The sequence below is a fragment of the Mesorhizobium sp. YL-MeA3-2017 genome (assembly GCF_030814575.1).
Lineage (GTDB): Bacteria > Pseudomonadota > Alphaproteobacteria > Rhizobiales > Rhizobiaceae > Mesorhizobium > Mesorhizobium terrae.
On sequence record NZ_JAUSVH010000001.1, the window covers coordinates 5256540 to 5311447 of the forward strand.

Sequence of the window (54908 nt, forward strand, 5' to 3'; positions counted from 1 at the left end):
CCCGCGCCGCGCCAGAACAAGGAATAGACGCATGAACGGACAGAATATCCGCATCCGACTTAAAGCGTTCGATCACCGCGTGCTCGACGCCTCGACGCGGGAAATCGTTTCCACGGCCAAGCGCACCGGCGCCAATGTCCGCGGCCCGATCCCGCTGCCGACCAGGATCGAGAAGTTCACGGTCAACCGCTCGCCGCACGTCGACAAGAAGAGCCGCGAGCAGTTCGAAATGCGCACTCACAAGCGCCTTCTCGACATCGTGGACCCGACCCCGCAGACGGTCGATGCGCTGATGAAGCTCGATCTGGCCGCCGGCGTGGACGTCGAAATCAAGCTCTAAGAGCTGAAACATGAGCCGGTGGGGAAACCCGGCCAGCTCCTCTGAAGGAAGATGAACCTATGCGTTCAGGTGTAATTGCACAGAAGGTGGGAATGACCCGCATCTACAACGATGCCGGCGAGCATGTCCCCGTTACCGTTCTCCGCATGGAGAGCTGCCAGGTCGTGGCTCAGCGCACGCAGGAGAAGAACGGCTACACCGCCGTCCAGCTCGGCGTTGGCCTTGCCAAGGTGAAGAACACGTCGAAGGCCCTGCGCGGCCACTTCGCTGCCGCCTCCGTGGAGCCGAAGTCGAAGGTCGCGGAATTCCGCGTCTCCGCCGACAACATGCTCGACGTCGGCGCCGAGATCACGGTCGAGCATTTCGTCGCCGGCCAGAAGGTCGACGTGACGGGCACTTCGACCGGTAAGGGCTTCCAGGGCGTTATCAAGCGTCACCATTTCGGCGGCGGCCGTGCCACCCACGGTAACTCGCTGTCGCACCGCGTGCACGGTTCGACCGGTCAGCGCCAGGACCCCGGCAAGGTGTTCAAGGGCAAGAAGATGGCCGGCCACCTGGGCGACACGCGCGTCACCACCCAGAACGTCGAGGTCGTTTCGACCGACGCCGATCGCGGTCTGATCCTGATCCGCGGCGCGGTTCCCGGCACCAAGGGTGCCTGGATCCTGGTTCGCGACGCCGTCAAGTCGGCGCTGCCTGCCAACGCGCCGAAGCCGGCAGCGATCCGGGCGGCCACCAAACAGGCTCCGGCCACTGAGGGAGCGGAATAATGGACCTCAAGATCACCACCCTCGGCGGCAAGGACGCCGGCAAGGTGAAGCTCTCGGAAGAGATCTTCGGCCTGGAGCCGCGCGAAGACATCCTGCAGCGCGTCGTGCGCTGGCAGCTCGCCAAGAAGCAGCAGGGCACGCATCAGGCGAAGGGCCGCGCGGACATCGCCCGCACCGGCGCCAAGATGTACAAGCAGAAGGGTACGGGCCGCGCCCGTCACCATTCGGCTCGCGCTCCGCAGTTCCGCGGCGGCGGCAAGGCCCACGGCCCGGTTGCCCGCAGCCATGAGCATGACCTTCCCAAGAAGGTCCGTGCGCTCGGCCTCAAGCATGCGCTGTCGGCCAAGGCCAAGGCTTCCTCGATCATCGTGGTCGACGAGCTGAAGCTGGCTGAAGCCAAGACCAAGGCGCTGGTCGCGAATTTCGCGACGCTCGGCCTGACCAATGCCCTGTTCATCGGCGGTGCCGAGCTCGACCAGGGCTTCAAGCGGGCCGCTGCCAACATTCCGAACATCGACGTACTGCCGATCCAGGGCATCAACGTCTACGACATTCTGCGCCGCGGCACGCTGGTCCTTTCCAAGGCCGCCGTCGAGGCTCTCGAGGAGCGCTTCAAATGACCGACCTTCGTCATTACGATGTGATCGTCTCGCCGGCGATCACCGAAAAGTCGACCATGGCGTCCGAGCAGAACCAGGTGGTCTTCAACGTCGCCAAGAAGGCGTCGAAGCCGGAGATCAAGGCAGCCGTCGAAGCGCTGTTCGGCGTGAAGGTGATGGCTGTGAACACGCTCGTCCGCAAGGGCAAGGTGAAGCGCTTCCGCGGCACGATCGGCCGCCAGGGCGACGTCAAGCGAGCAGTTGTGACGCTGGCCGATGGCCAGTCGATCGACGTCGCGACGGGTCTCTGAGCTAGGCCGCGAGGACAACGACAATGGCACTGAAGAAATTTAACCCGGTAACGCCGAGCACCCGCCAGCTGGTCATCGTCGACCGCTCGGGCCTCTACAAGGGCAAGCCCGTCAAGGGCCTGACCGAAGGTCTGACCAAGTCGGGCGGCCGCAACAACTACGGTCGCATCACGGCCCGCTTCATCGGCGGCGGTCACAAGCGTTCGTACCGCATCATCGACTTCAAGCGTCGCAAGTTCGACGTGGTCGGCACGGTCGAGCGTCTGGAATACGACCCGAACCGCACCGCCTTCATCGCTCTCATCAAGTATGAGGACGGCGAGCTGAACTACATCATCGCCCCGCAGCGTCTGCAGGCCGGAGACAAGATCGTGGCCGGCGAAGCGGTCGATGTGAAGCCCGGCAATGCGATGCCGCTTTCGTCGATGCCGGTGGGCACCATCGTCCACAACATCGAGCTGAAGCCCGGCAAGGGCGGCCAGGTCGCCCGTTCGGCTGGCGCCTATGCCCAGCTCGTCGGTCGTGACCAGGGCATGGCGATCCTGCGCCTCAACTCGGGCGAGCAGCGCATCGTGCATGGCTCGTGCCTTGCCACCGTCGGCGCCGTGTCGAACCCCGACCACGGCAACATCAACGACGGCAAGGCCGGCCGCACCGTGTGGCGTGGCAAGCGCCCGCACAACCGCGGCGTTGCCATGAACCCGGTCGACCATCCGCACGGCGGTGGTGAAGGCCGCACCTCGGGTGGCCGTCATCCGGTTACCCCGTGGGGCAAGCCCACCAAGGGCAAGAAGACGCGGTCCAACAAGGCGACCGATAAATTCATCGTGCGCTCGCGCCATCAGCGCAAGAGCTAAGAAGAGGTAACGCCAAGTGACTCGTTCGGTTTGGAAAGGCCCCTTCATCGACGGCTACCTTCTCAAGAAGGTGGACAAGGTTCGTGAAGGTGGTCGCAGTGAGGTGATCAAGATGTGGAGCCGCCGCTCCACCATCCTGCCGCAGTTTGTCGGCCTCACCTTCGGTGTCTACAACGGCCAGAAGCACGTCCCGGTCTCGGTGAACGAGGACATGGTCGGCCACAAGTTCGGTGAATTCGCTCCGACCCGGACCTATTACGGTCACGGCGCGGATAAGAAGGCGAAGAGGAAATAACGATGGGCAAGGCCAAAGCTCCGCGCAGGCTTGCTGACAACGAGGCACGTGCCGTTCTGCGCACGATCCGCGTCAGCCCGCAGAAGCTGAACCTGGTTGCTGCGATGATCCGCGGCAAGAAGGTTGCTACAGCGCTCAACGACCTGGAATTCTCGCGCAAGCGCATTTCGGGAACCGTCAAGAAGACGCTGGAATCGGCGATCGCCAATGCGGAAAACAACCACGACCTCGACGTCGACGCCCTGATCGTGGCCGAGGCCTATGTCGGCAAGTCGATCGTCATGAAGCGTTTCCACGCTCGTGGCCGTGGTCGCGCCAGCCGCATCGAGAAGCCGTTTTCGCATCTCACGATCGTCGTTCGTGAGGTTGAAGAGAAAGGGGAGGCCGCATAATGGGCCAGAAAATCAATCCGATCGGTCTCCGTCTCGGCATCAACCGCACCTGGGACTCGCGTTGGTACGCGAACACCGGCGAATACGGCAAGCTGCTGCACGAGGACCTCAAGATCCGCGAGTATCTTGAGAAGGAACTCAAGCAGGCCGCGATCTCGAAGATCGTCATCGAGCGTCCGCACAAGAAGTGCCGCGTCACCATCCACGCCGCGCGCCCTGGCCTGATCATCGGCAAGAAGGGCGCCGACATCGAGAAGCTCCGCAAGAAGCTGACCGAGATGACGCAGTCCGAAACGCACCTCAACATCGTTGAAGTGCGCAAGCCGGAAATCGACGCGACGCTGGTCGCGCAGTCGATCGCCCAGCAGCTCGAGCGCCGCATCGCCTTCCGTCGCGCCATGAAGCGCGCCGTGCAGTCGGCCATGCGTCTCGGTGCCGAAGGCATCCGCATCAACTGCTCGGGCCGTCTCGGCGGCGCCGAAATCGCTCGCATGGAATGGTACCGTGAAGGCCGCGTGCCGCTGCATACGCTGCGCGCCGATGTCGACTACGGCACCGCCGAAGCCCAGACCGCCTATGGCATCTGCGGCGTCAAGGTGTGGGTGTTCAAGGGCGAGATTCTCGAGCACGACCCGATGGCCTCGGAACGTCGTGCCACCGAAGGCGATCATTCGCAGGGCGGTGAGCGCTCCGAGCGCAGCCGTCGTCGCGAAAACGCCTGATTGGCATAGGAATTTGGAGTTAGAACGATGCTGCAGCCAAAGCGCACAAAGTTCCGTAAGCAGTTCAAGGGCCGCATCCACGGCACCGCGAAGGGCGGCACCAACCTGGATTTCGGCGGCTTCGGTCTGAAGGCGCTGGAGCCGAACCGCGTCACCGCGCGTGAGATCGAGGCGGCCCGCCGCGCGATCACCCGCGAGATGAAGCGCGCCGGCCGGGTGTGGATCCGCGTGTTCCCGGACGTTCCGGTCACCTCGAAGCCGACCGAAGTCCGCATGGGTAAGGGTAAGGGCGCGGTCGACTACTGGGCTTGCCGCGTCAAGCCGGGTCGCGTCATGTTTGAGATCGACGGCGTGTCGGAAGAAATCGCTCGCGAGGCCCTGCGCCTCGGTGCAGCCAAGCTCTCGGTCAAGACGCGCTTCGTACAGCGCATCGCTGAATAAGAAAGGGCTGTTGCGATGAAAGCCGCCGATATCAGAATGAAGACCGTCGATGAACTCGACACCGATCTTGCCGCGCTGAAGAAGGAGCAGTTCAACCTGCGCTTCCAGAAGGCGACGGGCCAGCTCGAAAAGACCGCGCGTGTGAAGGAAGTCCGCAAGGACATCGCCCGCATCAAGACCATCGCCGCCGAGAAATCGGCCGGCAAGAAGGCTTAAGGACGAAAATCATGCCGAAGCGCATTTTGCAGGGCACCGTCGTCAGCGACAAGAACGAGAAGACGGTCGTCGTCAAGGTCGAGCGTCGCTTCACCCATCCGGTGATGAAGAAGACCGTGCGCATGTCGAAGAAGTACAAGGCGCATGACGAAAACAACGCCCACAAGGTGGGCGACCAGGTGTCCATCCAGGAATCGAAGCCGATTTCCAAGGATAAGCGCTGGGTCGTCATTACCCCTGAGCAGGCGTAATCGAACGAATTTTGGACAGACCGGGGAGGGGCTTTTCAGCCTGTCCCGTTAGAGAAGAAGAAGGCGGCCAGTCATGATTCAGATGCAAACAAACCTCGACGTCGCGGATAATTCCGGCGCCCGTCGTGTCATGTGCATCAAGGTGCTGGGCGGCTCGAAGCGGAAATACGCTTCCGTCGGCGACATCATCGTGGTGTCGATCAAGGAAGCCATTCCGCGCGGCCGCGTGAAGAAGGGTGATGTGATGAAGGCGGTCGTCGTACGCACCGCCAAGGACATCCGTCGCCCCGACGGCAGCGTGATCCGTTTCGACAAGAACGCGGCCGTTCTCGTCGACAACAAGAAAGAGCCTGTGGGCACGCGTATCTTCGGGCCGGTTCCGCGCGAGCTTCGCGCCAAGAACCACATGAAGATCATCTCGCTCGCGCCTGAAGTGCTGTAAGGAGCCGGAACAATGCAGAAGATCCGCAAAGGCGACAAGGTCGTCGTGCTTTCCGGCAAGGACAAGGGCCGCTCCGGCGAAGTCCTGTCCGTGCAGCCGAAGGAAGACACGGCCATTGTGCGCGGCATCAACATCGTGGTTCGCCACCAGCGCCAGACCCAGGCGCAGGAAGGCGGCCTGATCAGGAAAGAGGCACCGATCCACCTCTCGAACCTCGCGATCGCCGACCCCAAGGACGGCAAGCCGACCCGCGTCGGCTTCAAGCTCGAGAAGGACGGCAAGAAGGTACGAGTCGCCAAGCGCTCGGGAGAAGTCATCAATGGCTAAGGCAGCACAAACCGCGCAGAACACGCCGCGCTTGAAGCAGGTCTACAACGAGACCATCAAGAAGGCGCTGCTGGAGCAGTTCAAGTACGACAACGAGATGCAGATCCCGCGTCTCGACAAGATCGTGCTGAACATGGGTGTCGGCGAAGCCACGGGCGATTCCAAGAAGCCTTCGGTCGCCGCCGAGGACTTGGCGCTGATCGCTGGTCAGAAGCCGGTCATCACCCGCGCCCGCAAGTCGATCGCCGGCTTCAAGGTTCGCGAGAACATGCCGATCGGCACCAAGGTGACGCTTCGCAAGGAGCGCATGTATGAGTTCCTGGACCGCCTGGTCAACATCGCGCTGCCGCGCGTTCGCGACTTCCGCGGCCTGAACCCGAAGAGCTTCGATGGCCGCGGCAACTACGCCATGGGCATCAAGGAGCACATCGTGTTCCCGGAGATCAACTACGACAAGGTCGATCAGATCTGGGGCATGGACATCATCGTTTGTACGACTGCGAAGACGGACGACGAGGCCAGGGCATTGCTCAAGGCCTTCAACTTCCCCTTCCGCCAGTAACGGCAGCGAGCAAAGGAAAAATCTGAAATGGCAAAGACCAGCTCAGTCGAAAAGAACAACCGGCGCCGCAAGCTTGTGGACCAGTACGCTGCCAAGCGTAAGGCCCTCAAGGACATCGTCATGGACCAGTCCAAGCCGATGGACGAGCGCTTCCGCGCCCAGCTGAAGCTCGCGGCCCTGCCGCGCAATTCGGCCAAGATCCGCATCCGTAACCGCTGCGAAGTCACGGGCCGTCCGCGCGCCTTCTATCGCAAGCTCAAGGTCTCGCGCATCGCGCTTCGCGATCTCGGCAATACCGGCCAGATCCCGGGCCTGGTCAAGTCGAGCTGGTAAGGAGGACATACTATGTCATTGAGCGATCCTCTCGGCGATATGCTGACCCGCATCCGCAACGCCTATGGCCGTAAGAAGTCGACCGTGTCGACGCCGGCTTCGCGTCTGCGCGCCCGTGTTCTCGACGTGCTGAAGTCGGAAGGTTACATCCGCGACTACAGCCAGACCGATTTCGAGAACGGCAAGTCGGAAATCGAGATTGAGTTGAAGTACTTCGACGGCAATCCGGTCGTGCGCGAAATCTCGCGTGTTTCGAAGCCGGGCCGCCGCGTCTACGTTTCGGCCAGGTCGATCCCGCAGGTCGCCAACGGCCTCGGCATCGCCATCCTTTCGACCCCGAAGGGCGTGATGGCCGACCACGAAGCGCGCGAGCAGAACGTCGGCGGCGAAGTTCTCTGCCAGATCTTCTGATCGGCGAATTGAGATAGGAAGGACGAGCGAAAATGTCTCGTATTGGTAAGAAGCCCGTCTCGGTGCCTGCCGGTGTGACCGCTGCGGTCGACGGCAAGACTGTCACGGCGAAGGGCCCGAAGGGCGAGCTGAAGTTCGTCGTCAACGACGAAGTGCTGGTCAAGCTGGACAACGGCCAGATCGCCGTTGAACCGCGCGATCAGTCGAAGGACGCACGCTCCAAGTGGGGCATGTCGCGTACCCAGATCGTCAACATCCTGACCGGCGTGAAGGACGGCTTCGAGAAGAAGCTCGAGATCACCGGCGTTGGTTATCGCGCTGCCATGCAGGGCAAGAACCTGCAGCTGGCGCTCGGTTTCTCGCACGACGTGGTCTATGAGACCCCGCAGGGCATCACGATCACCGTGCCGAAGCCGACCGAAATCACCGTTTCGGGCATCGACAAGCAGCAGGTCGGCCAGGTCGCGGCCGAGATCCGCGAATACCGCGGCCCCGAGCCCTACAAGGGCAAGGGCGTCCGTTATGCGGGCGAGAAGATCGTCCGTAAGGAAGGCAAGAAGAAGTAACAGGCTTGGCTCCCGAAACGTCGCGGACGTTTCAGGCAAGGCTGGATTATCGCAACGCCACGGGGTGTTGCTGCGGGAGGCCAGAACCTACCGCACAAGGCAACCCCCGTTTTACAAGGCAAGGAATACGACTATGGCAACCAAGGAAGCCACGCAGCGCCGCTCGTCGCGCATTCGCCGCCAGATCAAGGCGGTTTCGAACGGCCGTCCGCGTCTTTCGGTGCACCGCACCTCCAAGAACATCTACGTCCAGGTGATCGACGACGCGAAGGGTCACACCATCGCCGCCGCCTCGACGCTTGAGAAGGACTTCAAGGCCGGCAAGAAGACCGGTGCCGACACCGCCGCCGCCGCTGCCGTTGGCAAGCTGGTCGCCGAGCGCGCCGTCAAGGCCGGCGTCAAGGAAGTCGTCTTCGATCGCGGCGCCTACATCTATCACGGCCGCGTCAAGGCGCTGGCCGAAGCCGCCCGCGAGGCTGGCCTCAGCTTCTAAGTTCGAACCATTCCGGAAGTCGGCTTCGAAAAAGGGGCTGACATTTCGGAACGGATCGTGCAGAAGGCGCAAGTTTTTCGCCGCCGGCGACCTCGAAAAGGGGCGCCGGCATTTCAGCAACCCGTGCTTCCGGAAAAGAACAAGGATTAGGATATGGCACAGGAACGTAGGGAAGGCGGCCGCGAGCGCGGTCGCGACCGCGAAGAGCGCGACGACGGCATCGTCGACAAGCTCGTACACATCAACCGCGTCGCCAAGGTGGTGAAGGGCGGCCGTCGCTTCGGCTTCGCTGCTCTCGTCGTCGTCGGCGACCAGAAGGGCCGCGTCGGCTTCGGTCATGGCAAGGCACGCGAAGTGCCGGAAGCCATCCGCAAGGCGACTGAATCGGCCAAGCGCGACATGATCTTCGTGCCGCTGCGCTCAGGCCGTACGCTGCACCACGACGTCGAAGGCCGTTGGGGCGCTGGCAAGGTTCTGCTGCGTGCCGCCAAGCAGGGTACCGGCATCATCGCCGGCGGCCCGATGCGCGCCGTCTTCGAGACGCTCGGCATGCATGACGTCGTCGCCAAGTCGATGGGCTCGTCGAACCCGTACAACATGGTTCGCGCCACCTTCGACGCGCTGAAGAGCCAGATGCATCCCAAGGATGTGGCTGCCGCTCGCGGTATCAAGTATTCGACCCTTCAGGCCCGCCGCGGCAATGCCGTAGCGGCTGATGAATAGTCGATAGCTGAGAGGACCACGAACATGGCCAAGCAAGCTACCAAGACCATCACCGTCGAGCAGATCGGCTCGCCGATCCGTCGGCCGAAGGAACAGCGCGCAACGCTGGTCGGCCTCGGCCTCAACAAGATGCACCGCAAGCGCACCCTGGAAGATACGCCTTCCGTGCGCGGTATGATCGCGGCCGTCCAGCATCTCGTCCGCGTTGTGGACGAGAAGTAAGCCGCAGGAGAAGACCAATGAAACTCACCGATCTGCGTGACAAGGACGGCGCCACCCACTCCAAGAAGCGTCTTGGCCGTGGTATCGGCTCGGGCTCGGGCAAGACCGCTGGCCGCGGCGTGAAGGGTCAGAAGGCCCGTTCCGGCGTTGCCATCAACGGCTTCGAGGGTGGCCAGATGCCGCTCTACCGCCGTCTGCCCAAGCGCGGCTTCACCAACATCTTCGCCAAGAGCTTCGTCACCGTGTCGCTCGCCCGCATCCAGGCGGCGATCGATGCCAAGAAGCTTGACGGCAAGGAAGTCGTGACCGGCGAAGCGCTCGTCAAGGCCGGCGTTCTGCGCCGCCTCAAGGACGGCGTGCGCGTCCTTTCTGACGGCGAACTCAAGGCCAAGCTCTCGTTTGACGTCGCTGGCGCCTCCAAGGCCGCCATCGAGAAGATCGAGAAGGCCGGCGGTTCCGTGAAGCTGCCTGAACAGGCCGCCGCCGAGTAAACATGTTTTGACAAGCGGCCGCGTCTCGACGCGGCCGCTTGCATCTTGGCACCGCCGAGCCTATGTCCCTTGCTCGGTGACACGCGCTGCCCGAAGCGGGCCTTTCCCGCGTCATCTAGCGGAGATATTGAATGGCTTCGGCTGCTGAACAACTAGCATCCAATCTCAATTTCGCGGCTTTCGCCAAGGCCGAGGATCTCAAGAAGCGCATCTGGTTCACGATCGGCGCTCTCCTCGTCTATCGCCTCGGCACCTATATTCCGCTTCCCGGCATCAATCCCGAAGCTTTCGCTCAGGCATTCCAGTCGCAGTCCAAGGGCGTGCTGGGCATGTTCAACATGTTCGCCGGCGGCGCCGTGCAGCGCATGGCGATCTTCGCGCTGGGCATCATGCCCTACATCTCCGCCTCCATCATCATGCAGCTGATGACCTCGGTCATCCCCTCGCTGGAAGCGCTGAAGAAGGAAGGCGAGCAGGGCCGCAAGGTCATCAACCAGTACACCCGCTACGGCACCGTGCTGCTTGCCATCGTGCAGGCCTACGGCATTTCGGCGGGACTGGAGAACGGCAACGGCATCGTCACCGATCCCGGCATGTTCTTCCGCATTTCCACCGTCATCACGCTGGTCGGCGGCACCATGTTCCTGATGTGGCTGGGCGAGCAGATCACCGCGCGCGGCATCGGTAACGGCATTTCGCTGATCATCTTCGCCGGCATCGTCGCGGGCCTTCCGCACGCCATTTCCGGCACGCTGGAACTCGGCCGCACCGGCGCGCTCTCGACGCCGCTGATCCTGGCCATCATCGTTCTGGCCATCGTCGTCATCGCGCTCATCGTCTTCTTCGAGCGCGCCCAGCGCCGCCTGCTGATCCAGTATCCGAAGCGCCAGGTCGGCAACCGTATGTTCCAGGGCGACACCTCGCACCTGCCGCTGAAGCTCAACACGTCGGGCGTCATTCCGCCGATCTTCGCGTCGTCGCTGCTGCTTCTGCCGGCAACCGTCGCGGGCTTCTCGAACGCGAGCAATCTGCCGTCCTGGGCAAGCGCCGTGCTTGCCTCGCTCGGCCACGGCCAGCCGCTCTACATGGCGTTCTATGCCTCGATGATCGTGTTCTTCGCCTTCTTCTATACGGCCATCGTCTTCAATCCGAAGGATACGGCCGACCAGCTGAAGAAGCATTCGGGCTTCATCCCGGGCTATCGCCCCGGCGAACGCACCGCTGACTATATCGACTACGTGCTTACCCGCATCACCGTGATCGGCGCTATCTACCTGGTCGTTATCTGCCTTCTGCCGGAATTCCTGATTTCGGCCACTGGCGTACCGTTCTACCTTGGTGGCACTTCGCTTCTGATCGTGGTCAGTGTAACGCTCGACACCGTTGCGCAGATTCAGGGTCACCTGATCGCGCATCAGTACGAGGGACTGATCAAGAAGTCGAAGCTGCGCGGGGGTAAGAGAGGCAGATGAAGTTGATATTGCTTGGCCCGCCTGGTGCGGGCAAGGGGACGCAAGCGCAGCGACTGGTCGAAAAACACGGCATACCGCAACTCTCCACCGGAGACATGTTGCGCGCCGCGGTCAAGAACGGCACCGAAGTTGGCAAGCGCGCCAAGGCAGTGATGGATGCGGGCGAGCTCGTCTCCGACGCCATCGTCAACGCCATCGTCGCCGAGCGGATCGATCAGCCGGACTGCGCCGGCGGTTTTATCCTCGACGGCTATCCCCGCACCCTGGCGCAGGCCGACGCGGTCGAGGCGATGCTGTCCGAGCGCAAGCTGAAGCTTGATGCCGTCATCGAACTCGTCGTCGACGACAAGGTTCTGGTTGGCCGAATCGTCAAGCGCGCCGAAGAGGCCGCCGCCGCCGGGCAGCCGGTGCGCAAGGACGACAATCCGGAAATCTTCGAAGAGCGCCTGCGCGAATACTACAAGAAGACCGCGCCGCTCATCGGCTACTATCATGCCAAGGGCCTGTTGAAGGGCGTCGACGGCATGGCCGATATCGACGCCGTGACCAGGCAGATCGAGGCTATTCTGGCCACTTCTGTCCAGAAGTGAACAAATCGGCTTGACTAGGCCGGGCTGCTGGAGTATGGCGGCCCGTCTCCCTATCAGGCATGAGCTTTGCTTGTCCGTGAGGACAAGGCATCTGCTTTGAACAGGAACTCCCCGCAAGGGCCGGCCTCCACCGGACGCGGGATAACGTAAAGCGCCGTTTCGACCCTGTCGGCCGGCCCAGATGGAGAAAGAGAAGACATGGCCCGTATAGCCGGCGTCAACATTCCGACCAACAAGCGCGTCGTCATCGCGCTGCAGTACATTCACGGCATTGGCAAGAAGTTCGCCCAGGAGATCGTCGACAAGGTCGGCATCCCGGCCGAGCGCCGCGTCAACCAGCTGACCGACGCCGAAGTGCTGCAGATCCGCGAGACGATCGACCGTGACTACCAGGTCGAAGGCGACCTGCGTCGCGAAGTCTCGATGAACATCAAGCGTCTGATGGACCTCGGCTGCTACCGCGGCCTGCGTCACCGTCGTTCGCTGCCGGTGCGCGGTCAGCGTACCCACACCAACGCCCGCACCCGCAAGGGGCCGGCGAAGGCGATCGCCGGTAAGAAGAAGTAATTGGCGGCAGTCGCCAGTAGGCAACGGGCAGTCGGAAAAACCGACTGCCGACTGCCGAAGTCCGACTGCCTTCCAGGTGGAGCCGCTGGCATTACGGCGGTGTAGAGATCAACTGAAAGGACTACCATGGCCAAGGAAGCCGCACGCGTCCGTCGTCGCGAACGCAAGAACATTTCGTCGGGTGTCGCTCACGTCAACTCGACCTTCAACAACACCATGATCACCATCTCCGACGCGCAGGGCAACGCGATTGCCTGGTCGTCGGCCGGTGCCCAGGGCTTCAAGGGTTCGCGTAAGTCGACCCCGTTCGCCGCCCAGATGGCTGCCGAGGACGTCGCCAAGAAGGCGCAGGAACATGGCATGCGCATGCTCGAGGTCGAGGTTTGCGGTCCGGGTTCGGGTCGTGAATCGGCGCTGCGCGCTCTGCAGGCCGCCGGCTTCACCATCACCTCGATCCGCGACGTGACGCCGATCCCGCACAATGGTTGCCGCCCGCGCAAGAAGCGCCGCGTCTAACATTTTTAGAATACCGACGGGAACGCTTCGTGCGTTCCCGAATGGTTTCCAGGTCGCCCACCACGATTGGATGGTGGTGGGGAAACGGAAGGACAGACAATGATCCAGAAAAACTGGCAGGAACTGATCAAGCCCAACAAGATCGACTTCTCGTCGAAGGGCAAGACGCTGACGACGCTGGTCGCCGAGCCGCTCGAGCGCGGCTTCGGTCTGACCTTGGGCAACGCGCTGCGCCGCGTGCTCTTGTCGTCGCTGCGTGGCGCGGCCGTCACCGCCGTGCAGATCGACGGCGTGCTGCATGAGTTCTCGTCCATCGCCGGCGTGCGCGAGGACGTGACCGACATCGTGCTCAACATCAAGGAAATCGCCATCAAGATGGAAGGCGATGGTCCCAAGCGCATGGTCGTGCGCAAGCAGGGTCCGGGCGCCGTTCTGGCTGGCGACATCCAGACCGTCGGCGACGTCGAGATCCTGAACCCCGACCATGTCATCTGCACCCTCGACGAGGGCGCGGAAATCCGCATGGAATTCACCGTCGACACCGGCAAGGGCTACGTGCCTGCCGAGCGCAACCGGGCCGAAGACGCGCCGATCGGCCTGATCCCGGTCGACTCGCTCTATTCGCCGGTCAAGAAGGTCTCCTACCGCGTCGAGAACACCCGCCACGGCGAAGAACTCGACAAGGACAAGCTGACCATGACGCTTGAGACCGACGGTTCGGTCACGGGTGAGGACGCGGTGGCTTTCGCCGCCCGCATCCTGCAGGACCAACTCGCTCTGTTCGTCAACTTCGACGAGCCGCAGAAGGAAGTCGCGGCCGAGGCCGTTACCGAACTCGCTTTCAACCCGTCGCTGCTGAAGAAGGTCGACGAGCTGGAGCTTTCGGTGCGTTCGGCGAACTGCCTGAAGAACGACAACATCGTCTATATCGGCGACCTCATTCAGAAGACCGAAGCCGAAATGCTTCGCACTCCGAATTTCGGCCGCAAGTCTCTGAACGAGATCAAGGAAGTTCTGGCTGCTATGGGCCTGCATCTCGGCATGGAAGTGCCGGACTGGCCGCCGGAAAACATCGAAGACCTCGCAAAGCGCTACGAAGACCAATATTGAGCATGAATTTCCAAGGGCGGGCGGCATAAGCCGTCCCGTCCGACGGTCATGCGGAAAACCATCAGAGGCCGTGGCCTCTTGAACAGATAAAGAAGGAAAAGAGCCATGCGCCACGGTTTCAAAGGCCGTCGTTTCGCCCGCAGTGTAAGCCACCGCAAGTCGATGTTCGCCAACCTCGCCGTGTCTCTGATCGAGCACGAGCAGATCGTCACCACCCTGCCGAAGGCGAAGGACCTGCGTCCGATCGTCGAGAAGCTGGTGACGCTCGGCAAGCGCGGCGACCTGCACGCCCGTCGTCAGGTCATCGCCCAGATCGGCAATGAAGGCGTCGTCAAGCGCCTGTTCGACACGCTGGCCCCGCGCTACGCCAACCGCAACGGCGGCTACCTGCGCATCATGAAGGCCGGCTTCCGCAAGGGCGACAACGCCGCGATGGCGGTCATCGAGTTCGTCGATCGCGACACCTCGGCCAAGGGCGCCGCTGACCGCGCCCGCGTCGAGGCAGAAGCGAGCGAGACCGAGGCCGCCTAAGCCTTTCGGACTTTCTTGAAAGACATTAAGGGGCCCTTGGGGTCCCTTTTTGTTTCTGGAACACCACATGAGCGACGGCTGCAAGAAAGGTCGCTGACATGTCCGCACGAGTTTTCCGCGTCTTCCTATTCCTGGTAGGTCTGATGACAGGCGGCACGCTCGCCGCCGAAGCCAAGGGGACGGCACCCATGCTGATCGAAGCGACAATCGCTGGCGACATCGCGCAGATCAAGGCGGCGATCGCTTCCGGCGCCGATCTCGAACAGCGCGATGCCAAGGGCCGCACGGCGCTGCTCATCGCCACCCATGCCGACAACCCAGAGGCGGCGAAGCTGTTGATCGCTGCCGGCGCGGACGTCAACGCCAAGGACGATATCCTCGACACGCCTTTCCTCTACGCCGGCGCGGAAGGGCGCGACGACATCCTGAAAGCCATCCTCGCCACCGGCAAGGCAAATCTCAAGGACACCAACCGCTTCGGCGGCACTGCCCTGATCCCCGCCGCCGACCACGGTTTTCCGGAGACGGTGCGCATCCTGCTTGGCACTGGCATCAACATCGACCACGTCAACAATCTTGGCTGGACGGCCTTGATGGAGGCGGTGATCCTGGGGGACGGCGGCCCGGTGCAGCAGGAGATCGTCGCGCTCCTGGTCGATGCAGGGGCCAGGGATATTCCCGACCATGATGGCATCAGCGCGCTCCAGCACGCCAGGAAGCGCGGCTACGCGGCGATCGTCGAGCGCATCACCGAAGGCCGGCGCCCGCTCTGAAAATCCGGGTGGCCGCCTCTGCAGAGGCAAGTGGGGAACGTCACCGACAAATCGTACACCTGTCATGCCAGGGTCATGGCTTTCCAACAAAACGACTTCAGGGCCGGTCCGCGGCTCCGCTATCATCGTTTTGAGGGATCAGGGATATGACCAAACTCGTTCGGCACTCGCTTTTGGCCACCGCGGCACTGTCCACGCTGCTTGTTTCCGGCGCCGTCTACGGGCAGGGCGCCGCCGATGCCTTCCTCGAACGCGGGGCCAAGGGCGACATTACCCTGCATGGCGGCGCGCGCCGCCTGACCGGCGAAGTCACCGCCGAGCTGCAGAAGTTCATCAACAATGGCGAGGTGAAGAACGTCATCCTGCTGATCGGCGACGGCATGGGCGATTCCGAGATCACCGTGGCGCGCAACTATGCCGAAGGCGCCAGCGGCTTCTTCAAGGGCATCGACGCGCTGCCCGTCACCGGCCAGTACACCCACTATGCGCTGGACAAGAAGACCGGCAAGCCGGACTATGTGACCGACTCGGCCGCTTCCGGCACCGCCTGGGCCAGCGGCGTGAAGACCTATAACAACGCCGTCGGCGTCGACATCCACGAGAAGCCGCACAAGACGCTGATCGAGCTGGCCAAGGCTGCCGGCATCGGCACCGGCAACGTCTCGACCGCCGAGATCCAGGATGCCACGCCGGCCGTGCAGGTGGCGCATGTCACCCAGCGCAAGTGCTACGGCCCGTCGGCGACCGCCGAGAAGTGCCCGACCAACGCGCTCGAGAATGGCGGCCTCGGCTCGATTTCCGAACAGCTTTTGAACACCCGTGCCGATGTCGTTCTGGGCGGCGGCGCCAAGAGCTTTGGCGAAACCGCCCGCGCCGGCGACTGGAAGGACAAGACGCTGTTCGACCAGGCCAAGGAACGCGGCTTCCAAATCGTCAGGACGGCCGACGAGCTCAACGCCCTTAGCGCCGCCGGCAACGACAAGCCGGTGCTCGGCCTGTTCTCGGAAGGCAACATGCCGGTGCGCTGGAAGGGGCCGAAGGCCAGCCGCTACGGCAACATCGAAAAGGAAGCGGTGACCTGCGAGCCGAACGCCGACCGCACCGCCGCCGTGCCGACGCTCGCCGCCATGACCAAGAAGGCCATCGACCTGCTCAAGACCAACGAAAAGGGTTTTTTCCTGCAAGTGGAGGGTGCGTCGATCGACAAGCAGGATCATGAGGCCAACCCCTGCGGCCAGATCGGCGAGACGGTCGATCTCGACGAGGCCGTCCAGGCCGCGCTCGACTTCGCCAAGACCGACGGCAAGACGCTGGTGATCGTCACCGCCGACCACGCCCATGCCAGCCAGATCATCCCGAACGACACCAAGGCGCCCGGCCTCACCCAGGCGCTGAAGACCAAGGACGGCTCGGTGATGTCGGTCAGCTACGGCAATTCAGAAGGCGATTCGCAGGAACACACCGGCGCGCAGCTGCGCGTCGCCGCCTTCGGTCCGCGCGCCGCCAATTTCGCCGGCCTTACCGACCAGACCGACATGTTCTTCACCATCCGCGATGCGCTGAAGCTCGGCAACTGACGATCCTCGACCCCCGGCGCCCCGTCCTTCCCGATCCGGAAGGGCGGGGCGTCGCCGTCTAGTGCCCGTTCATGTGGATACGGGGCAGGACAGCGAAGCTTCGGCACAGGGCAGGGCAGCGAAGCTTTCTCGCAGGGCAGGACCGTGAAGCCTCGTCATTCCCGACCGCGTGAGCGAGGCACGAGCGGAGCGTGTCGGGAATCCATACCGGAACGCTGACGCCTCGGCGCGGTGCAAGATGTGGATTGAATGCGTGGAGGAAGGCGCAAGCTCAAAGAAAGTACGTTGTCCTTTCAATCCCTTGTCGCAAACCGCACGAAAACCGCGCGCGGATTTGCCCACATGATCGAGGCACACGCCACAATCAGCCCATCGCCCTCACGGGAACCTGGTGCGCACCGGGTATCAGGGAGGGCGCCGGTGCCGGACTGGCAGCGCTAACGGTGGCGCTGTCTGGTGACGAGCCCTAAGTCCGGGCCCTGGAAAAACCCGGCCGCCGCAAATGGCGGCTTTGAGGCCCGAAGTCTGCCGTCGCGAAGGACGGCGAGGTCGGTCCGGGGCAAGAACACTGGCGGGGCGCCCGGAAGGCGCCACGTACTATTACAGAGAGGCACCGACCCGGCGCCCCGCTTCCCACCTCCCGCAAGGGAGTGTTTTTTGACAATGGCCAGGGCGGATTTCCGCAGCGTGGCGATGAAGAAGTGTATCAACGCTACTATGCGTCGACGCGACTGTACCGCCGCCGTCATTCCGGCCGAGCGCAGCGAGAGCCGGAACCCATTGGCCGCTTCATCGTCGAGCACGGCCCGGTCCTCGTCCTGAACCGTTCACGCAGCCGGACCGGCGCCGCGTGTTTCACGGCTGTCCGCGCGAACCCAGGTCCCGGCCGCGCTGCTCAATGGGTTCCGGGTCGGCGCTCGGCTTCGCCTCGCTGGCCCGGAATGACGAACGCTTGAGAAGCCGCCCCGTCACATCCCTCTGAAGGCCTGAAACAGGATGAAGGCGGCAACCACGCCGTCATTCCGGCCGAGCATAGCGAGAGCCGGAACCCATTGGCCGCACCGTCGTCGAGCACGGCCCGGTCCTCGTCCTGAACAGTCCGTATTGCCTGGACTGACGCGCTGAAATGGCGCCGTCAAAAAACAGCGCGTCGCGCCAACCATCGACAAATTTGGCAATTGTCGCTACGGCCTTTCAAATTGCACATTCCTCGCGACAATGGCGCGGAACTTGTTCGGAGGATTCGGTATGCGTTCTAAGCGGCTGTCTCTCATTCTGTTTTGCGCCTTTGTGGCGCTGACGGCCAATTTTGTCGCCGGTCGCGCGGTGGCGCAGGAAGCCACGCCGCCGGCCACCAAGAACGAGCCCGGCCTGTCCGACGTGCTGACCGACCTTCTCCATGGCGTCGAGGGCAACAACACCGCTGGCCCGGACAAGCGCGTGCCGTTCGGCCGCGAGGAAGTGCAGCTGTCCTTCGCGCCGCTGGTCAAGCAGACCGCGCCCGCCGTGGTCAATGTCTATGCCTCGCAGACCGCCAAGGTGACGTCGCCGTTCGACGGCGATCCCTTCTTCGAGGAGTTCTTCGGCCGCTCGATGCCGCGCGCGCAGTCGTCGCTGGGCTCCGGCGTGCTGGTCGACCCGACCGGCGTCATCGTCACCAACTACCACGTCATCAAGGGCGCCGACGAGGTCAAGGTGGCGCTGGCCGACGGGCGCGAATTCACCTCCAAGGTGATGCTCAAGGACGAATCGCTCGATCTCGCCGTGCTCAAGATCGAGGGCGACAAGCCGTTCCCGGTCATCGCCATCGGCGATTCCGACGCGCTCGAGGTCGGCGATCTGGTGCTGGCCATCGGCAACCCGTTCGGCGTTGGCCAGACCACCACCTCCGGCATCGTCTCCGCGCTTGCCCGCAGCCATATCGGCATTTCGGATTCCGGCTATTTCATCCAGACGGACGCCGCCATCAATCCCGGCAATTCCGGCGGCGCGTTGATCAACATGGGCGGCCAGCTGGTCGGCATCAACACCGCCATCTACAGCCGCAGCGGCGGCTCGATCGGCATCGGCTTCGCCATTCCCGCCAACATGGTGCGCGCCTTCGCCGAGGCCGCCAAGTCCGGCAGCGATTTCTTCGAGCGGCCCTATATCGGCGCCGAGTTCGAGGCGGTGACGCCGCAGATCGCCGAATCGCTCGGCATGCAGAAGGCGACCGGCGCTCTGGTTTCCTCCGTCGCCGACGGCGGCCCGGCCGCCAAGGCCGGCCTGAAGCCGGGCGATGTCGTGCAGACGCTGAACGGCACCGTGGTCGAAGGCATCGAGGCGCTGGATTACCGCATGGCGACGCTGTCGATCGGCTCGAACGCCACCTTCGGCGTGCTCACCAAGGGCCAGCAGCAGCAGATCGCCATCGCGCTCGAACGCGCGCCCGAAGGCCTGAAGACCGCCGAGCTGATGTTGCGTGGCCGCAGCCCCTTCGCCGGCGCGCGGGTGGCCGATCTGTCGCCGCGGCTGGCGCAGCGTCTCGGCATCCGCACCGACGTCAAGGGCGTAGCTGTGGTCGATATCGAGCGCACCTCGCCGGCGGCGGATTTCGGCTTCCAGCCGGGCGACATCGTGCGCGAGGTCAACGGCGTCACCATCGACAGCGCCAAGAAGCTGGAAGAAGCAGCGCTGCAGAACACGCGCTGGTGGCGTTTCACCGTCGAGCGCGGCGGCCAGACGCTGCGCCAGGTGTTGCGTTACTGAGTGTTGCGTTCCTGACCCCAGCACTGTGAAATGGCCCCATGGCCGATCTGTTCGGAACCGCTGAACCGCAAAAGGCGCCGCCGGGCCGGCCATTGGCCGACCGGCTGCGGCCGCGATCGCTTGCCGAAGTCGTCGGTCAGGAACAGCTGACCGGGCCCGACGGCGCCCTCTCGCGCATGATCGCCTCCGGCACGCTGGGCTCGATGATCTTCTGGGGCCCGCCCGGCACCGGCAAGACCACGGTGGCGAGGCTCCTGGCCGGCGAGACCAGCCTTGCCTTCGAACAGATATCGGCGATCTTCTCCGGCGTAGCCGACCTGAAGAAGGTGTTCGAGACGGCGCGCCTGCGCCGCACCAATGGCCGCCAGACTTTGCTGTTCGTCGACGAGATCCATCGTTTCAACCGCGCCCAGCAGGACAGTTTCCTGCCGGTGATGGAAGACGGCACCGTCATTCTGGTCGGCGCCACCACGGAAAACCCGTCCTTCGAGCTCAACGCCGCTCTGTTGTCGCGTTCGCGCGTGCTGGTGTTCCAGTCACTTGGCGAAGACAGCATCGCCAGGCTGCTCGACCGCGCCGAGCAGACGGAAGGCAAGCCGCTGCCGCTGGATGAGGAGGCGAGGGCGACCCTGGTGCGCATGGCCGACGGTGACGGCCGCGCCGCGCTGACGCTCGCCGAGGAAGTCTGGCGGGCCGCGAAGCCGGGCGAAATCTTCGATCCCACCGGCCTGCAGGAGGTGGTGCAGCGCCGCGCGCCCATCTACGACAAGGGACAGGACGGCCACTACAATCTGATCTCTGCCCTGCACAAATCCGTGCGCGGCTCCGATCCCGACGCCGCGCTCTATTATCTGGCGCGCATGTTCGACGCCGGCGAGGACCCGCTCTATCTCGGCCGTCGGCTGGTGCGCATGGCGGTGGAAGACATCGGCCTGGCCGACCCGCAGGCGCTGGTCGTCGCCAATGCCGCCAAGGATGCCTACGATTATCTCGGCTCGCCCGAGGGTGAACTGGCGTTTGCGCAGGCCTGCGTCTATCTGGCCACCGCGCCGAAATCGAACGCCGTCTACAACGCCTTCAAGGCGGCGACCCGCGCCGCCAAGGAGAACGGCTCGCTGTTACCGCCTAAGCATATCCTCAACGCGCCGACCAAGCTGATGAAGGAAGAGAGTTACGGCGCCGGCTATCGTTACGACCACGACGAGCCGGACGCCTTTTCCGGCCAGGATTATTTCCCCGAAAAGATGGGCCGCCAGACCTTCTACGACCCGCCCGAACGCGGCTTCGAGCGCGAGATCAGGAAACGGCTGGAATACTGGTCGAAGCTGAGGAAGGAGCGCGGCGGCTAGGGCCGGTTTCTCGGCATCAGCCCATATTGCTGGTGTCTTCCAAAATAATGACCTTTTTACTCCGCTTTATGTCCTCGTTCACAGGAACTGACCCGGCGTCCGTCTTGTGCGCAATCGTGAATAAGCTTATGCAGCCGACACTGGGGTAAATGCGTCGCTGCCGAGGGCGCGGCGAACTCTCAAAAAGGGTGGCGCCCGGCGCCAGGCTCGATATGACCAAAGATCAACGCAAGGCAATCCGCAAAGCCGCCATCGCCGTGGTGATTTTGGGGGTCGGCTTCTATTTCATTCCCATCATCACGCTGATCTGGCTCGTCTGCGGCCTTATCGACGTGCTGCGCAACAAGAAGAAAGACCAGCGGCTGTTCAGCCTCTATTTCACCGGCAACGGCATGTTCACCTGGCTGCTGTCGCCGTTCAACCTGCTGGTCGACCTGATTTCCTACAAGAACTGGGGCGTGTGGAAGCTGGAGCAGTTTCCGGCCGATTATCAGCGCGAAGTCAACGAGGTGCTCGACGTTTTCAAGGAGCGCCGCAACGAGATCATCGCTGACATCGACGCCAATTTCGGCACCGGCCGGCGCGGCATGTATGTCTACCAGTGGTACGGCAAGCACAAGATCGACAACGTTCCGGAGTTCAACAAGGACTTCAAATATGTGAAGACCATCGCCGTTTCGGTGTTCTCGGGACGGGAATCGACCTCCTGGCATTTCGGGCCGCTGCGGCTCTCCTTGCGCGTGCTGTACAACCTGATCCCGGTCAACGCCGAGATCTTCGTCGAATGCCAGGATGCCAGGAACTACTGGCACGACAATCCGATGTACATCTTCGACGACACGCTGCTGCACCGCTCGGTCAACGAGTATGACGGCCGCCGCTACTGCGTGTTCATGGACGTCATCCGCCCGTCCCCGGTGCCGGGCGTGGTTGCGGCGCTGCTGAAGATTGTTTCGATGAGCGTCGAGCGCATCAACTCCATGTTCTACAAGAACTGGAAGATGATCTCGTCCAACAAGGGCAAGAAGGCCGAGGCGTAAATCGCGACCGGCGACACGGAAGAGGGCGATGCTTCATCTTCTCCTCGTGGCGGTTGGCGGCGCGATCGGCGCCGGCATCCGCCATCTCTTCAATCTTGGCGCGCTCAGGCTTGTCGGCCCCAATTTTCCCTGGGGCACGATGGTCATCAACATCATCGGCTCCTTCGTCATGGGGGCCTTCATCGCCACGCTGTCGCGCCGCTACGGCGGCGCTTCCTCGGAATTGCGCCTGTTCGTCGCCACCGGCATCCTCGGCGGCTTCACCACCTTCTCCGCCTTTTCGCTGGATTTCGCCACGCTGTGGGAGCGCGGTGCGGCGTTGACGGCGCTGGGTTATGCGCTGGCCAGTGTCGTTGGCGCGATTCTGGCGCTGTTCCTCGGGCTTTGGCTCGTAAGAACGCTGCCTTAGAGCGCCGCGCGTCCAATTGGACGCGCAAAGGACGCTCTAACATGTTGAATCTGCTGCATCGGCCCGAAAATCGATTCCGATTTTCGGGCCGATGCAGTAGTGCTATTGGCGCGCTTCGAAGAATAAAGGCGGACCCATGGCAGGCGTCGAACAGATCACGGTGGAAGCCGGCGAAACAGGCATGCGCCTCGATCGCTGGTTCAAGAGCCACTATCCCGGATTGAGCTTTGTGCAGTTGCAAAAGCTGCTGCGCTCCGGCCAGGTGCGCGTCAACGGCGCCCGCGCCAAGACCGACACCCGCGTCGAGCCGGGGCAGGTGATCCGCATTCCGCCGCTGGATGTCGACAAGAAGGGTGGCGCCGACCAGCTCACCGGCTACTCGATCCGCAATCAGGACGATGCGGACGTACTCAAGAAAATGCTGCTGCACGAAGACGACAAGGTCTTCGTCTTCAACAAGCCGGCGGGTCTTGCCGTGCAGGGCGGTTCCGGCGTGACCCGCAATGTCGACGACATGCTGGAGGCCTGGCGCAACAAGAAGGGCGAGAAGCCGCGCCTGGTGCATCGGCTGGACCGTGATACGTCCGGCGTACTGGTCATTGCGCGCACGCGGCTCGCTGCCATGAAGCTGTCGGAAGCTTTTCGCGCCCGCGAGACCAAGAAGACCTATTGGGCGCTGGTGAAGGGCGTGCCGCCGAAGCGCGAGGACAAGATCTCGACCTGGCTGGTCAAGGAACCGACACCCGACGGCGACCGTGTCCGCGTCGCCAAGCATGGCGAGAAGGGCGCCGACCACGCGGTCTCTTATTACCGGGTGGTCGAGCAGGCGGCGCAATCATTGTCCTGGCTTGAGATGGAGCCTTACACCGGCCGCACCCATCAGCTGCGCGTGCACGCCGCCCATATCGGCTGTCCCATCATCGGCGATCCGAAATATTTCGAAGCCGATACCAATTGGGATTTCCCAGGCGGCATGCAAAACCGCCTGCATCTGCACGCCCGCCGCATCGTCATCCCGCATCCCGACAAGGGCTTCGTCGACGTGACCGCGCCGATGCCGCCGCATATGCGCCAGAGCTGGAACCTGCTCGGCTTTGACGAGGCAAGCGCCGAGGACTAACCGTAGGGCGGTGAACCACCGCTCCGCTTGCCTTGGATCATGCCGCGAGCACCCACGTCCTGTAGGGAACTGGCTGATTGAAGCCGGCGCGGAGGATGGGAATGAGCACTGCGAGCCATAGTCTGGACCGCCGCGACGCCATCGACACCGCCGCGGTGGTTTTCATGCTGGCGCTGACCTTCTCCTGGGGGCTGAACGGCGTCGCTGCCAAGCTCACCAACACCGGCTACAACCCGATCTTCCTGAACGTGGCGCGCTCGGCGATTGCCTGCGTGCTGGTTTTCCTGTGGTGCCGCTTCCGTGGCATCCGGCTGTTCGAGAAGGACGGCACGTTGTGGGGCGGCATCCTGGCCGGCCTGCTGTTCGGCGCCGAGTTCTGCCTCGTTTTCGTGGCGCTGGAATACACGACGGTGGCGCGGAACTCCTTGCTGGTCAACACAATGCCGTTCTGGGTGCTGGTCGGCGCGCATTTCTGGCTGGGCGAGCGCATGACCCTGCAGAAATTGCTCGGCCTCGCGCTGGCCTTCTGCGGGGTGGTGGTGATCTTTTCCGACCGGCTGGGCGCCGCCGGCCCTTCGACCATGACCGGCGATCTGCTCAGCCTCGCGGCGGGGCTGTTCTGGGCACTGACCACGCTGGTTATCAAGCGCTCGAAGCTGCAGACGGCCGGCGCCGAGAAGGTTCTGCTCTATCAGCTCGTGGTTTCCGCGTTGATGGCGATCCCGCTGGTGCCGCTGGCCGGCCCGGCGCTGCGCGACGTGACGCCGCTGGCCACCGGCGCGCTGCTGTTCCAGGCCGTTTATGTCGTTGCCATCACCTATATCGTCTGGTTCTGGCTGATGCGGCGTTATCCAGCGGCGGGGCTGTCGAGTTTCACCTTCCTGTCGCCTGCATTCAGTGTCATATGCGGCTGGCTGATCCTCGGCGAACCGCTGACCTGGAAGATCTTTCTGGCGCTCGGCCTGATCGGCGCGGGACTGAGCATCGTCAACCGGCCAAGGCGGCTGAAGACGACGTAGAAGATGGATAGGCAATGCGCGACATTCTGAGCGATCTCGAGGCTGGCAAACAGCTTTCCGACCCGGACCCGGTGCGCCGCGCCCAGATCCAGATGAAGACGCCGCTGCCGAAGCGCTTCTACACCGCCGCCTCGGTCGTGCCGGTCGAGAATGCATTCGCCGTCCATCTCGACGGCAAGTCGGTGCGCACGCCAGGCAAGGCATTGCTGGCGCTGCCGACCGAAAAGGCGGCGGCACTCGTTGCGGCGGAGTTCGAGGCACAGGCCGAGACGATCGATCCGGTGACGATGCCGGTGCTGCGGCTGGTCAACACCGCCATCGACGGCGTTGCCTCCGACCCGCAGGCGGTGCTGGAAGATGTTCTGCGCTTCGCCTCGTCCGATCTGCTGTGCTACCGCGCCGACAGCCCGCAGGGCCTGGTCGACCGCCAGAACGTGCATTGGGACCCGGTGATCGACTGGGCGCGTTCATCGCTCGGCGCCCGCTTCGAACTGGCCGAAGGCGTCATCCATGTCGAACAGCCGCGGGAATCGATCGCTGTCCTCGGTGCCCATCTTGCCCGCCGCAACGACCCGTTCCGGCTGGCAGCTATCCACGTCATGACCTCGATCACCGGATCGGCGCTGCTGGCGCTGGCGGTCGATGCCGGCGAATTGACCGGCGAGACGGCATGGACGGCAGGCCACGTCGACGAGGACTGGCAGATCGAGCATTGGGGCCAGGATTCGGAAGCGGTCGCGCGCCGCGCCTTCCGCCATCGCGACATGATGGCGGCGGTGGCCTTGCTTGAAGCGCTGGGCGGATAGCACGTTCCGCCTGTTCCTTGCGGGGCAGGGCAGCGCCAGCCGCGCATATTAGACCAAAGTCATAATCCCAATTGCTCGGTCCTCAGGACAGGCGCTTTCTGTCAGATTCCGTGCCGATAGCCGGTTTGAGTCCGTATCCGGAGGAGGGTGCGGGCGTCGATCCCCCGGCATCGAGGGCATTTGGGAGGAACACTCATGGCAATGGCACAGACCGCCGGCAGGACAGGCCGCGGCATGACGCGGGAGGAGAAGAAGGTCATCTTCGCCTCGTCGCTCGGCACCGTCTTCGAATGGTACGATTTCTATCTCTACGGATCGCTGGCCGCCTTCATCGGCGCCACCTTCTTCACGCAATATCCGGAAGCGACCCGCAACATCTTCGCGCTGCTGGCGTTTGCCGCCGGCTTCCTGGTGCGCCCGTTCGGCGCGCTGGTCTTCGGCCGCATCGGCGACCTCGTCGGCCGCAAATACACCTTCCTGGTCACCATCCTCATCATGGGCCTGTCGACTTTCCTGGTCGGTATTCTCCCTGGAGCGGCAACATGGGGCATCGCGGCGCCTGTCATCCTGATCGCACTGCGCATGCTGCAAGGCCTGGCGCTCGGCGGTGAATATGGCGGTGCCGCGACTTATGTCGCCGAGCACGCGCCCGACGATCGTCGTGGCTACTACACCTCGTGGATCCAGACCACGGCGACGCTTGGCCTGTTCCTGTCGCTGATCGTCATCCTGATCGTGCAGAGCTGGCTCGGCAAGGAAGCCTTCGCCGCTTGGGGCTGGCGCGTTCCGTTCATCCTGTCCTTCGTCCTGCTCGGCATTTCGGTGTGGATCCGGCTTTCGCTGTCGGAATCGCCGACCTTCCAGCGCATGAAGGAAGAGGGCAAGGGCTCCAAGGCGCCGCTGTCGGAAGCCTTCGGCCAGTGGAAGAACGCCAAGATCGCGCTTCTCGCTTTGTTCGGCCTCACCGCCGGCCAGGCCGTTGTCTGGTATTCCGGCCAGTTCTACGCACTGTTCTTCCTGCAGAACGTGCTCAAGGTCGACGCCTACTCGGTCAACATCATGATCGCTATCGCGCTGGCGCTGGGCTCCATCTTCTTCGTCGTGTTCGGCTGGCTGTCCGACAAGATCGGCCGCAAGCCGATCATCATGGCTGGCCTGGCGCTCGCCATCGTCACCTACTTCCCGCTGTTCAAGGCGTTGACCTGGGCCGCCAATCCGGCGCTGGCCACCGCACAGCAGAACACACGGGCGACGGTGACCGCCGCTCCGGGCGACTGCAAGTTCCAGTTCAACCCGGTGGGCACGGCAAAGTTCACGACATCCTGCGACATCGCAACCTCGTTCCTTACCAAGAACTCGGTTCCGTATGACGTCGTGACCACGGCCGCACCGGGCACCGCGGCCACGGTCAAGATCGGCAAGGAGACGGTCGAATCCTACGACGCCGTCGCCGCCGGCGATCAGGCCAAGGCCAAGGACGGCGCCTTCTCGAAGGCGGTGAACATCGCCCTGCACGACGGCGGCTATCCGCTGGTGCGTGCCGCCGCCAAGGTGGCGGACCAGAAGCTGGACGCCTTCGTGACGGCCAATCCGGAGCTGAAGCTCGACGCTGCCGCCATTCGCGGCGGCGAGAAGACCGCCGTTCCGGCCGCCCAGGCGGTGAAGGACAAGCTGATCACGCAGGAAGAGGCCGGCAGTGCCGCTGACGTCACCGTCTACAGCGTTCCTGCCGCCGGCGCCTTCTCGATGGTGGCTGACCCCGCAGCCGTGAACTGGCCGATGGTCATCGGCATCCTGTTCATCCTCGTCCTCTATGTGACGATGGTGTACGGGCCGATCGCGGCGATCCTGGTCGAGATGTTCCCGACCCGCATCCGCTACACCGGCATGTCGCTGCCTTATCACATCGGCAATGGCTGGTTCGGCGGTCTGCTTCCGGCAACCGTGTTCGCGCTCAGTGCGGCCAAGGGCGATATCTATTACGGCCTCTGGTACCCGATCGTGTTCGCGGCCATGTCGCTCATCATCGGCACGCTCTTCGTCAAGGATACGCTGGGCACCGATCTGAACGCCAAGGATTGAGCATTCGCTTCGTCAAAAGAAAGCCCGGCGCGGGAAACCGCGCCGGGCTTTCTGCTTGAATCGGACTGTCAGCCTGCTTGCCTATGAGGCTGAAATCACGGACTTCTTACGCGATGAGATCGCGCACCATCGGTATGACCTTCGAGCCGTAAAGTTCGATGGAGTGCATCATCTTCTCGTGCGGCAGCGGGCCGGACGAATATTTCATCTGGAAGCGCGAAGCCCCCAGTCCCTTCACGGTCGCCGCTATCTTGCGCGCCACCGTTTCGGGCGAGCCGACATAAAGCGAACCGAGATCGGCCTCCGAATTGAAGGAGGCCCGTGAGGTCGGCGGCCAGCCGCGTTCGCCGCCGATGCGGTCGTGCATCTTCTTGTAATGCGGCCAAAGCTCCTCGCGCGCCTGTTCGTCGGTATCGGCGACATAGCCCGGCGAATGCACGCCGATTGGCTGCTTTGCGCCGCCAAGCTGGTCGAGCGCCTGGTGATAGAGATCGACATAAGGCCGGAAGCGCTGCGGGTTGCCGCCGATGATGGCCAGCATCAAGGGCAGGTTGTAACGCGCTGCACGCACGACGGATTCCGGGCTGCCGCCGACGCCGATCCATGTCTTCAGCGTGCCGGTCTCGATCGGCGGATAGACGGACTGGTCCTTGAGCGGCGGCCGGATCGAACCCTGCCAGCTGACCGGCTCGCCCTTCAGGAGCGCCGCGAACAGGTCGAGCTTTTCGGTGAACAGCGTTTCATAGTCGCTGAGCTGGAAACCGAACAGCGGGAAGGATTCGGTGAAGGAGCCACGCCCGAGGATGACTTCGGCGCGGCCGTTGGACAGCGCATCCACGGTGGAAAACCGCTGGAAGACCCGGATCGGATCATCGGAACTCAGCACCGTCACCGCCGAGCCCAGCTTGATGCGGTTCGTGCGCGTGGCGATGCCGGCCAATACGGTCTCGGGCGTGGAAACGGCGAAGTCGTTGCGGTGGTGCTCGCCGACGCCGATGAAATCGATGCCGAGCTGATCGGCCAGCACGGCCTCATCGACGACATTGCGGATGACCTCGGCCTGCGGCAGCAGAGCGCCGTCGTCGTCAGCGGTGACGTCGCCAAACGTATCCAGCCCGAATTCGACGGTGTTCGACATGGAAACCTCTATTTCTGGTTGCCGGATAGGGGATCCGGTGGAGGGCGGGTGATGTTCGCTTCGGCAAGACGCACCATCGGCGCGGAGCGGCGAACGATCAATTCAAAGGTTCAGATAGGCGAGTGGAGGGAATATGCCCACTTGCGGCGCCGAGTACGGACCGTTCACCCTTGGTTGACGACAGCGCCGCCACGCTTGCCGCGAACTCCGCCCGTATCCAGTCCGCGAAGATGCGGGCCGGTTCGCTGAGCTTCGACAGATTGCGGGCGACGAGGAAATAACCGCCGGAATTGAGTTCGGTGGCGAATGGCCTGATCAGCGTGCCGGCGGCCAGTTCGTCCTGCATGTAGAGAAGGTCGACCAAAGCGACGCCATGGCCGAGCAAGGCCGCCTGCTTGGACAGCGCCATGTCGGCATACATCGGACCCGGAGCCCGCACGTCTGCCTCCTCTTCGCCGGCCAGGCGAAACCAGTTCTTCCAGTGTTCGCGGCTTTCCTCGTGCAAAAGCGTGAAGCGGCGCAGGTCGCCCGGCTTTTCGATCGGCGCACCGTTTGCCAGCAGAACCGGCGCCACCACCGGCGTCTCATAGGCGTAGGCGAGGCGTTCCGCTTCGCTGTTTGCCCAACTGGTGTTGTGGAAGGAGAACCGCAACGCCAGCTCGGCCTGCTCGGCGCGGAATTCGATCAGCCGAGGGTCGACGTCCAGCACCACATCGATGTCCGGATTGGCGCGCCGGAAGCGGTCCAGCCGCGGGATCAGCCAGCAGGAGGCCAGCGAGGCGTCGGAGCTCACCCTGGCCGTCTTGGTCTGGCAGCGTGCGGCGATATCGGCCAGCATTCTCTCGATGCCGTCGAAACTGGCGGTCAACTGCGTGAGCAGGGCCTTGCCCGTCTCGGTCAGCACCACCTTGCGGTGCAGGCGCTCGAACAGCGGGGTCGACAGCGTGGTTTCCAGTTCGCGGATTTGGCGGCTGATTGCCGCCTGCGAAACGTGCAGTTCCTCGGCGGCGCGGCTGAAGCTCGTGTGACGGCCGGCGACCTCGAAGGATCGCAGGGCGGTGAGGGGCAGGCGGCTGCGCTTCATTCGCATAACCTCAGGTTATTCGAAGGCAGAAATATACTCGTTTGAACATAAGCGCCAGCAGGCGTTGATTCCGGTCATGAAACCGATTTGCCAGACCGGAGTGATTGTGATGTCACAGATCATCCAGGCGCTTCTCGATGCGCTGACGCTCGCCACTTTTCAGAACTTGAAGCACCGGCCGGACGACAAGGACACCTATGTGCGCAGGCGTCCGCAGCGCCACGACAGGCTGTAGGCGCATGATTGGCCGGCATGGCGGCGATAGAGCTATCCGTTGTCCGACGACCGATCGCCGATCCAGTATCTGGGGCCGGGGCCGAGGGCTCCGGCCTTGTCATGCGGGTTCACCAGCCGGCATCGTTCGAGTGAGAGACAGCCGCAACTGATGCATTCGGCGAGACCGGTCTTCAGCCGCTGCAACTCGGCGATGCGCTCGTCGATCCGCGCCGACCACGGGCCGGATAACAGTGACCAGTCGCCTCCCTTCGGCACATGGTCGGTCGGCAGCTTGTCCAGTTCGTCATGGATTTCCGCCAGCGACATACCGAGCCGCTGCGCGAAGACGATGAAGGCGAGGCGGCGCAAGGTGGCGCGCGTGAAGCGGCGGTGGCCCTTGCCGATGCGTTCGGAGGCGATCAGGCCGCGCTCCTCGTAATAACGAAGCGCCGATGCCGCCACGCCGCTGCGGCGCGACAACTGGTTGATGGTGAGTGTCGGTTCCATCCCAACTTTGTCCCACATTTTTCGCTTGACCTCAAGTTGACTTGAACTTGTAGCACGTCGATCGAGCCGCAAATGATCGATTTAACGGCGCCGCAAGAAGGAAAACTCCCGTGGACAAGCAGGTTCCCAACACGCCCGACATCCAGAAATTCGTCGCCGATCGGGCGCGGGACTGGATGGAATGGTCCGGCACGAAGCTGGTCGACGTGCTCAACGAGGACGATGTGCCGCTCTCCAAGCTTGGCGCGATCGGCTTCGTGCGGGCACCCAAGGGCGCAACCAGCGACTTCGAGTTCGCATATGACGAGGTGCTGATCGTCACCAGAGGCCGCTGCACCGTCGCCAGCCGCGGCGAATGGCAGACTGCAGGCCCGGGCGAAGTGCTTTATCTGCCCGCCGGCACGCCCGGCTCGTTCAACGCCATCGAGGATGTGGAACTGGTCTATGTCGCCTCGTCACCCTATGGCGAGGTCAATCGGCCATCAAGGCGGTGCTGCTCGAGGCGGCTCGACCCGAGGCTGCTCAGTGAGTGCGGAGTTAGCCATGTCGCGACGCATCGTGCAGATCTCGTCCTTCGATATCCTGCCGGGCAAGCTCGAGCAGTTCAAGGACGCTATTCGCAAGGCGGTCGCCTTCGCCGAGGCGAACGGACCGCAACTCGTCGTCGAGACCTTTGTCGATGACGAGGCCATGCGCGCCCACAGCTTGCAGATCATGCCGAGTTCGGAAGCCATCCTGGAGCATTGGCGCATAGCCGATCCGCACATCCGCGATGTCATGGAAAGCTGCGTCATGCGCCGGCTCGACGTCTATGGCCAGCCGAGCGAGGAGGTGATACTCGGCCTGCTGTCCTTGATCGAACAAGGCGTGCCGGTCACCATCACGCCAGGTTTTGTCGGGTTCCGGCGCGGTTGATACCGGTGTAGCCGTTGCGAAACGCGCTGCGTCGGGCCATCTACAGCGGATGATTGGGCGAGCGCGATACCGGCGATGAACAACGACGCTGACGGGCATGGCCGCGAATGCGGGCATCAGCACGGCGAGGTTGGTGCGTCCACACCACGCGGCCGCAACTGGGCCGGGCCCTGGCGCCGGACGCCGGGCAGGCTGGCGGGCACCGCCCTGGTGCGGTTCTACCAACTGACCTTGTCCGGTTTCGTCGGCAATTCATGCCGGCACATGCCGACCTGTTCGGAATACGCCTATGAGGCGATCGCCCGCCATGGCCTGTGGGCCGGCGGCTGGATGGGGCTGTTCAGGGTCATGCGCTGCGGCCCCGGCGGCACGCATGGCATCGACAACGTGCCGGTCAAGCTCGCGCCGGATCTCCACTGGTGGGCGTTCTGGCGCTTTTGGCGTGTCGGCAAGCGGCACGCCGGCGAGCAGGGCTGAAGCGTCCCTGCGACAGCAGGGGCCATTTCATTGCCGCAAGCGCCAATCGCCAACACTCCGGCTTTACGACGCCGCTATCTGCCCCTAAAAGACCGCTCGCCGCCGGACGTTTCCGGCAATCAACCACCCGCGTTCGTTTGCGGGACTGGATAGGAGAAGAACGTTGCTGAATTCCGTTTCCCTGACATTTCCTGATGGTTCCGTCCGCGAATACGACGCGGCGATGACCGGTGCAGGCCTGGCCGAGTCGATCTCGAAGTCGCTCGCCAAGAAGGCCGTGGCCTACAGCGTCGATGGCCAGTTGTGTGATCTTTCCGATCCGCTCGGCAAGTCCGGCAAGGTCGAGATCGTCACCCGCGACGACCCGCGCGCGCTGGAATTGATCCGCCACGACACCGCCCATGTGCTGGCAGAGGCCGTGCAGGAATTGTGGCCGGGCACCCAGGTCACCATCGGTCCCGTCATCGACAACGGCTTCTACTACGATTTCGCGCGCAACGAGCCCTTCACGCCTGAGGACTTTCCGACGATCGAGAAGAAGATGCGCGAGATCATCGCGCGCAACAGGCCCTTCACCAAGGAAGTCTGGTCGCGCGACCGTGCCAAGAAGGTATTCCGCGACAAGGGCGAGAGCTACAAGCTCGAGCTGATCGATGCGATCCCCGAGGACCAGGACCTCAAGATTTATGCCCAGGGCGAGTGGTTTGACCTGTGCCGCGGTCCACATATGGCCTCGACCGGCCAGATCGGCAGCGCCTTCAAGCTGATGAAGGTTGCCGGCGCTTATTGGCGCGGCGACGCCAACAACCCGATGCTGACGCGCATCTACGGCACCGCCTGGGCAGACCAGGCGCAGCTCGACGCCTACATCCACATGCTGGAGGAGGCGGAAAAGCGCGACCATCGCAAGCTCGGTCGCGAGATGGACCTGTTCCATTTCCAGGAGGAAGGCCCCGGCGTCGTCTTCTGGCACGCCAAGGGCTGGAAGATGTTCCAGAACCTGGTTTCTTACATGCGCCGTCGGCTGGGCGAACAGGGCTATCAGGAAGTCAACGCTCCGCAGGTGCTCGACAAGAGCCTGTGGGAGACTTCCGGGCACTGGGGTTGGTATCGCGATGCCATGTTCAAGGTGACGGTGGCCGGCGACGACACCGACGACGACCGTGTTTTCGCGCTGAAGCCGATGAACTGCCCGGGTCACGTGCAGATTTTCAAGCACGGGCTGAAATCCTACCGCGATCTGCCTGTAAAGCTTGCTGAATTCGGCAATGTGCATCGCTACGAGCCGTCGGGCGCACTGCACGGGCTGATGCGCGTGCGCGGCTTCACGCAGGACGACGCCCATATCTTCTGCACCGAGGAGCAACTCGCCGCCGAGTGCCTGCGCATCAACGACCTGATCCTGTCGACCTATGCCGATTTCGGCTTCGATGAGATCAGCGTGAAGCTGTCGACCCGTCCCGACAAGCGGGTCGGTTCCGACGAGGCGTGGGATCACGCCGAGGAGATCATGTCGAAGGTGCTGGCGACGATCCAGCAGCGATCCGGCAATCGCATCAAGACGTCGATCAATCCGGGCGAGGGCGCGTTCTACGGGCCGAAGTTCGAATATGTGTTGAAGGACGCGATCGGCCGCGAATGGCAGTGCGGCACCACGCAGGTCGACTTCAACCTGCCGGAGCGCTTCGGCGCTTTCTACATCGGCTCGGACTCCGAGAAGAAGCAGCCGGTCATGGTGCATCGCGCCATCTGCGGCTCGATGGAACGCTTCCTCGGCATCCTGATCGAGAACTATTCGGGCCATTTCCCGCTCTGGTTCGCGCCGTTGCAGGTGGTGGTGGCGACGATCACCTCCGAAGCCGATGCCTATGCCGAAAAGGTGGTGGAACGGCTCAAGGCGGCCGGGCTGTCGGCCGAGGCCGATCTGCGCAACGAGAAGATCAACTACAAGGTTCGCGAGCATTCGCTGGCCAAGGTTCCGGTCATTCTCGTCTGCGGCAAGCGCGAGGCGGAAGAAGAGACCGTCAACGTGCGCCGCCTGGGCTCACGCGACCAGCAGTCGCTGACGCTGGCCGAGGCGGTGACCGCGCTAGCGGACGAGGCGACGCCTCCCGACCTGAAACGCAAGAAGCTCGCCTGACTCAATAGCTTCCAGCGAACGGCGGTGGGGATCCACCGCCGTTTTCACATCGGCGTCACGCAAGACGATTAAATGACAGGCCTATGATGAAGTTCAGATCGCGCGAAAGACCCTTTCCGGAACTGTCTTACGCCAATGCCGGACAGCCGGTTTTCACGCGCTGGTTCATCCGCTCGGTCGAAGGCCTGTCGGGGCGCGATCGTTTCGCAGCACTCTACGATCTTTGGCGCCGCAACATCGTGCCGACCGGAGACCGCGTCTTCGGCCGAATGCTCGACCTGATCGACGTGGGCATGCGCTGCGCCGACCAATGGCCACCGGTCGACCTTCCCGATGCTCCATTGGTTATCGTCGCCAACCACCCCTACGGCATCGGCGACGGCATTGCTGTCCTGTCGCTGGCCGAGAAGCTCGGACGGCCATTTCGCGTCATGATCCACAAGGATCTGTTGCGGATCCGCGAAATGGAGCCTTATTCGCTCCCCGTCGATTTTTCGGAGACCAAGGAGGCGGTGAAAGCCAACATGGCCGTGCGCCACGAAGCGATGCGGCTCCTGAAGGAAGGGGTGACCATCGTCATCTTCCCGGCTGGCGGCGTCGCGACTGCTCCCAAAGGATTTGGCCGCGCTCAGGACCTGCCGTGGAAGATGTTTCCGGCACGGCTCGTGCAAGAAGCCAAGGCGGCGGTCATTCCGATGCATTTTTCCGGGCAGAACGGGCGGCTTTTTCATCTCGTCAGCCGGCCGATGAACCTGGCCGAGCGCGAGGGGCGGTTGGCGCGTCTCGTCGGAAAGGCTTCTCTGACGCTCAGGATATCGCTGCTGATCCGCGAATTCGCGCGCCTGTCGGGTCGCGCGATCGAGGTTCGTATCGGCAAGACGTTGCCGCCCGAGGAATTCGAGCCGCTGCGCGATCGCAAGATCCTGCTGGCCAGGCTCCATCGCGCGGTCTTCGATCTGGCACCTTCGCAGCCGGAGCGACGCGCCAAGTTCCTGCCGCGCCGGTTCCGTCGCGCGGCAGCCTGAGGTCACGCTGAAATCACGATTGCCGGGATCAGTCGGCGCCTTCGGCAGGGTCGACGGCCGACGCCTCCGACGCCACGACCTCGACTTCGCCGTTCTTGCCGGCGTCGACGGTGAGGTCTTTCTGGTAGATGCGGTCGCGGTTCTTGGCGATGATGGTGTAGTTGCCTTCGGCCAGCACCATGGGTGCGAAGGCGCCGACGGCTTCCTTGATCGAATCGCCCGATTCGTTGAGCACCGACCATGACGTGTCGGCCAGCGCCTCGCCGCCGGGCTCACGCACCAGCTTCAAGGTGATCTCGGCCGCCCGGTGTTCGACCGTGGCTTCCGTCAGCTTGCCCGCCTCGACCCGGATGTCGGAGCGGATGACGGCATTGATCGAACCATAGTTGGAAACGACGTGGTAGACGCCGGCATTGAGCCGCACCACCGAATTCGGCTGCACGTTGCGGATGATCAGCGCCTTCTCGTCGTCCTTGCCCGAGCGGCTCTCATAGATCGAGAAGCGCAGCTTGTCGGAAGGGATACGGATGCCGCCGGCAAGCGTGGCATCGAGTTTGAGCCCGCCGGCATCGAGCACGAGGTTTTCGCGTTTGGGTTCGCGCCCGACCGTGATGCGCTTGGTGGCGCCGGCGCGGCCGTAGGAAGCGTGCACCAGATAGCTGCCGGGTTCCAGTTGGAAGGCCGCCGTCCCACCACGCGCAGAGGCGACCAGCGGCAGCTTGCCGTCAGTGCCGGGCTCGGGCTTGAAGACGCGCCAGACCAGGCCGCGCGTGATGTCTTCGCCCTTGTCGGTCAGTTGCGCGCTGAGCTGGATATCGCCTTCGCCGCGCGCAAGTTGGCCCTCGCCACGCGGTGCCGCATAGGTCGACATGCCGGGCAATTTGAGCTTGTCGAGCGCGTCGGCGTCCTTGGCATGGGCGGTCGCCGCCAGCGCCACGCAAAGCGTGGCCCCCAGCGCGGTCGGCAAAAGACGACGAAGCCCGAAGAACATGCCTTGCGTTGAAGCCCAAGGCGGTGGCAATTTCAAGGCTGAAGAGTCTCCGGTCGACCGGATATCGCTCTTTTGCGGCGCCGCCGGCGCCGTCGCCAAAGCTGCCGATATGCCGATCGCGCGCTTCAGCCCACAACCGAATCCAGGAGCACAGCGCCCGTGAAGCAGCCGATCCTCGACTACCTGTTGACCAGAAACTCCGCTCCCATCCCTGAACTGAAGGCGCCGGCGCCCTCGGATGCCGAAATCGCCACCATCATCGCCGCCGCCTCTCGCGTCCCGGACCATGGCAAACTGGAGCCGTGGCGCTTCATCCTCTATCGCGGTGAAACCAGGGTCGAGGTTGGCAAGCAGCTTGCCGCGCTGGCGGAAAGCCGGGAAGGGCCATTGAGCGATGTGCGGCGCGATCAGGAGCTCGCGCGGTTCTCGCGCGCGCCGCTGGTGATCGGCATCGTCTCCGTGCCCAAGGCGCACCCCAAGATCCCGGAATGGGAAAAATTCCTGTCCGGCGGCATGGCCGCGATGAACCTGATGATGGCCGCCAATGCGCTCGGCTACGGCACCAACATGATCAGCAACTGGTATTCCGATGTCCCCGAGGGCCGGGCGCTGCTCGGTCTGGCGCCCGACGAGCGGGTCATCGGCTTCGTGCATATCGGTACCTTCGCCGGCACCGCGCCGGAGCGCCCGCGACCCGATCCGGCCAAGCTCTATGCGGATTACGCCGGTCCGTGGAAGCCGACCGCCGGCTGATGCCGGGGAGGGGCGTCGCTAGACCGCGACGCCAGCGGCTTTGGCCCGCGCCAGCAGGCGTTCGGCCAGCCGCAGATGCGGCCGGTCGTACATCTTGCCGTCGATGCCGACCACGCCTGGATCGCCGGCCGCGGCAAAGGCGGCGACGATCGCCGCGGACCGTTCGACCGCCTCGCGCGACGGGGTGAAGGCCTTGTTGATGACCGGCACCTGGGCGGGATGGATGGCCATCTTGGCTGTGAAGCCGTCACGTTCGGCTTCCACGCATTCGGCCTCGAACGCGGCCATGTCGCTGAAATTGGGAAACACCGTGTCCACGGCGGCCACTTCGGCTGAGGATGCCGCCAAAAGCGTCAGCGCGCGCGCCAGCCGGAAGACATCGGTGTAGTGGCCGTTGCCGTCGCGCGCCTGGCGGGCGCCGATCGCCGCCGAAAGGTCTTCCGCGCCCCAGGTCAGCCCGGACAGCCGGCTGCCGGTGCCGGCATAGGTCGACGCGGCAAGCACGCCCGCGGCCGTCTCGGTGATGATTGGCAGGATGCGGATGGCCCCGTCGGGCAGGCCGAAGCGCGCTTCATGGACGCGCAGCTTGGCCGACAAGTGCTGGACATCCTGCCCGCTATTCGATTTCGGCAACATAATGCCGTCGGGCTGCGCGCCGACCAGCGCCGCCAGGTCGTCGTCGATCAGTCCCGACGTCAGATCGTTGACCCGTACATAGATGGCCGCTTTCGTAGCAGCGCGATGCTCGGCGATGAAGCTTGAGGCTACCGCGCGCGCCGCGGCCTTGTTCTGCGGCGCCACCGAATCCTCGAGATCGACGATGACGACGTCCGCTTGAGATGCGAATCCCTTCTCCAGCTTGCGCTCGGAATCGCCTGGAACGAACAGCAGGGAGCGCATTCAGGCCGGCCTTTTCAGCATCATCGCCTGCCGGATGCATTTGGCGACCAGCACATTGCTCTGGTTGTAGGCGCGGTGCTCGAACTCGACGATGCCGCGATCGGGCTTCGATTTCGATTCGCGAACCGAGACCACCGTCGTTTCGACGCGGATCGTGTCGCCGTGAAAGACGGGATGCGGAAAGATGGTTTCCTTCATGCCGAGATTGGCCACCGTGGTGCCGACGGTAAGGTCGTTGACGGCAATCCCGATCATCAGGCCGAGCGTGAACAGCGAGTTGACCAGCGGCCGGCCCCATTCGGTCTTGGACGCGAAGTCGAAGTCGATGTGCAACGGCTGCGGATTGAGCGTCATCACCGAAAACAGCATGTTGTCGCTTTCGGTCACGGTCTTGCGCAGCGTGTGCTGGAAAACCCGGTCGACGGTGAATTCCTCCAGATAGAGCCCGGCCATGTCGATCCTCCGTTTCCTGCTTGATAGGCTTAGCCAACAGCCCCCGCAAGCTGGTTAAGAATTATGGTGAACGCTTCGTAAACCATTTCTGCCTAACGTCTTTTCAGGGTTGCCGGATGGGGTCCGGTGCGAGTGCAAGTGGGTGGATATGGTTGTTTCTCATTTCCTCAAATGGGTTGCCACGGCGAAGGTCTCCGAGCGCGCCGCGGCCGCGAGTGCGCTGGCCCGTGCCTATGTCAACCGCGACCTGCCGTTCGAGGATCGTTGCGCCGCCGAGGCGGCACTGACATTCCTGCTCGACGATGCCTCGTCCAAGGTGCGGGCCGCGATGGCCGAGGCGCTGTCGATGAGCCATCATGCGCCGATCCAGATCATCGCGGCACTGGCCTCCGACCAGCCCGAAGTGGCCGCGGTGGTTCTGGCCCGCTCGCCATTGCTGACCGACGCCGACCTGATCGATCGTGTCGCCGCCGGCCAGAAGGCGACGCAGAAGCTCATTGCCGACCGGCCCTCCGTCTCCATGACCGTTGCTGCCGCGATCGCCGAGATCGGCGAAGCCGAGGCGTGCTTGACGCTTCTTGCGAACCACGGCGCCGTTATCGCCTCGATGAGCTACAGGCGCATCGCCGAGCGGCACGGCCATCTGCCGGCGCTTCGCGAGGCGCTGATCGCCCACGAGACCTTGCCCGCGGACTGCCGCCACATGCTGCTCGTCAAGCTGGGCGAGGCGCTCCGGGGGGCTCCGCTGGTGCTTGCCTTGATGGGAACGGCGCGGGCCGAACGCGTCATGCGCGATGCCTGCATCAAGGCCTCCGTCACCCTTATTGACGGCACCCAGGCAGTCGAACACCGCGCATTGGTCGAGCATCTGCGGCTGCGAGGCGATTTGACGGCCTCATTCATCATTCGCACCGTCGCTCACGGCAAGGTCGACTTCTTCGGCGCCGCGCTGGTGGCGCTCACCGGACAATCGGAGCAGCGGGTGAGCGCGCTTCTGGCCGGCGGCAACGACGTTGCGCTGCTAGCGCTGTTTGCGTCCGCCGGTCTTTCCAAGGCAACGCATGGCATCATCCTGCAGGCACTCAAGATCTGGCGCGAGGTTGCCAATGGCAAGCGCGTCGCCGGCGTACAGGAAGTCAGCTGGCTGATGCTGAAGGAGTTGGGTGGGCAGGGCGCCGAGGGCGACTTGGCCGCGCTGGTGAAGTCGATCCACCTCGATGCGCTGCGTCAGAACGCGCGCGGTCATGCATTGGCCATCGCCGCCGCCTAATCTTGGCTGACAGGCATCGGCTATGGATGACGCGGGACCATGCATCGACCGAATTGGATTTTTGTCACTGCAACGCTGATCCTGTGCTCTGGAACGGCAAGCTCGGCGGAAGAACTGTCCGGAGCCGCTCAGGCATTCAAGCCGCTTCCCTCCGACGCCATGGCAGACTACCAGCTTGGCGGAGCCTATGACCCTCCCGCCGGGACAAATGTCGTCGTGCGCGACAGCACCGCTACGCCGGCCCGAGGTCTGTACAACATATGCTATGTCAATGGTTTCCAGACACAGCCCGGTGTCGCGTGGCCGCTCGACCTTCTGGTCAAGAACAGCAAGGGTAAACCGCTTGTCGATCCGGAATGGCCGGATGAACATCTTCTCGACATCTCTTCGGAGAAGCGCCGAGCCGCTATCCTGGAGCGCCTTGCCGTCACCATTTCCGGTTGCGCGCGCGCAGGGTTCAATGCCGTCGAGTTCGACAATCTGGATTCCTTCACAAGGTCGAACGGTGCGCTCAAACACGAAGATGCGGTCGCATTCGCAACATTGCTGGTGAGTGCCGCTCATGGGCACGGACTGGCGGCTGGACAAAAGAATGCACCACAGCTTTCCGACCGGGAGCGGAAGCAGATAGGGTTCGATTTCTCGGTTTCCGAGGAATGCCACCGCTACGACGAATGCGCCGGGTACACACGATATTACGGCGAGCAGGTCATCAACATTGAATATGTCGATGATCTTCGCGGGCGTTTTGCCGACATCTGCGCGGCCCCGACCACGCCACGCGATACCGTTCTTCGCGATCGCGAACTCAAACCCGCACAGCGCAAGGGTTACCGTTACGATCACTGCGTCAAGCATCGGCCTGCCCGGCAATAGCCGGTGCTGGAAATCGCTCCGGCCTGGTAACACGCTCGCTAGAACGTGGCTCGTGCGGAACAGGTCCTGATCCTAGTCCTTGCGGAAGAAGTCGGGATAATCCTCGACGGCCGCCGCGATCACCCGCAGCGATGCCGCAATCCGCAGCGCCTCCGCGCCGCCGGCGGCTGCGATATCGGCGGCATCCTTGCGCATCGCGGCTATGCCGGTCTTCCAGGATTCGCGTGGCGCGCGCACCAGAAGGTCGCGCGCCAACTGTCGCAGCGACTCGGCGATGGAAACCGTCAGCGCCGGTGGAAGCGTGCCGGCCGCCTGTTCTGCGCGCAGGCGCAGCACTTCCAGCCCGACCGTCACCGAGGCGATGCTGCCTTCGAACAGCCCTTCATATTTGCGGCCTGCCTGCTGCGCCAACGGCATCAGCTGGTTGACGCGGTCATAAGCAAGGCTTTCGAAAGCCGAGCGGCGCGGAACGCGCTCATGCAGGCAGAGACGCACCAGATCCTCGCGCATGGCACCAGCGATGCGATTGACGGTGACCCTGGGGTCGACCGGCAGCACGACCAGAAAGACGCCGATGGCGATCAGCATGCCGACCAGCGCCGCGACCGGACCGATGAAGAAGCCGGCCGGATCATAGGCCATGCCCTGATGCGGGCTGAGAAAGGCGAGGAAGTTGATCGCGAAGGCCGTGGCGACGCCGACAAGGCGCGGATTGGCCATGGCTAGGGCGGCAGGAACCAGAACCGGTACGACGAACAGCGCGAACCAGCCGAAACCGGGCAGAAGCGGCAAGGCAAGCTGGCCGATGAGGAAGGCGAAGGGCAAGGCGAGCAGCGAGCCCTTGAAGAAACCCCAGGCGACCTGCGCGGGGGCGGGCCGGGACGCGAACAGGCTGGAGACGACGGCGACGAGGATGACCGTGCCCGCCGCCTCCGACCATCGCGTCGCCAGCCAAAAGGCGGCGACGAGCATAGTGGCGACCGTTGCGCGGATGGCGTTGCGCCAGGCTGCGTGGTGGTCGCGATGCACCACCAGCGCCGGCTGTCGGCGCTCGCGCATCGCCCTTTCGGTTTTCGGACGGCGCAGTGCGTCCAGTCCGCGCAGTGTCTCCCGCAACGACTGCGCGAATTCACCGGCGACGGTCAGGCGCGTGACGGTGCCGACCGGGTCCTCGCCTTCGCCGGCGAGACCGTCGGGAATGCGACGCGCTTCGCTGGCGATCGCATCGAGCCTTTCGATCCAGGGCTTCGTATCGCCAAGCGCATGCGGCGTGCTGGACAGTTCGGAAACCAGTGCCTTCAGCTGGCTGCGCACGGGCAGAAGGGCGGCATTTTGCGGCGCGGCGTGGCTGTGCAGCATGCGCGCGGCCGACAGCGCCGACAGAAGATGGCCAATGGTGCGGCGCACCGGATGAGCGCGCGTGGCGAGGCTCGGCGCTTCCAGCCGCGCATAGGCCCGCATCTCTCCCAATGTCTGGGTGTCGGCGATCAGCTTGCGGTAGGTGGCGTCGAGTTTGGCCGGATCGGCGCCGGAAAAGGCGCCCTCGGTATAGGCCGCGAGATCAAGGATGCTGCGCTGTAGCCGGGCGTTGATCGCGGAGCCGGCGAGCTTGGGCAGGATGAGCCGGCTTGTTATGGCGGCGCAGACGATGCCTAGCACGATTTCGATGCAGCGAGCGGAGGCGAGTTCGGTGACGAGATGCGGCTGGCCGAAGGCAGGCAGGCCGATGATCATCGCCGTATAGCCGGCAAGTGCGGCTCCATAGGCCTCAGGATTGCGCAGCAGCGACGAGACGAGCGTGCAGAGCCCGATCCACAGCGACAGCACGGCCACGAACAGCCAGGGACTGCCGCCGAACAGCCAGGTGACGCCGATGGCGGCAGCCGCGCCGACGATCGTGCCGACCAGCCGGTAGAACCCTTTTGCCAGCACCATGCCGGCAACGGGCTGGGCGACGATGAACACCGTCATCATCGCCCATTGCGGATGTTCGAGCTTGAGTGCGTAGGCGGCGAACAGTGCGATCAGTGCGGCCGTTGTCGTCCGCAGCGCGAAGATCCAGTCGGAACGGGTCGGCTGAAGCGATCCGGCGAAGGTCGCATCGACCCGTTCCTTAAGCGTCGCCCAATTCACGGCTTCATCTCCGGGCCAGGGCGAAAACCTCAGATGTCCAGCGCATCCGCCGCGGCGAACTCCGCCCGCTCCTGGATGAAGCGGAAGCGTGCCTCGGGTTTGGTGCCCATCAGCGCGTCAACCGCATCCTTGGTCGCCGTTTCCTCGTCCAGCACGTCGACCCGGAGCAGCGTGCGCTTCCTCGGGTCCATGGTCGTTTCCTTGAGCTGGCTGGCCATCATCTCGCCAAGGCCCTTGAAGCGGCCGATCTCGACCTTGCCGCGGCCGGTGAACTCGGTGCGCAGCAATTCGTCCTTATGGGCGTCGTCGCGGGCATAAGCGATCTTGCCGCCCTGGCGGATCGAGTAGAGCGGCGGCACCGCCATGAAGAGATGACCGCCACGGATCAGCTGCGGCATCTCCTGGTAGAAGAAGGTGATGAGCAGCGAGGCGATATGGGCGCCGTCGACGTCGGCGTCGGTCATGATGACGACGCGGTCGTAGCGCAGGTCCTCGTCGCGGTATTTGGAGCGGGTTCCGCAGCCGAGTGCCTGGACCAGATCGGAAATCTGCTGGTTGGCGGCCATTTTGTCATTGCCGGCGCTGGCGACGTTGAGGATCTTGCCGCGCAGCGGCAGCACCGCCTGCATCGCGCGATCCCGCGCCTGCTTGGCTGAGCCGCCGGCCGAATCGCCCTCGACGATGAACAGTTCCGCGCCCGCGGCTGCGTTCTGCGTGCAGTCGGCCAGCTTGCCGGGCAGCCGCAGTTTGCGCACCGCGCTCTTGCGCGAAACTTCCTTTTCCTGACGCCGCCGCACGCGCTCGTCGGCGCGGGCGATCACCCAGTCGAGCAGCTTGGAGGCTTCCTGCGGATTGTCGGCCAGCCAGTGGTCGAACGGATCGCGGAGCGCCGATTCCACGATACGTATCGCTTCGACCGTCGCCAGCTTGTCCTTGGTCTGGCCAACGAATTCGGGCTCGCGGATGAAGACCGAGAGCATGCCGGCGGCCGAGATCATCACGTCTTCGCTGGTGACGATCGAGGCGCGCTTGTTGCCGACGAGATCGGCATAGGCGCGCAGGCCGCGCGTCAGCACGTTGCGGAAGCCCATCTCATGAGTGCCGCCATCGCCGGTCGGGATGGTGTTGCAGTAGGAGTTGACGAAGCCGTCGCCGCCAAACCAGGTGACCGCCCATTCGACCGAGCCGTGGCCGCTTTGCTTGTCGCTCTTCCCGGCAAAGATTTCGCGGGTGACCTGCATCTCGTCGCCGAGCGAGGCTTTCAGATAATCGCCGAGACCGCCGGGGAAATGGAATTCGGCCTTGGCCGGCGTCGGGTCCTTGTCCTTGATCAGGGCGGGGTCGCACGACCAGCGGATGTTGACGCCGCCGAACAGATAGGCCTTCGAGCGGGCCATGCGATAGATGCGCGCTGGTTCGAAATGCGCGCCCTTGCCGAAGATGTCGGGATCGGGATGGAAGCGTGTCCTGGTGCCGCGCCGGTTCTGCACGTCGCCCAGGAACTCCAGGCCGCCTTGCGGTATGCCGCGCGAAAAACGCTGCCGGTAGAGCTTGCGACCGCGCGCCACCTCGACCTCGCAAACGTCCGACAGTGCGTTGACGACCGACACGCCGACGCCGTGCAGACCGCCCGAGGTTTCGTAGACTTTCGAGTCGAACTTACCGCCGGCGTGCAGCGTCGTCATGATCACTTCGAGCGCCGACTTGTCCTTGAACTTCGGATGCGGGTCGACCGGGATGCCGCGACCGTTGTCGGTGACGGTGAGGAAACCTTCGGCATCCAGTTCCACCTCGATGAAGGTGGCGTGGCCTGCCACCGCTTCGTCCATCGAGTTGTCGATGACTTCGGCGAAGAGGTGGTGCAGCGCCTTCTCGTCGGTGCCGCCGATATACATGCCGGGCCGGCGGCGCACCGGCTCAAGGCCTTCCAGCACCTCGATGTCGGCGGCGCTATAGCCCTCGCTGCCATCCTTGGTTGCTGGCTGGGCGCGCTTGGCTGCCTGCACGAGCGGATCGGCCGGTCGCGATGTCGCGCGCGGCTGCTGCTGGGGCTGCTTGTCCGGATTGCCGAATAGGTCGTTCATTTCGTCCATGGAAGGCCGGGAATATTGGAAAACGAATCAGGAAACAATATTGGCACGCTTTGCCGGCCGGATCACGGCGGTTCGTGTTCCGTTCATGGCGGCCGACCGTCTACCCTGAACAGAGAGGTCTCGTAAACCATCTCGTAAGTTTCTCGTGTCGGTTCATGCTAGCTTGGCCCAAGATCGGCGATCATAGGGTATGACGCCGACGGCGTTGAATATCGGGGAAGCGGGGCCATGCTGGACTTTCAGTCCTTGCTGCTTGCGGCAGCATTGTCGGGAGCATGTCTCAGCGTAACCATGCTGGTCATCTGGACAGCAACGCGCCAGAGCCGGTATTTCCTGACGGCCTCGATGGGATTGGCACTGCTTGCCATGCATGTGGTGGCGTTCTGGCGCTACGGCATTGAGCCGAGGCCCTGGCTCGGTGCGTTGACGCTTGCGCTCCTTCCGACCGGCTTCTCGCTCATCCTGATCGCCGCGGCGCAGTTCTACGGACGTTCGGAGGTCACACGCCAGGCCCCGCTGGCGGTCGGGCTGTCGATCCTCTCTACCACTTTCTTGATGGTCGTCGGGCTGGATGGCGCCGCCTTCATGGCGGAATATCTGTGGTCGACCATCCTGCTTGTGTGGATCGGCTGGATCTTCTGGCAGAACCGCGCCGAGTTCCCGGCGCTGATCGTGCTGATGTCGACGCTGTTCGGCATTTGCTCCGTCTCGTTCGCCTTGTGCGGCATCGTGTTGCTCGTCGACGGCCGCTGGGTGCTCGGCGGAGCGCCCGACAATTGGGCGGAGCGCATCAACATCATCATTTCCGTGGCGTGCCTGACAGCCCTCGGCGCGCTGCCGATGACCATGCACAATCTGCGTGCCGCGGCCCGCCACCGCTCGGAAGCCTTGACCGACGCTTTGACCGGATTGCGGAACCGTCGCGCCCTGGTCGAGGACTATCCGAAAAAGGCCTTCGGCGAGCAGATGGCCGTCGTCATGTTCGATCTCGACCATTTCAAGAACACCAACGATGTCCATGGGCATTCGACGGGCGACGATGTGTTGCGGCGCTTCGCTGAAGTGATGAGCGGGAGCCTGCGCGCCGGCGACAGCGCGTTCCGGCTGGGCGGCGAGGAGTTCGCGCTGGTGATCGCTCGTGTCGAGGGCAATTACGTCGAAGCGACGGCGCGCCGCATCCTTGTGGATTTCGCCGCGGAGGAAATCGTTACCCCCGCAGGGCCGTTGCGCTGCACCGTCAGCGCCGGTGTCGCCTTTGGCAAACCGGGCGGCGTGACGCTCAGTGACATGCTGACAAGGGCCGACCGCGCGCTCTATGAGGCAAAGCGCGCGGGCCGCAACCGCGTCGCTGTCGACGGGTGGATCGCCGGGCCGGTTCATCGCCCCGCCCGGCGTGCCTGAACGGCGCCTTATTCGGCGGCGCCGAGATATTCCGACACCGGCGGGCAGGAACAGACCAGGTTACGGTCGCCGGCGACGTTGTCGATGCGCGACACCGGCGGCCAGTATTTGGCGGCGGTGTCGGGGTCCGAAGCCGGATAGGCGGCTTCCATCCGCGAATAGGGATGGGTCCAGTCGCCTGCCAGCGTTTCGGTCGCGGTGTGCGGGGCGTTGACCAGCGGATTGTCGTCCTTCGGCCATTCGCCCTTGGCGACCTTTGCCGCTTCGTTGGCGATCGAGATCATCGCTTCGCAGAAACGGTCGAGTTCGGGCTTGGGTTCGGACTCGGTCGGCTCCACCATCAGCGTTCCAGCCACTGGCCACGACATGGTCGGTGCGTGGAAGCCGTAGTCGATCAGCCGCTTGGCGACGTCGTCGACGGTGATGCCGGCATTGTCCTTCAACACGCGGGTGTCGAGGATGCACTCATGCGCGACCCGCCCGTTGGCGCCCTTGTAGAGCACCGGATAGTGCGCCTCCAGCTTTCTCGCGATGTAGTTGGCCGACAGGATGGCCGCCTCGGTCGCCTGCTTGAGACCCTGCGCGCCCATCATGCGGATATACATCCAGGTGATCGGCAGGATCGACGCGCTGCCGTAAGGCGCCGCCGAAACCGGGTGGTCCGTACCGTGATCGATGTGACCGGGCAGGAACGGCGCCAGATGCGACTTGACGCCGATCGGGCCAACGCCCGGACCGCCGCCGCCATGCGGGATGCAGAAGGTCTTGTGCAGGTTCATATGGCAGACGTCGCCGCCGATGTCGCCCGGGCGGGCGAGGCCGACCAGGGCGTTGAGGTTGGCCCCATCAAGGTAGACCTGCCCGCCATTGTCATGGATGAGCTGGCAGAGTTCCTTCACACCCTCCTCGAACACACCGTGCGTCGAGGGATAGGTGATCATCAGCGCCGCCAGATTGGTGGCGTGGGCGGCAACCTTCGCCCGCATGTCCTCCATGTCGATATCGCCGCTCTCGGTGCAGCGCACCACCACCACTTCCATTCCGGCCATCGCGGCACTTGCCGGATTGGTGCCATGCGCGGAGGAGGGGATGAGGCAGATGTTACGATGCGTATCGCCACGCGACAGATGATAGTGGCGGATTGCCAGGAGACCGGCATATTCGCCCTGGCTGCCGGCGTTGGGCTGCAGCGACACCGCCTGGAAGCCGGTGATCTCCGCCAGCCAACGCTCGAGGTCGTCCGTCATTGCCTTGTAGCCCTTCGAATGGGCCTTCGGCGCGAAGGGATGCATGTTGGCGACACTCGGCCAGCTGACCGGGATCATCTCGGCCGCTGCGTTGAGCTTCATGGTGCAGGAGCCGAGCGGGATCATGGTGCGGTCGAGCGCCAGGTCCTTGTCCGCCAGCTTGCGCAGGAAGCGCATCATGTCGGTCTCGGAGCGGTTCTGGTGGAAGACCGGTTGCGACAGGAAGCCCTTTATCGCACGCGGCTTGCCGGGCAACCGGCGATCCGCCTTCTCGGGAACGGTCGCGCCGAACAGCGCGGCCACGGCCTGCAGATCGGCCTCGGTCGAGGTCTCGTCGAAGCAGATGCCGACGAGATCGTCGTTGACCATGCGCAGCAGGCGTCCGTCCGTCTGGGCCTCCTTGGCCTTCGCCTTGGCCTGTCCCTTCACCTCGACCGTCACTGTGTCGAAGCGGTTTTCGCCCAGAACTGTGTGCCCCTTGGCTTTCAAGGCAGCGGCCAGCCGGGCAGTCAGGCCGTGGACATGGTCGGCGATCGCCTGCAGTCCTTCCGGGCCGTGCCAGATGGCATAGGCGGTCGCCATATTGGCGAGCAGCGCCTGCGCCGTGCAGATGTTGGAGGTCGCCTTGTCGCGGCGGATGTGCTGCTCGCGCGTCTGCAAGGCGAGGCGGAAGCCGGGCCGGCCCTTGGAGTCGACCGACTGGCCGACCAGACGACCGGGCATCAGGCGCGTCAGCTTGTCGGAGACCGCGCAATATGCGGCGTGCGGGCCGCCAAAGCCGATCGGCACGCCAAAGCGCTGCATGGAGCCGACCGCGATGTCGGCGCCAAGGGTCGCCGGGGTCTCGCTGACAACAAGTGCCAGCGGATCGGCGACGAAGATGACGACCGCGCCGGCGGCCTTGGCTTCGGCGATCTTGGCCGAATGGTCGCCATAGACACCATAGGTGTCCGGCCAGGCAACCACGAGAGCGGCGGTGTCTTCATCGATCGTGTCGCCGTCGACCTCGATGCCGAGCGGTTCGGCGCGGGTAACGACGACGTCGCGGGTCTGCGGATGCAGCTTGTTGGCGAAAGCGACCTTGTTGCGCTTGTCGCGGTGATGGCGGAAGGCCATGCCGACGGCTTCGGCCAGCGCAGTGGCCTCGTCCAGCAGCGAGGCGGACGCCACCGGCAGGCCGGTGAGTTCCGTCACCAGCGTCTGGAAGTTGAACAGCATCTCCAGGCGACCCTGGCTGATCTCGGCCTGATAGGGCGTGTAAGCCGTGTACCAAGCCGGGTTCTCGAACAGGTTGCGCAGGATGACGGGCGGCGTGTGCGTGCCGTGGTAGCCGAGGCCGACGAAGCTTTTCAGCACGACGTTGGTCGACATTTTCGCGGCGAGCTCGGCCAGCGCTTCCGCTTCGGAAGCGGGTGCCGGCAGGTCGAGCGGACGGTTCAGCCGGATCGATTTCGGCACGGCCTGCGAGATCAGCGTTTCCACCGATGGCACGCCGATCGTCGCCAGCATGGTCCGGGTATCGGTCACGCTCGGCCCGATATGCCGGGTTGAGAAGGGGTAGGGTGATGCAGTCATGATATCGTGTCCTGCCTTAGCCGATATGGGCTTTGTAGCCGGCCTCGTCGAGGAGCCCGGCAAGCTGGCCTTCGTCGGCGAGCTTCATCTTCCAGAGCCAGCCGTCGCCGGTGGCGGCGGAATTGACCAGCGCGGGATCGCCGGACAGCGCGCCGTTCACTTCGGTGATTTCGCCATCGAGCGGCGCGTAGACGTCCGATGCCGCCTTGACCGACTCGACCACGACAGCGGTCTCGCCTTTGGTCAGCTTGCGGCCGATTTCCGGAAGGTCGACGAACACCAGGTCGCCAAGCTGTTCCTGTGCGTAGTCGGTAATGCCGACAGTCACGACGTTGCCGTCGACGCTCAGCCATTCATGGTCTTCGGTGAAATAGGTCTTGGCCATTTTCAAATCATCCTTTGCGGTAGCGATGAGGCGTGAAGGGAAGGGCGCTGACTTCGACCGGAATTTTGGTTCCGCGAACGTCGGCGAAGAGTTTGGTGCCGGCCTTGGCCAGCGGGGTGGAGACGTAGCCCATGGCGACCGGATGGCCGGCCGAGGGACCGAAGCCACCGGAAGTGACGGTGCCGGCCGGATTGCCGTCGGCGTCGAACAGGGCAGCGCCGCCGCGTACCGGCTGGCGGCCTTCGGGCTTCAGGCCAACGCGCTTCTGCGCCGGGCCGGTCGCCACGATGCCGCGCAGGGCTTCGGCGCCGATAAAGGTGCCGTCGGCGCGAATTTCCTTCGGCACCGCCCACATCAGGCCCGCGCTGGCGGGGTTGATATCCGGGCTGATGTCGTTGCCGTGCAGGCAAAGGCCGGCTTCGAGGCGCAGGCTGTCGCGGGCGGCAAGGCCGATCCACATGACCCGATCATCGTTGAGAAGCTTGGTGACAAGCTCGCGGGCACCGTGCTCGGGCAAGCCGATCTCGAAGCCGTCCTCGCCAGTGTAGCCGGAACGGCTGATGAAACCGCGAACCTGGCGTTGCTGGCCGGTCATGAAGGCGAGGGATTCAGTGCCTATTCCCGCCTTCGACAGCACTGCGGCTGCCTCGGGTCCCTGGATCGCGAGGAAGACAACGTCCCACGGCGTGATCTGGACATCGTGATTACTCGCGACGGCGCGCAAATGCGTCTCGTCGGTGGCGGCATTACCTGCATTGGCGACGACCATGAAACGATCGGCTGCGATGCGGGTGATAATCAGGTCATCGATGATGCCCGCATTTTCGTTCAGGAAAAACGTATATTTGGAATGCTCAATTTCCAGTTTGCCGGCGTCGATCGGGCAAGCCCGGTTGAGCACGGCTATGGCGCTTGGTCCCGCCACCTCAAGCAGCTTCATATGCGAGATGTCGAACAAGCCGACATGTTCGCGCGTGTGCAGATGTTCCTTCATGACGCCGGCCGGATAGGTCAGCGGCATGGACCAGCCGGCAAAGGCACCGAATTTGGCGCCCGCGGCTCTATGCAAATCCTCGAGTGGAAGGGTCTTGGTGGTATCGCCCGTCATATCTTCTCCAGAGCAGCACAATGACCGGCCGCAGGATGCGACCGCTCCGTGCCCCTCTGTCTGAAGCCTGAGAGACTCGCGCCCCGGAACTCTGTCGGAAGCGCTTACACCTTCGGCGCGAGGGCTTTGGCTGCCCCCGACTTTCCAGAGTGTCTTTCCTGTTTACGGTTCTTTTGCCTGAGAGATTTCGGGCGATTTCCCCTTCGGCGGCAGCGGATGCTGCTCTCTCCCGCAAACAGGTGAGGCCTCTTGCGAAGCCCCAGACGACTCATCCTTAGCCCTACCGCGACGGAATGTCACCTGTGTGCGACGTCTTTTGTCGAGGGAGACGAGCCTGCGAGCACGCTTCGCACCGGAAAGTGATTGCGGCGCACCGTCATCCACCTGGAACAAAAAACCGCCGAGACGGAACTGCGCCTCGGCGGCTGGGAGGAAAACATGACCGGGCGGCGGTTGCCGCCCGTGATCGTCAGGCGGCCAGCACGGCCTTCGGCTCGACCATCTCGTAGCCGAGCGCTTCGGCAACGGCGCGGTTGGTGATCTTGCCCCTGTGCACGTTGAGGCCGTTGCGCAGGTGATGGTCGTCGATGATGGCCTTGAGGCCCTTGTCGGCAAGCTGCAGGCCGTAATGCAGCGTGGCGTTGTTCAACGCATGCGCCGAGGTGACCGGGACGGCACCTGGCATGTTGGCGACGCAATAGTGGATAACGCCGTCAACCTCATAAGTCGGGTCTGCATGGGTGGTGGCATGCGAGGTCTCGAAGCAGCCGCCCTGGTCGATGGCGACGTCGACCAGCACCGAGCCCTTCTTCATGCCCGACAGCATTTCGCGCGTCACCAGCTTCGGAGCGGCGGCACCGGGGATCAGCACGGCGCCGACGACGATGTCGGCCGAGAAGCACTCTTCCTCCAGCGCCTCGACGGTGGAGTAGCGCGTGTGGACGCGGCCGCCGAAAATGTCGTCGAGCTGGCGCAGGCGCGGGATCGAACGGTCGATGATGGTGACGTCGGCGCCGAGGCCGGCCGCCATCTTGGCGGCATGCAGGCCGACGACGCCGCCGCCGAGAACGGTGACCTTGCCCGGCAGCACGCCCGGCACGCCGCCAAGCAGCACGCCGCGGCCGCCATTGGCCTTCTGCAGAGCGGTGGCGCCGGCCTGGATAGACAGGCGGCCGGCAACTTCCGACATCGGCGCCAGCAGCGGCAGGCCACCACGGTCGTCGGTCACCGTCTCATAGGCCACGGCCGTCACGCCGGAAGCCAGCAGGCCCTTGGTCTGTTCCGGATCGGGAGCGAGGTGGAGATAGGTGTAGAGGATCTGGCCTTCGCGCAGCTGCGCCCATTCGTTCGGCTGCGGTTCCTTGACCTTCACGATCATGTCCGACTTGGCGAACACGTCGCTGGCGGTCTTTGCAATGGTGGCGCCGGCGGCGCGGTAGGCATTGTCGTCGGCGCCAATACCGGCACCAGCGCCGGTCTCAACCAGCACTTCGTGGCCATGGGCGACATATTCGCGAACCGAGCCCGGCGTCAGTCCGACGCGATATTCGTGGTTCTTGATTTCCTTGGGGCAACCGACGCGCATTTCAGTGATCTCCTCTCGGCCTTTGCAGGCCTGTTCCCTGTAAGGGAAACAGTGAACCACCAATCGACACGCATGTGTTTGCGAATACGCTTGTCGGCAAACGTGATTATCGATAATCCTTGCGCAAATATAACACTTCTTCGCAGGAATCGCGAACAATGCCGCTCGACAAGATCGATATCGCCATACTCGACACTTTGCAGAAGGATGGCCGGATCCCCAATGCGGCCCTTGCGGAGCGGGTGGGCCTGTCTCAGTCGGCCTGCTCGCGCCGGCTCGACAATTTGGAAAAATCCGGTGCTATTCGTGGCTATCATGCGCGTCTTTCCAACGCAGCACTTGGCCACCAGATGACGGCGATCGTGCATATATCGCTGTCGGGGCAGTTCGAAAAGACGCTGTCGGATTTCGAAACGGCGATCAAGCGATGCCCGAACGTCTTGTCCTGCCACCTGATGTCGGGCGAATACGACTATATCCTGCGTATCGCCGCGCGCGATCTTGCTGACTATGAGCGCATCCACAAGGAATGGCTTTCGGCCATGCCGCATGTGACGAAGATCAACTCGTCCTTCGCCCTGCGCGAGATCGTCGACCGCACGGCGATGGGGCTGAAACCCGAGATGGCGTGACGTTACGCCAGTTGCTTGTGGGCATAGTCGCCGGGCTGCTTGAAATCGGCCTTGCGCGCCCGCATTTCTGTTGCATTGCGCAACAGGTGTTTCATGAACAGTGAATTGCATCATGTCGTCGTGGTCGGCGCCGGATTTGGCGGTCTTGAACTGGTGCGGGCCCTCGGCAAGGCGCCGGTGCGCGTCACGCTGATCGATCAGCGAAACCACCATCTTTTCCAGCCGCTGCTCTATCAGGTCGCTACCACCTCACTCGCGACCTCCGAGATCGCCTGGCCGATCCGCCACCTGGTGCGTCACGAGAAGGCGGTGACCACGCTGCTCGCCACCGTGACCGGCGTCGACAAGGCGAACAAATGTGTGGTGCTGGATGACGGCGATACCATCGCCTACGACACGCTGGTGCTGGCCACCGGCGCGCGCCATTCCTATTTCGGCCGCGACGAGTGGGAACAGTTCGCACCGGGATTGAAGACGCTGGAGGATGCGACGACGATCCGGCGCCATGTGCTGCGCGCCTTCGAACAGGCCGAGCGCGAGACCGATGCGGAAGCCCGCAATGCCTTGCTCACCTTCGTCATCATCGGCGGCGGGCCGACCGGCGTGGAACTCGCCGGCACCATCGCGGAACTGGCGCACGCCACGCTCCGCGCCGATTTTCGCAACATCGACACGCGCGACACCAAGGTCGTTCTCGTCGAGGCCGGTGACCGCATCCTGGCCGCGTTTCGGCCCGATCTCTCAGCCTACGCCAAACGGGCGCTGGAGCGCCTCGGCGTCACCGTCGAGCTTGGCCATGCCGTGTCGTCCTGCAACGCCGACGGCGTCGTCTTCGGTGGGCGACATCTGGCCGCGCGCAACATCATCTGGGCGGCCGGTGTAGCAGCTTCCCCGGCAGCGCAGTGGCTGGGGGCGGAAGCCGACCGGGCAGGCAGGGCGATCGTCGAGGATGATCTGACCGTGGCGGGCCATCCCGACATCTTCGTCATCGGCGACACGGCGCAGGTCAAGCGCGCCGACGGCCGTCCCGTGCCCGGCATCGCCCCGGCCGCCAAGCAGGCCGGTCGCCATGTCGCCGCCACGCTGAAGGCCCGTCTGGCGGGCAATGATGCAAAGCGGCCCTTCGTCTACAAGCACCAGGGCGATCTCGCCACGATCGGTAAACGAGCCGCCGTGATCGATTTCGGCCGGATTTCCTTCACCGGTTGGCCCGCCTGGTGGCTGTGGGGCATCGCCCACATCTTCTTCCTGATCGGCCTTCGCAACCGGCTCGCGGTCGCGATGAACTGGCTATGGATTTACGCAACCGGCCAGCGCAGCGCGCGGCTGATCACGCAGGGCCGGCAGCCTTCGTCTCCGTAACGACCATATCCATCGGGATATCATGCGGTTGCGGATAGATCGTGACGATGCGTTGCAACTCGTAGCCGACGCCGATGACCAGCGGCTTGCGGGGCAGTGAGGCCAGCGTGCGGTCGAAGAAACCGCCACCGTAGCCAAGCCGGTAGTTATCAGGATCGATGCCCACGATCGGCGAGATGACGACGTCGGGCAGCACGGGATCGCCTTCGGCCGGGATCGGGATGTTCCAGACGCCACGGTCCAGCCTGTCGCCGTGCCGGTAGGCGCGGAAGATCAGCGGCTGGCCTTTGTCGACGACGATGGGCAGCGCCGTTCGTCCGCCGCGCTCGTTGACCGTTTCCATCCAGCCGCGCAGATCAGGTTCGCCCCGGAAGGGCCAGTACAGGCTGACCATCTTGCCTGAAACATCACCGATAGCGGCATCGAGTCCTTCGGCGATGTTGGCGGCCATTGCCGTGCGCGCGTCCGCCGATGTGGCAAGTCGTGCCGCGATCAGCCGTTCGCGCTCGGCCTTGCGCCAGCGCCGAACATCGGCCCATTCCGAAAGCGGTGGCCGATAGGCCGGATCGAGTTCATGCATGAAACAGGGCGGCGAGGAATATTGCGCTGGCCCGGCCTCGTCATCGTTGCTCATCCCGATCTCCCTTGCGTGGATCGACACTGTACAGCCTACGCCAATTCATACGCCGAAGTTTATCGTATCACGACATATCGCTACTCGAAGAGGTCGCAATCGCCGATCTGGACCGGATGTTTTAAGCCGGTCGCGTGGATGTCACGTACCCCTGCTGGACTTGCATGGCTTTTGGCGCGAGATTTGATCGGGCGTCAGGGGCAGGAAACACGCAAGCGATGAGATCACCGACCATGCCCGAGTTGCTTCCACCGATTTCCCGCCGCGCCCTTTTGGCGGGCGTCGCCGCAACTGGAGTGCTGTCTGTGCTTCATCCCTTCTCGGCGCGTGCTGCCGCCAACCAGGCTCATCTCAGGATCATGGAGACCACGGACATCCATGTGAACGTGCTGCCTTACGATTACTACGCCGACAAGCCCAACGACACGATGGGGCTGGCACGCACGGCCTCGATCATCGACGCGGTGCGCAAGGAGGCGGTCAACTCGCTGCTCTTGGACAATGGCGACCTGCTGCAGGGCAGCCCGATGGGCGA

Annotated in this window: 62 protein-coding genes, 1 pseudogene and 1 riboswitch (1 of these 64 only partly in view); of the genes and pseudogenes, 50 read left to right on the top strand and 13 right to left on the bottom strand. The window is 63.7% G+C overall.

What is annotated here, in order from left to right; translation table 11 throughout:
* The first annotated feature begins 31 nt into the window (after nt 1–31).
* The 37 genes from rpsJ (at nt 32) to QFZ88_RS25010 (ending at nt 27473) form a co-directional block, all read left to right on the top strand.
* Nucleotides 32–340 carry a 30S ribosomal protein S10 gene (rpsJ, locus tag QFZ88_RS24830; protein WP_006205468.1) on the top strand — a complete coding sequence of 103 codons (309 nt, stop codon included), beginning with the start codon at nt 32–34 and terminating at the stop codon, nt 338–340.
* 59 nt (nt 341–399) lie between these two features.
* A complete protein-coding gene (gene rplC / locus QFZ88_RS24835; RefSeq protein WP_024924758.1) occupies nt 400–1110 on the top strand; it encodes a 50S ribosomal protein L3 in 711 nt (236 codons plus the stop codon).
* The gene (rplD, locus tag QFZ88_RS24840; protein WP_024924759.1) at nt 1110–1730 is read left to right on the top strand and encodes a 50S ribosomal protein L4; all 621 of its coding nucleotides are present in this window, start codon (nt 1110–1112) and stop codon (nt 1728–1730) included. The genes rplC and rplD overlap by 1 nt, the downstream gene beginning before the upstream one ends.
* Nucleotides 1727–2020, top strand: a complete 294-nt coding sequence (locus QFZ88_RS24845; protein ID WP_024924760.1) for a 50S ribosomal protein L23 — start codon at nt 1727–1729, stop codon at nt 2018–2020. Before rplD ends, QFZ88_RS24845 begins: the two co-directional genes overlap by 4 nt.
* Nucleotides 2021–2043: 23 nt before the next feature.
* Nucleotides 2044–2877, top strand: coding sequence for a 50S ribosomal protein L2 (gene rplB / locus QFZ88_RS24850; RefSeq protein ID WP_024924761.1), 834 nt, complete (start codon nt 2044–2046; stop codon nt 2875–2877).
* A gap of 16 nt (nt 2878–2893) precedes the next feature.
* Nucleotides 2894–3172, top strand: a complete 279-nt coding sequence (rpsS, locus tag QFZ88_RS24855; RefSeq protein ID WP_024924762.1) for a 30S ribosomal protein S19 — start codon at nt 2894–2896, stop codon at nt 3170–3172.
* Nucleotides 3173–3174: 2 nt separating this feature from the next.
* The gene (gene rplV / locus QFZ88_RS24860) at nt 3175–3564 is read left to right on the top strand and encodes a 50S ribosomal protein L22 (RefSeq protein ID WP_024924763.1); all 390 of its coding nucleotides are present in this window, start codon (nt 3175–3177) and stop codon (nt 3562–3564) included.
* Entirely contained in the window at nt 3564–4286 is a 723-nt protein-coding gene (rpsC, locus tag QFZ88_RS24865; protein WP_024924764.1) for a 30S ribosomal protein S3, read from the top strand. The genes rplV and rpsC overlap by 1 nt, the downstream gene beginning before the upstream one ends.
* 27 nt (nt 4287–4313) lie before the next feature.
* Nucleotides 4314–4727, top strand: a complete 414-nt coding sequence (gene rplP, locus QFZ88_RS24870) for a 50S ribosomal protein L16 (RefSeq protein ID WP_024924765.1) — start codon at nt 4314–4316, stop codon at nt 4725–4727.
* A 15-nt stretch (nt 4728–4742) separates the two neighbouring features.
* Nucleotides 4743–4943 carry a 50S ribosomal protein L29 gene (gene rpmC / locus QFZ88_RS24875; protein WP_024924766.1) on the top strand — a complete coding sequence of 67 codons (201 nt, stop codon included), beginning with the start codon at nt 4743–4745 and terminating at the stop codon, nt 4941–4943.
* A gap of 11 nt (nt 4944–4954) precedes the next feature.
* Complete coding sequence (gene rpsQ / locus QFZ88_RS24880) at nt 4955–5194, top strand: 30S ribosomal protein S17 (RefSeq protein WP_024924767.1); 240 nt, start codon at nt 4955–4957, stop codon at nt 5192–5194.
* Nucleotides 5195–5267: 73 nt separating this feature from the next.
* On the top strand, nt 5268–5636 hold the full coding sequence (gene rplN / locus QFZ88_RS24885; RefSeq protein ID WP_024924768.1) for a 50S ribosomal protein L14: 369 nt from the start codon (nt 5268–5270) through the stop codon (nt 5634–5636).
* A gap of 12 nt (nt 5637–5648) precedes the next feature.
* Entirely contained in the window at nt 5649–5963 is a 315-nt protein-coding gene (rplX, locus tag QFZ88_RS24890; RefSeq protein WP_024924769.1) for a 50S ribosomal protein L24, read from the top strand.
* On the top strand, nt 5956–6525 hold the full coding sequence (gene rplE / locus QFZ88_RS24895; RefSeq protein WP_024924770.1) for a 50S ribosomal protein L5: 570 nt from the start codon (nt 5956–5958) through the stop codon (nt 6523–6525). Before rplX ends, rplE begins: the two co-directional genes overlap by 8 nt.
* Before the next feature lie 27 nt (nt 6526–6552).
* Nucleotides 6553–6858 carry a 30S ribosomal protein S14 gene (gene rpsN, locus QFZ88_RS24900; protein WP_024924771.1) on the top strand — a complete coding sequence of 102 codons (306 nt, stop codon included), beginning with the start codon at nt 6553–6555 and terminating at the stop codon, nt 6856–6858.
* Between the two features lie 12 nt (nt 6859–6870).
* Nucleotides 6871–7269, top strand: coding sequence for a 30S ribosomal protein S8 (rpsH, locus tag QFZ88_RS24905; protein WP_024924772.1), 399 nt, complete (start codon nt 6871–6873; stop codon nt 7267–7269).
* 32 nt (nt 7270–7301) lie between these two features.
* The gene (gene rplF / locus QFZ88_RS24910; RefSeq protein ID WP_024924773.1) at nt 7302–7835 is read left to right on the top strand and encodes a 50S ribosomal protein L6; all 534 of its coding nucleotides are present in this window, start codon (nt 7302–7304) and stop codon (nt 7833–7835) included.
* A gap of 133 nt (nt 7836–7968) precedes the next feature.
* Entirely contained in the window at nt 7969–8328 is a 360-nt protein-coding gene (rplR, locus tag QFZ88_RS24915; RefSeq protein ID WP_024924774.1) for a 50S ribosomal protein L18, read from the top strand.
* A gap of 153 nt (nt 8329–8481) precedes the next feature.
* Complete coding sequence (rpsE, locus tag QFZ88_RS24920) at nt 8482–9051, top strand: 30S ribosomal protein S5 (RefSeq protein WP_024924775.1); 570 nt, start codon at nt 8482–8484, stop codon at nt 9049–9051.
* A gap of 24 nt (nt 9052–9075) precedes the next feature.
* Nucleotides 9076–9273, top strand: a complete 198-nt coding sequence (gene rpmD, locus QFZ88_RS24925; protein WP_024924776.1) for a 50S ribosomal protein L30 — start codon at nt 9076–9078, stop codon at nt 9271–9273.
* A 17-nt stretch (nt 9274–9290) separates the two neighbouring features.
* A complete protein-coding gene (rplO, locus tag QFZ88_RS24930; protein ID WP_024924777.1) occupies nt 9291–9764 on the top strand; it encodes a 50S ribosomal protein L15 in 474 nt (157 codons plus the stop codon).
* A gap of 131 nt (nt 9765–9895) precedes the next feature.
* Nucleotides 9896–11236, top strand: a complete 1341-nt coding sequence (gene secY, locus QFZ88_RS24935; RefSeq protein WP_024924778.1) for a preprotein translocase subunit SecY — start codon at nt 9896–9898, stop codon at nt 11234–11236.
* Entirely contained in the window at nt 11233–11826 is a 594-nt protein-coding gene (locus tag QFZ88_RS24940; protein WP_024924779.1) for an adenylate kinase, read from the top strand. Before secY ends, QFZ88_RS24940 begins: the two co-directional genes overlap by 4 nt.
* Before the next feature lie 198 nt (nt 11827–12024).
* The gene (gene rpsM, locus QFZ88_RS24945; protein ID WP_024924780.1) at nt 12025–12393 is read left to right on the top strand and encodes a 30S ribosomal protein S13; all 369 of its coding nucleotides are present in this window, start codon (nt 12025–12027) and stop codon (nt 12391–12393) included.
* A 126-nt stretch (nt 12394–12519) separates the two neighbouring features.
* Nucleotides 12520–12909 (top strand): 30S ribosomal protein S11, encoded by a 390-nt coding sequence (rpsK, locus tag QFZ88_RS24950; protein ID WP_024924781.1) that lies wholly within the window; start codon nt 12520–12522, stop codon nt 12907–12909.
* Between the two features lie 99 nt (nt 12910–13008).
* Nucleotides 13009–14019 (top strand): DNA-directed RNA polymerase subunit alpha, encoded by a 1011-nt coding sequence (locus QFZ88_RS24955; protein ID WP_024924782.1) that lies wholly within the window; start codon nt 13009–13011, stop codon nt 14017–14019.
* A 105-nt stretch (nt 14020–14124) separates the two neighbouring features.
* Entirely contained in the window at nt 14125–14550 is a 426-nt protein-coding gene (gene rplQ / locus QFZ88_RS24960; RefSeq protein ID WP_024924783.1) for a 50S ribosomal protein L17, read from the top strand.
* A gap of 98 nt (nt 14551–14648) precedes the next feature.
* Entirely contained in the window at nt 14649–15323 is a 675-nt protein-coding gene (locus tag QFZ88_RS24965) for an ankyrin repeat domain-containing protein (protein ID WP_024924784.1), read from the top strand.
* 146 nt (nt 15324–15469) lie between these two features.
* On the top strand, nt 15470–16900 hold the full coding sequence (gene phoA, locus QFZ88_RS24970) for an alkaline phosphatase (protein WP_024924785.1): 1431 nt from the start codon (nt 15470–15472) through the stop codon (nt 16898–16900).
* A gap of 1248 nt (nt 16901–18148) precedes the next feature.
* Nucleotides 18149–19648: a DegQ family serine endoprotease gene (locus QFZ88_RS24975; protein ID WP_024924787.1), complete on the top strand. Its 1500-nt coding sequence runs from the start codon at nt 18149–18151 to the stop codon at nt 19646–19648.
* Between the two features lie 38 nt (nt 19649–19686).
* A complete protein-coding gene (locus QFZ88_RS24980) occupies nt 19687–20997 on the top strand; it encodes a replication-associated recombination protein A (RefSeq protein WP_024924788.1) in 1311 nt (436 codons plus the stop codon).
* Nucleotides 20998–21209: 212 nt separating this feature from the next.
* A complete protein-coding gene (locus QFZ88_RS24985) occupies nt 21210–22037 on the top strand; it encodes an aspartyl/asparaginyl beta-hydroxylase domain-containing protein (protein WP_024924789.1) in 828 nt (275 codons plus the stop codon).
* Between the two features lie 28 nt (nt 22038–22065).
* A complete protein-coding gene (gene crcB / locus QFZ88_RS24990) occupies nt 22066–22446 on the top strand; it encodes a fluoride efflux transporter CrcB (protein WP_024924790.1) in 381 nt (126 codons plus the stop codon).
* A gap of 136 nt (nt 22447–22582) precedes the next feature.
* On the top strand, nt 22583–23566 hold the full coding sequence (locus QFZ88_RS24995) for an RluA family pseudouridine synthase (RefSeq protein WP_024924791.1): 984 nt from the start codon (nt 22583–22585) through the stop codon (nt 23564–23566).
* 101 nt (nt 23567–23667) lie between these two features.
* Nucleotides 23668–24585 carry a DMT family transporter gene (locus tag QFZ88_RS25000; protein ID WP_024924792.1) on the top strand — a complete coding sequence of 306 codons (918 nt, stop codon included), beginning with the start codon at nt 23668–23670 and terminating at the stop codon, nt 24583–24585.
* A gap of 14 nt (nt 24586–24599) precedes the next feature.
* Entirely contained in the window at nt 24600–25391 is a 792-nt protein-coding gene (locus QFZ88_RS25005) for an ATP12 family chaperone protein (RefSeq protein WP_024924793.1), read from the top strand.
* 195 nt (nt 25392–25586) lie between these two features.
* Complete coding sequence (locus QFZ88_RS25010) at nt 25587–27473, top strand: MFS transporter (protein WP_024924794.1); 1887 nt, start codon at nt 25587–25589, stop codon at nt 27471–27473.
* 106 nt (nt 27474–27579) lie between these two features.
* Here the strand turns inward: QFZ88_RS25010 and QFZ88_RS25015 are convergent, their stop codons facing one another.
* On the bottom strand, nt 27580–28611 hold the full coding sequence (locus QFZ88_RS25015; RefSeq protein WP_024924795.1) for an LLM class flavin-dependent oxidoreductase: 1032 nt from the start codon (nt 28609–28611) through the stop codon (nt 27580–27582).
* A 97-nt stretch (nt 28612–28708) separates the two neighbouring features.
* Entirely contained in the window at nt 28709–29695 is a 987-nt protein-coding gene (locus QFZ88_RS25020) for a LysR substrate-binding domain-containing protein (RefSeq protein ID WP_024924796.1), read from the bottom strand.
* A 109-nt stretch (nt 29696–29804) separates the two neighbouring features.
* Here QFZ88_RS25020 and QFZ88_RS25025 point away from each other — a divergent pair, with 109 nt between their 5' ends.
* The gene (locus QFZ88_RS25025; RefSeq protein ID WP_275040852.1) at nt 29805–29930 is read left to right on the top strand and encodes a hypothetical protein; all 126 of its coding nucleotides are present in this window, start codon (nt 29805–29807) and stop codon (nt 29928–29930) included.
* Between the two features lie 32 nt (nt 29931–29962).
* On the opposite strand, the gene soxR is transcribed toward QFZ88_RS25025, so the two are convergent.
* The gene (soxR, locus tag QFZ88_RS25030; RefSeq protein WP_024924797.1) at nt 29963–30418 is read right to left on the bottom strand and encodes a redox-sensitive transcriptional activator SoxR; all 456 of its coding nucleotides are present in this window, start codon (nt 30416–30418) and stop codon (nt 29963–29965) included.
* 176 nt (nt 30419–30594) lie between these two features.
* Between soxR and QFZ88_RS29595 the strand changes: the two are divergent.
* From QFZ88_RS29595 to QFZ88_RS25050, 5 genes and pseudogenes are all read left to right on the top strand, one after another.
* Nucleotides 30595–30858 (top strand): annotated as a pseudogene (locus tag QFZ88_RS29595) (AraC family ligand binding domain-containing protein); the annotation flags it as partial.
* Between the two features lie 103 nt (nt 30859–30961).
* The gene (locus QFZ88_RS25035) at nt 30962–31333 is read left to right on the top strand and encodes a hypothetical protein (RefSeq protein WP_024924798.1); all 372 of its coding nucleotides are present in this window, start codon (nt 30962–30964) and stop codon (nt 31331–31333) included.
* A 75-nt stretch (nt 31334–31408) separates the two neighbouring features.
* Nucleotides 31409–31810 (top strand): membrane protein insertion efficiency factor YidD, encoded by a 402-nt coding sequence (yidD, locus tag QFZ88_RS25040; protein WP_024924799.1) that lies wholly within the window; start codon nt 31409–31411, stop codon nt 31808–31810.
* A gap of 163 nt (nt 31811–31973) precedes the next feature.
* Complete coding sequence (gene thrS, locus QFZ88_RS25045; protein ID WP_024924800.1) at nt 31974–33950, top strand: threonine--tRNA ligase; 1977 nt, start codon at nt 31974–31976, stop codon at nt 33948–33950.
* A gap of 83 nt (nt 33951–34033) precedes the next feature.
* Complete coding sequence (locus tag QFZ88_RS25050) at nt 34034–34975, top strand: lysophospholipid acyltransferase family protein (protein ID WP_024924801.1); 942 nt, start codon at nt 34034–34036, stop codon at nt 34973–34975.
* Between the two features lie 28 nt (nt 34976–35003).
* On the opposite strand, the gene QFZ88_RS25055 is transcribed toward QFZ88_RS25050, so the two are convergent.
* A complete protein-coding gene (locus QFZ88_RS25055; protein ID WP_024924802.1) occupies nt 35004–35966 on the bottom strand; it encodes a hypothetical protein in 963 nt (320 codons plus the stop codon).
* A 159-nt stretch (nt 35967–36125) separates the two neighbouring features.
* On the opposite strand from QFZ88_RS25055, the gene QFZ88_RS25060 reads away from it, so the two are divergent.
* Nucleotides 36126–36719, top strand: coding sequence for a nitroreductase family protein (locus QFZ88_RS25060; protein ID WP_024924803.1), 594 nt, complete (start codon nt 36126–36128; stop codon nt 36717–36719).
* Between the two features lie 18 nt (nt 36720–36737).
* Here the strand turns inward: QFZ88_RS25060 and QFZ88_RS25065 are convergent, their stop codons facing one another.
* Nucleotides 36738–37619 carry an HpcH/HpaI aldolase/citrate lyase family protein gene (locus tag QFZ88_RS25065; protein ID WP_024924804.1) on the bottom strand — a complete coding sequence of 294 codons (882 nt, stop codon included), beginning with the start codon at nt 37617–37619 and terminating at the stop codon, nt 36738–36740.
* Complete coding sequence (locus tag QFZ88_RS25070; protein WP_024924805.1) at nt 37620–38072, bottom strand: MaoC family dehydratase; 453 nt, start codon at nt 38070–38072, stop codon at nt 37620–37622.
* 148 nt (nt 38073–38220) lie between these two features.
* Between QFZ88_RS25070 and QFZ88_RS25075 the strand changes: the two genes are divergently transcribed.
* Both QFZ88_RS25075 and QFZ88_RS25080 read left to right on the top strand, forming a co-directional pair.
* Entirely contained in the window at nt 38221–39342 is a 1122-nt protein-coding gene (locus tag QFZ88_RS25075) for a DUF2336 domain-containing protein (protein ID WP_024924806.1), read from the top strand.
* 159 nt (nt 39343–39501) lie between these two features.
* Nucleotides 39502–40218, top strand: coding sequence for an endo alpha-1,4 polygalactosaminidase (locus QFZ88_RS25080; protein ID WP_051504805.1), 717 nt, complete (start codon nt 39502–39504; stop codon nt 40216–40218).
* A 72-nt stretch (nt 40219–40290) separates the two neighbouring features.
* On the opposite strand, the gene QFZ88_RS25085 is transcribed toward QFZ88_RS25080, so the two are convergent.
* Both QFZ88_RS25085 and parE read right to left on the bottom strand, forming a co-directional pair.
* On the bottom strand, nt 40291–42351 hold the full coding sequence (locus tag QFZ88_RS25085; RefSeq protein ID WP_024924808.1) for an FUSC family protein: 2061 nt from the start codon (nt 42349–42351) through the stop codon (nt 40291–40293).
* A 29-nt stretch (nt 42352–42380) separates the two neighbouring features.
* The gene (gene parE / locus QFZ88_RS25090) at nt 42381–44444 is read right to left on the bottom strand and encodes a DNA topoisomerase IV subunit B (RefSeq protein WP_024924809.1); all 2064 of its coding nucleotides are present in this window, start codon (nt 44442–44444) and stop codon (nt 42381–42383) included.
* Between the two features lie 228 nt (nt 44445–44672).
* Between parE and QFZ88_RS25095 the strand changes: the two genes are divergently transcribed.
* On the top strand, nt 44673–45845 hold the full coding sequence (locus tag QFZ88_RS25095) for a GGDEF domain-containing protein (RefSeq protein WP_024924810.1): 1173 nt from the start codon (nt 44673–44675) through the stop codon (nt 45843–45845).
* Nucleotides 45846–45853: 8 nt separating this feature from the next.
* Here QFZ88_RS25095 and gcvP read toward each other — a convergent pair whose 3' ends face one another.
* The 4 genes from gcvP to ald form a co-directional block, all read right to left on the bottom strand.
* Nucleotides 45854–48667, bottom strand: a complete 2814-nt coding sequence (gcvP, locus tag QFZ88_RS25100; RefSeq protein ID WP_024924811.1) for an aminomethyl-transferring glycine dehydrogenase — start codon at nt 48665–48667, stop codon at nt 45854–45856.
* A 16-nt stretch (nt 48668–48683) separates the two neighbouring features.
* Nucleotides 48684–49052: a glycine cleavage system protein GcvH gene (gene gcvH / locus QFZ88_RS25105; RefSeq protein ID WP_024924812.1), complete on the bottom strand. Its 369-nt coding sequence runs from the start codon at nt 49050–49052 to the stop codon at nt 48684–48686.
* Between the two features lie 7 nt (nt 49053–49059).
* Entirely contained in the window at nt 49060–50160 is a 1101-nt protein-coding gene (gene gcvT, locus QFZ88_RS25110; RefSeq protein WP_024924813.1) for a glycine cleavage system aminomethyltransferase GcvT, read from the bottom strand.
* Between the two features lie 155 nt (nt 50161–50315).
* A riboswitch (glycine riboswitch) is annotated at nt 50316–50402 on the bottom strand.
* A gap of 227 nt (nt 50403–50629) precedes the next feature.
* Nucleotides 50630–51745 (bottom strand): alanine dehydrogenase, encoded by a 1116-nt coding sequence (ald, locus tag QFZ88_RS25115; protein ID WP_024924814.1) that lies wholly within the window; start codon nt 51743–51745, stop codon nt 50630–50632.
* A gap of 158 nt (nt 51746–51903) precedes the next feature.
* On the opposite strand from ald, the gene QFZ88_RS25120 reads away from it, so the two are divergent.
* Together QFZ88_RS25120 and QFZ88_RS25125 are read left to right on the top strand one after the other, a co-directional pair.
* Entirely contained in the window at nt 51904–52377 is a 474-nt protein-coding gene (locus QFZ88_RS25120) for an Lrp/AsnC family transcriptional regulator (RefSeq protein WP_024924815.1), read from the top strand.
* A gap of 93 nt (nt 52378–52470) precedes the next feature.
* Nucleotides 52471–53739: an NAD(P)/FAD-dependent oxidoreductase gene (locus QFZ88_RS25125; RefSeq protein WP_024924816.1), complete on the top strand. Its 1269-nt coding sequence runs from the start codon at nt 52471–52473 to the stop codon at nt 53737–53739.
* On the opposite strand, the gene QFZ88_RS25130 is transcribed toward QFZ88_RS25125, so the two are convergent.
* Complete coding sequence (locus QFZ88_RS25130; RefSeq protein WP_024924817.1) at nt 53708–54373, bottom strand: 5-formyltetrahydrofolate cyclo-ligase; 666 nt, start codon at nt 54371–54373, stop codon at nt 53708–53710. The two genes, QFZ88_RS25125 and QFZ88_RS25130, sit on opposite strands and share 32 nt — an antisense overlap.
* Nucleotides 54374–54606: 233 nt before the next feature.
* Here QFZ88_RS25130 and QFZ88_RS25135 point away from each other — a divergent pair, with 233 nt between their 5' ends.
* Nucleotides 54607–54908, top strand: the start of a protein-coding gene (locus QFZ88_RS25135) for a bifunctional 2',3'-cyclic-nucleotide 2'-phosphodiesterase/3'-nucleotidase (RefSeq protein WP_024924818.1). Its footprint extends 1678 nt past the window's final position; 302 of the gene's 1980 nt are visible here — the first part of the coding sequence; the start codon lies at nt 54607–54609; the stop codon falls past the right edge of the window.

Bases quoted from the DNA above. Each gene is read 5' to 3' on its own strand.
- rplN (WP_024924768.1), top strand. From the start codon at position 5,268: ATGATTCAGATGCAAACAAACCTCGACGTCGCGGATAATTCCGGCGCC.
- QFZ88_RS25075 (WP_024924806.1), top strand. From the start codon at position 38,221: ATGGTTGTTTCTCATTTCCTCAAATGGGTTGCCACGGCGAAGGTCTCC.
- soxR (WP_024924797.1), bottom strand. From the start codon at position 30,418: ATGGAACCGACACTCACCATCAACCAGTTGTCGCGCCGCAGCGGCGTG.
- QFZ88_RS25050 (WP_024924801.1), top strand. From the start codon at position 34,034: ATGATGAAGTTCAGATCGCGCGAAAGACCCTTTCCGGAACTGTCTTAC.
- QFZ88_RS25125 (WP_024924816.1), top strand. From the start codon at position 52,471: ATGAACAGTGAATTGCATCATGTCGTCGTGGTCGGCGCCGGATTTGGC.
- QFZ88_RS25000 (WP_024924792.1), top strand. From the start codon at position 23,668: ATGAGCACTGCGAGCCATAGTCTGGACCGCCGCGACGCCATCGACACC.
- QFZ88_RS24965 (WP_024924784.1), top strand. From the start codon at position 14,649: ATGTCCGCACGAGTTTTCCGCGTCTTCCTATTCCTGGTAGGTCTGATG.
- QFZ88_RS24975 (WP_024924787.1), top strand. From the start codon at position 18,149: ATGCGTTCTAAGCGGCTGTCTCTCATTCTGTTTTGCGCCTTTGTGGCG.
- rpsN (WP_024924771.1), top strand. From the start codon at position 6,553: ATGGCAAAGACCAGCTCAGTCGAAAAGAACAACCGGCGCCGCAAGCTT.
- rpsM (WP_024924780.1), top strand. From the start codon at position 12,025: ATGGCCCGTATAGCCGGCGTCAACATTCCGACCAACAAGCGCGTCGTC.
- rplB (WP_024924761.1), top strand. From the start codon at position 2,044: ATGGCACTGAAGAAATTTAACCCGGTAACGCCGAGCACCCGCCAGCTG.
- rplX (WP_024924769.1), top strand. From the start codon at position 5,649: ATGCAGAAGATCCGCAAAGGCGACAAGGTCGTCGTGCTTTCCGGCAAG.
- QFZ88_RS25020 (WP_024924796.1), bottom strand. From the start codon at position 29,695: ATGAAGCGCAGCCGCCTGCCCCTCACCGCCCTGCGATCCTTCGAGGTC.
- QFZ88_RS24940 (WP_024924779.1), top strand. From the start codon at position 11,233: ATGAAGTTGATATTGCTTGGCCCGCCTGGTGCGGGCAAGGGGACGCAA.
- gcvH (WP_024924812.1), bottom strand. From the start codon at position 49,052: ATGGCCAAGACCTATTTCACCGAAGACCATGAATGGCTGAGCGTCGAC.
- QFZ88_RS25015 (WP_024924795.1), bottom strand. From the start codon at position 28,611: ATGTCGAACACCGTCGAATTCGGGCTGGATACGTTTGGCGACGTCACC.
- phoA (WP_024924785.1), top strand. From the start codon at position 15,470: ATGACCAAACTCGTTCGGCACTCGCTTTTGGCCACCGCGGCACTGTCC.
- rplQ (WP_024924783.1), top strand. From the start codon at position 14,125: ATGCGCCACGGTTTCAAAGGCCGTCGTTTCGCCCGCAGTGTAAGCCAC.
- rplV (WP_024924763.1), top strand. From the start codon at position 3,175: ATGGGCAAGGCCAAAGCTCCGCGCAGGCTTGCTGACAACGAGGCACGT.
- gcvT (WP_024924813.1), bottom strand. From the start codon at position 50,160: ATGACGGGCGATACCACCAAGACCCTTCCACTCGAGGATTTGCATAGA.
- rplP (WP_024924765.1), top strand. From the start codon at position 4,314: ATGCTGCAGCCAAAGCGCACAAAGTTCCGTAAGCAGTTCAAGGGCCGC.
- QFZ88_RS25080 (WP_051504805.1), top strand. From the start codon at position 39,502: ATGGCAGACTACCAGCTTGGCGGAGCCTATGACCCTCCCGCCGGGACA.
- QFZ88_RS24985 (WP_024924789.1), top strand. From the start codon at position 21,210: ATGACCAAAGATCAACGCAAGGCAATCCGCAAAGCCGCCATCGCCGTG.
- rpmD (WP_024924776.1), top strand. From the start codon at position 9,076: ATGGCCAAGCAAGCTACCAAGACCATCACCGTCGAGCAGATCGGCTCG.
- QFZ88_RS25035 (WP_024924798.1), top strand. From the start codon at position 30,962: ATGTCGCGACGCATCGTGCAGATCTCGTCCTTCGATATCCTGCCGGGC.
- crcB (WP_024924790.1), top strand. From the start codon at position 22,066: ATGCTTCATCTTCTCCTCGTGGCGGTTGGCGGCGCGATCGGCGCCGGC.
- rplO (WP_024924777.1), top strand. From the start codon at position 9,291: ATGAAACTCACCGATCTGCGTGACAAGGACGGCGCCACCCACTCCAAG.
- QFZ88_RS24980 (WP_024924788.1), top strand. From the start codon at position 19,687: ATGGCCGATCTGTTCGGAACCGCTGAACCGCAAAAGGCGCCGCCGGGC.
- QFZ88_RS25025 (WP_275040852.1), top strand. From the start codon at position 29,805: ATGTCACAGATCATCCAGGCGCTTCTCGATGCGCTGACGCTCGCCACT.
- QFZ88_RS25120 (WP_024924815.1), top strand. From the start codon at position 51,904: ATGCCGCTCGACAAGATCGATATCGCCATACTCGACACTTTGCAGAAG.
- rplF (WP_024924773.1), top strand. From the start codon at position 7,302: ATGTCTCGTATTGGTAAGAAGCCCGTCTCGGTGCCTGCCGGTGTGACC.
- QFZ88_RS25065 (WP_024924804.1), bottom strand. From the start codon at position 37,619: ATGCGCTCCCTGCTGTTCGTTCCAGGCGATTCCGAGCGCAAGCTGGAG.
- rplD (WP_024924759.1), top strand. From the start codon at position 1,110: ATGGACCTCAAGATCACCACCCTCGGCGGCAAGGACGCCGGCAAGGTG.
- QFZ88_RS24995 (WP_024924791.1), top strand. From the start codon at position 22,583: ATGGCAGGCGTCGAACAGATCACGGTGGAAGCCGGCGAAACAGGCATG.
- yidD (WP_024924799.1), top strand. From the start codon at position 31,409: ATGAACAACGACGCTGACGGGCATGGCCGCGAATGCGGGCATCAGCAC.
- QFZ88_RS25070 (WP_024924805.1), bottom strand. From the start codon at position 38,072: ATGGCCGGGCTCTATCTGGAGGAATTCACCGTCGACCGGGTTTTCCAG.
- rpsQ (WP_024924767.1), top strand. From the start codon at position 4,955: ATGCCGAAGCGCATTTTGCAGGGCACCGTCGTCAGCGACAAGAACGAG.
- parE (WP_024924809.1), bottom strand. From the start codon at position 44,444: ATGGACGAAATGAACGACCTATTCGGCAATCCGGACAAGCAGCCCCAG.
- rpsK (WP_024924781.1), top strand. From the start codon at position 12,520: ATGGCCAAGGAAGCCGCACGCGTCCGTCGTCGCGAACGCAAGAACATT.
- rpsJ (WP_006205468.1), top strand. From the start codon at position 32: ATGAACGGACAGAATATCCGCATCCGACTTAAAGCGTTCGATCACCGC.
- gcvP (WP_024924811.1), bottom strand. From the start codon at position 48,667: ATGACTGCATCACCCTACCCCTTCTCAACCCGGCATATCGGGCCGAGC.
- QFZ88_RS25010 (WP_024924794.1), top strand. From the start codon at position 25,587: ATGGCAATGGCACAGACCGCCGGCAGGACAGGCCGCGGCATGACGCGG.
- QFZ88_RS25095 (WP_024924810.1), top strand. From the start codon at position 44,673: ATGCTGGACTTTCAGTCCTTGCTGCTTGCGGCAGCATTGTCGGGAGCA.
- secY (WP_024924778.1), top strand. From the start codon at position 9,896: ATGGCTTCGGCTGCTGAACAACTAGCATCCAATCTCAATTTCGCGGCT.
- rplR (WP_024924774.1), top strand. From the start codon at position 7,969: ATGGCAACCAAGGAAGCCACGCAGCGCCGCTCGTCGCGCATTCGCCGC.
- rpsE (WP_024924775.1), top strand. From the start codon at position 8,482: ATGGCACAGGAACGTAGGGAAGGCGGCCGCGAGCGCGGTCGCGACCGC.
- QFZ88_RS25130 (WP_024924817.1), bottom strand. From the start codon at position 54,373: ATGAGCAACGATGACGAGGCCGGGCCAGCGCAATATTCCTCGCCGCCC.
- QFZ88_RS25055 (WP_024924802.1), bottom strand. From the start codon at position 35,966: ATGTTCTTCGGGCTTCGTCGTCTTTTGCCGACCGCGCTGGGGGCCACG.
- rpmC (WP_024924766.1), top strand. From the start codon at position 4,743: ATGAAAGCCGCCGATATCAGAATGAAGACCGTCGATGAACTCGACACC.
- QFZ88_RS25005 (WP_024924793.1), top strand. From the start codon at position 24,600: ATGCGCGACATTCTGAGCGATCTCGAGGCTGGCAAACAGCTTTCCGAC.
- rpsH (WP_024924772.1), top strand. From the start codon at position 6,871: ATGTCATTGAGCGATCCTCTCGGCGATATGCTGACCCGCATCCGCAAC.
- rplC (WP_024924758.1), top strand. From the start codon at position 400: ATGCGTTCAGGTGTAATTGCACAGAAGGTGGGAATGACCCGCATCTAC.
- QFZ88_RS24845 (WP_024924760.1), top strand. From the start codon at position 1,727: ATGACCGACCTTCGTCATTACGATGTGATCGTCTCGCCGGCGATCACC.
- ald (WP_024924814.1), bottom strand. From the start codon at position 51,745: ATGCGCGTCGGTTGCCCCAAGGAAATCAAGAACCACGAATATCGCGTC.
- QFZ88_RS24955 (WP_024924782.1), top strand. From the start codon at position 13,009: ATGATCCAGAAAAACTGGCAGGAACTGATCAAGCCCAACAAGATCGAC.
- rpsC (WP_024924764.1), top strand. From the start codon at position 3,564: ATGGGCCAGAAAATCAATCCGATCGGTCTCCGTCTCGGCATCAACCGC.
- rplE (WP_024924770.1), top strand. From the start codon at position 5,956: ATGGCTAAGGCAGCACAAACCGCGCAGAACACGCCGCGCTTGAAGCAG.